General features: G+C 41.5%; 48 protein-coding genes (1 of these 48 running past the window's edge). 20 read left to right on the forward strand and 28 right to left on the reverse strand.

Annotation, left to right across the window (positions count from 1 at the left end; translation table 11 throughout):
• Window positions 1–1,182, forward strand: a 1,182-nt coding sequence (locus ABJV04_RS20945; RefSeq protein WP_348493687.1) for a GMC oxidoreductase, incomplete at its 5' end; no start/stop codon positions are given.
• Window positions 1,183–1,185: 3 nt separating this feature from the next.
• Here the strand turns inward: ABJV04_RS20945 and ABJV04_RS20950 are convergent.
• Window positions 1,186–1,812 carry a TetR/AcrR family transcriptional regulator gene (locus ABJV04_RS20950; RefSeq protein ID WP_348493689.1) on the reverse strand — a complete coding sequence of 209 codons (627 nt, stop codon included), beginning with the start codon at window positions 1,810–1,812 and terminating at the stop codon, window positions 1,186–1,188.
• Between the two features lie 191 nt (window positions 1,813–2,003).
• Between ABJV04_RS20950 and ABJV04_RS20955 the strand changes: the two genes are divergently transcribed.
• Window positions 2,004–2,876, forward strand: a complete 873-nt coding sequence (locus ABJV04_RS20955) for a crotonase/enoyl-CoA hydratase family protein (RefSeq protein WP_348493691.1) — start codon at window positions 2,004–2,006, stop codon at window positions 2,874–2,876.
• Between the two features lie 20 nt (window positions 2,877–2,896).
• Window positions 2,897–4,936: an NADPH-dependent 2,4-dienoyl-CoA reductase gene (locus ABJV04_RS20960; RefSeq protein ID WP_348493692.1), complete on the forward strand. Its 2,040-nt coding sequence runs from the start codon at window positions 2,897–2,899 to the stop codon at window positions 4,934–4,936.
• 657 nt (window positions 4,937–5,593) lie between these two features.
• On the opposite strand, the gene ABJV04_RS20965 is transcribed toward ABJV04_RS20960, so the two are convergent.
• Window positions 5,594–6,175 (reverse strand): Fe-Mn family superoxide dismutase, encoded by a 582-nt coding sequence (locus ABJV04_RS20965; RefSeq protein ID WP_348493694.1) that lies wholly within the window; start codon window positions 6,173–6,175, stop codon window positions 5,594–5,596.
• 338 nt (window positions 6,176–6,513) lie between these two features.
• Between ABJV04_RS20965 and ABJV04_RS20970 the strand changes: the two genes are divergently transcribed.
• On the forward strand, window positions 6,514–6,855 hold the full coding sequence (locus ABJV04_RS20970) for a Grx4 family monothiol glutaredoxin (protein ID WP_348493696.1): 342 nt from the start codon (window positions 6,514–6,516) through the stop codon (window positions 6,853–6,855).
• 66 nt (window positions 6,856–6,921) lie between these two features.
• On the opposite strand, the gene ABJV04_RS20975 is transcribed toward ABJV04_RS20970, so the two are convergent.
• A complete protein-coding gene (locus tag ABJV04_RS20975; RefSeq protein ID WP_348493698.1) occupies window positions 6,922–7,116 on the reverse strand; it encodes a bacterioferritin-associated ferredoxin in 195 nt (64 codons plus the stop codon).
• 278 nt (window positions 7,117–7,394) lie between these two features.
• Here ABJV04_RS20975 and ABJV04_RS20980 point away from each other — a divergent pair, with 278 nt between their 5' ends.
• Window positions 7,395–8,000 carry a peroxiredoxin C gene (locus ABJV04_RS20980; protein ID WP_348493700.1) on the forward strand — a complete coding sequence of 202 codons (606 nt, stop codon included), beginning with the start codon at window positions 7,395–7,397 and terminating at the stop codon, window positions 7,998–8,000.
• Window positions 8,001–8,088: 88 nt separating this feature from the next.
• Here the strand turns inward: ABJV04_RS20980 and ABJV04_RS20985 are convergent, their stop codons facing one another.
• Window positions 8,089–8,688, reverse strand: coding sequence for a Yip1 family protein (locus tag ABJV04_RS20985; protein ID WP_348493814.1), 600 nt, complete (start codon window positions 8,686–8,688; stop codon window positions 8,089–8,091).
• Window positions 8,689–9,034: 346 nt separating this feature from the next.
• Window positions 9,035–9,937 (reverse strand): LysR family transcriptional regulator, encoded by a 903-nt coding sequence (locus ABJV04_RS20990; protein WP_348493702.1) that lies wholly within the window; start codon window positions 9,935–9,937, stop codon window positions 9,035–9,037.
• Between the two features lie 329 nt (window positions 9,938–10,266).
• Between ABJV04_RS20990 and ABJV04_RS20995 the strand changes: the two genes are divergently transcribed.
• From ABJV04_RS20995 to ABJV04_RS21010, 4 genes are all read left to right on the forward strand, one after another.
• The gene (locus ABJV04_RS20995) at window positions 10,267–10,632 is read left to right on the forward strand and encodes a CidA/LrgA family protein (RefSeq protein WP_348493703.1); all 366 of its coding nucleotides are present in this window, start codon (window positions 10,267–10,269) and stop codon (window positions 10,630–10,632) included.
• On the forward strand, window positions 10,632–11,303 hold the full coding sequence (locus tag ABJV04_RS21000; RefSeq protein WP_348493705.1) for an LrgB family protein: 672 nt from the start codon (window positions 10,632–10,634) through the stop codon (window positions 11,301–11,303). Before ABJV04_RS20995 ends, ABJV04_RS21000 begins: the two co-directional genes overlap by 1 nt.
• Before the next feature lie 226 nt (window positions 11,304–11,529).
• Window positions 11,530–13,302, forward strand: a complete 1,773-nt coding sequence (locus ABJV04_RS21005) for a glycoside hydrolase family 9 protein (protein WP_348493707.1) — start codon at window positions 11,530–11,532, stop codon at window positions 13,300–13,302.
• A gap of 181 nt (window positions 13,303–13,483) precedes the next feature.
• Window positions 13,484–15,568, forward strand: a complete 2,085-nt coding sequence (locus tag ABJV04_RS21010; RefSeq protein WP_348493708.1) for an EAL domain-containing protein — start codon at window positions 13,484–13,486, stop codon at window positions 15,566–15,568.
• A gap of 46 nt (window positions 15,569–15,614) precedes the next feature.
• Here ABJV04_RS21010 and ABJV04_RS21015 read toward each other — a convergent pair whose 3' ends face one another.
• From ABJV04_RS21015 to ABJV04_RS21030, 4 genes are read right to left on the reverse strand one after another with little or no spacing between them, the layout of a single operon-like run.
• On the reverse strand, window positions 15,615–15,926 hold the full coding sequence (locus ABJV04_RS21015; RefSeq protein ID WP_348493710.1) for a DUF3240 family protein: 312 nt from the start codon (window positions 15,924–15,926) through the stop codon (window positions 15,615–15,617).
• Window positions 15,910–18,984 (reverse strand): efflux RND transporter permease subunit, encoded by a 3,075-nt coding sequence (locus tag ABJV04_RS21020; RefSeq protein ID WP_348493712.1) that lies wholly within the window; start codon window positions 18,982–18,984, stop codon window positions 15,910–15,912. The genes ABJV04_RS21015 and ABJV04_RS21020 overlap by 17 nt, the downstream gene beginning before the upstream one ends.
• A complete protein-coding gene (locus ABJV04_RS21025; protein ID WP_348493713.1) occupies window positions 18,985–20,022 on the reverse strand; it encodes a hypothetical protein in 1,038 nt (345 codons plus the stop codon).
• Window positions 20,019–21,215: a TolC family protein gene (locus ABJV04_RS21030; RefSeq protein ID WP_348493714.1), complete on the reverse strand. Its 1,197-nt coding sequence runs from the start codon at window positions 21,213–21,215 to the stop codon at window positions 20,019–20,021. Before ABJV04_RS21030 ends, ABJV04_RS21025 begins: the two co-directional genes overlap by 4 nt.
• Before the next feature lie 145 nt (window positions 21,216–21,360).
• Here ABJV04_RS21030 and ABJV04_RS21035 point away from each other — a divergent pair, with 145 nt between their 5' ends.
• Window positions 21,361–21,852 carry a LuxR C-terminal-related transcriptional regulator gene (locus ABJV04_RS21035; RefSeq protein ID WP_348493715.1) on the forward strand — a complete coding sequence of 164 codons (492 nt, stop codon included), beginning with the start codon at window positions 21,361–21,363 and terminating at the stop codon, window positions 21,850–21,852.
• 8 nt (window positions 21,853–21,860) lie between these two features.
• Here the strand turns inward: ABJV04_RS21035 and ABJV04_RS21040 are convergent, their stop codons facing one another.
• The gene (locus tag ABJV04_RS21040) at window positions 21,861–22,976 is read right to left on the reverse strand and encodes a polysaccharide lyase family 7 protein (RefSeq protein WP_348493717.1); all 1,116 of its coding nucleotides are present in this window, start codon (window positions 22,974–22,976) and stop codon (window positions 21,861–21,863) included.
• A 191-nt stretch (window positions 22,977–23,167) separates the two neighbouring features.
• On the opposite strand from ABJV04_RS21040, the gene ABJV04_RS21045 reads away from it, so the two are divergent.
• Complete coding sequence (locus tag ABJV04_RS21045; protein WP_348493719.1) at window positions 23,168–23,863, forward strand: MnmC family methyltransferase; 696 nt, start codon at window positions 23,168–23,170, stop codon at window positions 23,861–23,863.
• A gap of 2 nt (window positions 23,864–23,865) precedes the next feature.
• Here ABJV04_RS21045 and ABJV04_RS21050 read toward each other — a convergent pair whose 3' ends face one another.
• Together ABJV04_RS21050 and ABJV04_RS21055 are read right to left on the reverse strand one after the other, a co-directional pair.
• Window positions 23,866–27,033 carry an EAL domain-containing protein gene (locus ABJV04_RS21050; RefSeq protein ID WP_348493721.1) on the reverse strand — a complete coding sequence of 1,056 codons (3,168 nt, stop codon included), beginning with the start codon at window positions 27,031–27,033 and terminating at the stop codon, window positions 23,866–23,868.
• Window positions 27,034–27,224: 191 nt separating this feature from the next.
• Window positions 27,225–27,932 carry a DUF1499 domain-containing protein gene (locus tag ABJV04_RS21055; protein ID WP_348493723.1) on the reverse strand — a complete coding sequence of 236 codons (708 nt, stop codon included), beginning with the start codon at window positions 27,930–27,932 and terminating at the stop codon, window positions 27,225–27,227.
• 127 nt (window positions 27,933–28,059) lie between these two features.
• Here ABJV04_RS21055 and ABJV04_RS21060 point away from each other — a divergent pair, with 127 nt between their 5' ends.
• Entirely contained in the window at window positions 28,060–28,869 is an 810-nt protein-coding gene (locus tag ABJV04_RS21060) for a sterol desaturase family protein (RefSeq protein WP_348493725.1), read from the forward strand.
• Here the strand turns inward: ABJV04_RS21060 and ABJV04_RS21065 are convergent.
• The 7 genes from ABJV04_RS21065 to ABJV04_RS21095 all read right to left on the reverse strand — a co-directional run bounded on the left by ABJV04_RS21065 (window position 28,866) and on the right by ABJV04_RS21095 (window position 38,586).
• Window positions 28,866–29,483, reverse strand: coding sequence for a CDP-alcohol phosphatidyltransferase family protein (locus ABJV04_RS21065; protein WP_348493727.1), 618 nt, complete (start codon window positions 29,481–29,483; stop codon window positions 28,866–28,868). The genes ABJV04_RS21060 and ABJV04_RS21065 overlap by 4 nt on opposite strands.
• Window positions 29,484–29,547: 64 nt before the next feature.
• The gene (locus ABJV04_RS21070) at window positions 29,548–30,210 is read right to left on the reverse strand and encodes an ATP-binding cassette domain-containing protein (RefSeq protein WP_348493729.1); all 663 of its coding nucleotides are present in this window, start codon (window positions 30,208–30,210) and stop codon (window positions 29,548–29,550) included.
• Window positions 30,197–31,852 (reverse strand): ABC transporter permease subunit, encoded by a 1,656-nt coding sequence (locus ABJV04_RS21075; RefSeq protein ID WP_348493731.1) that lies wholly within the window; start codon window positions 31,850–31,852, stop codon window positions 30,197–30,199. The genes ABJV04_RS21070 and ABJV04_RS21075 overlap by 14 nt, the downstream gene beginning before the upstream one ends.
• Entirely contained in the window at window positions 31,828–32,916 is a 1,089-nt protein-coding gene (locus ABJV04_RS21080; protein WP_348493816.1) for an ABC transporter substrate-binding protein, read from the reverse strand. Before ABJV04_RS21080 ends, ABJV04_RS21075 begins: the two co-directional genes overlap by 25 nt.
• A gap of 124 nt (window positions 32,917–33,040) precedes the next feature.
• Window positions 33,041–33,955, reverse strand: a complete 915-nt coding sequence (locus tag ABJV04_RS21085) for a DUF547 domain-containing protein (protein WP_348493733.1) — start codon at window positions 33,953–33,955, stop codon at window positions 33,041–33,043.
• 136 nt (window positions 33,956–34,091) lie between these two features.
• Window positions 34,092–36,233 carry an FAD-dependent oxidoreductase gene (locus ABJV04_RS21090; RefSeq protein WP_348493734.1) on the reverse strand — a complete coding sequence of 714 codons (2,142 nt, stop codon included), beginning with the start codon at window positions 36,231–36,233 and terminating at the stop codon, window positions 34,092–34,094.
• Window positions 36,234–36,240: 7 nt separating this feature from the next.
• Window positions 36,241–38,586: a TonB-dependent receptor gene (locus ABJV04_RS21095; RefSeq protein ID WP_348493736.1), complete on the reverse strand. Its 2,346-nt coding sequence runs from the start codon at window positions 38,584–38,586 to the stop codon at window positions 36,241–36,243.
• Between the two features lie 407 nt (window positions 38,587–38,993).
• On the opposite strand from ABJV04_RS21095, the gene ABJV04_RS21100 reads away from it, so the two are divergent.
• On the forward strand, window positions 38,994–39,416 hold the full coding sequence (locus tag ABJV04_RS21100; protein ID WP_348493738.1) for a hypothetical protein: 423 nt from the start codon (window positions 38,994–38,996) through the stop codon (window positions 39,414–39,416).
• A 185-nt stretch (window positions 39,417–39,601) separates the two neighbouring features.
• Here ABJV04_RS21100 and ABJV04_RS21105 read toward each other — a convergent pair whose 3' ends face one another.
• Window positions 39,602–40,471 (reverse strand): DMT family transporter, encoded by an 870-nt coding sequence (locus ABJV04_RS21105; protein ID WP_348493739.1) that lies wholly within the window; start codon window positions 40,469–40,471, stop codon window positions 39,602–39,604.
• 213 nt (window positions 40,472–40,684) lie between these two features.
• Here ABJV04_RS21105 and ABJV04_RS21110 point away from each other — a divergent pair, with 213 nt between their 5' ends.
• Window positions 40,685–42,451, forward strand: coding sequence for a DEAD/DEAH box helicase (locus tag ABJV04_RS21110; protein ID WP_348493741.1), 1,767 nt, complete (start codon window positions 40,685–40,687; stop codon window positions 42,449–42,451).
• Between the two features lie 51 nt (window positions 42,452–42,502).
• Here the strand turns inward: ABJV04_RS21110 and ABJV04_RS21115 are convergent, their stop codons facing one another.
• The 4 genes from ABJV04_RS21115 to ABJV04_RS21130 form a co-directional block, all read right to left on the reverse strand.
• On the reverse strand, window positions 42,503–44,308 hold the full coding sequence (locus tag ABJV04_RS21115; RefSeq protein ID WP_348493743.1) for a sensor domain-containing diguanylate cyclase: 1,806 nt from the start codon (window positions 44,306–44,308) through the stop codon (window positions 42,503–42,505).
• Window positions 44,309–44,776: 468 nt separating this feature from the next.
• On the reverse strand, window positions 44,777–45,598 hold the full coding sequence (locus ABJV04_RS21120) for a M90 family metallopeptidase (RefSeq protein WP_348493818.1): 822 nt from the start codon (window positions 45,596–45,598) through the stop codon (window positions 44,777–44,779).
• Between the two features lie 261 nt (window positions 45,599–45,859).
• Window positions 45,860–46,717, reverse strand: a complete 858-nt coding sequence (gene yghU / locus ABJV04_RS21125) for a glutathione-dependent disulfide-bond oxidoreductase (protein WP_348493745.1) — start codon at window positions 46,715–46,717, stop codon at window positions 45,860–45,862.
• Between the two features lie 81 nt (window positions 46,718–46,798).
• The gene (locus tag ABJV04_RS21130) at window positions 46,799–47,353 is read right to left on the reverse strand and encodes a carboxymuconolactone decarboxylase family protein (RefSeq protein ID WP_348493746.1); all 555 of its coding nucleotides are present in this window, start codon (window positions 47,351–47,353) and stop codon (window positions 46,799–46,801) included.
• A 177-nt stretch (window positions 47,354–47,530) separates the two neighbouring features.
• Between ABJV04_RS21130 and ABJV04_RS21135 the strand changes: the two genes are divergently transcribed.
• On the forward strand, window positions 47,531–48,196 hold the full coding sequence (locus tag ABJV04_RS21135) for a haloacid dehalogenase type II (protein ID WP_348493748.1): 666 nt from the start codon (window positions 47,531–47,533) through the stop codon (window positions 48,194–48,196).
• Between the two features lie 4 nt (window positions 48,197–48,200).
• On the opposite strand, the gene ABJV04_RS21140 is transcribed toward ABJV04_RS21135, so the two are convergent.
• A complete protein-coding gene (locus ABJV04_RS21140) occupies window positions 48,201–48,803 on the reverse strand; it encodes a TetR/AcrR family transcriptional regulator (RefSeq protein ID WP_348493750.1) in 603 nt (200 codons plus the stop codon).
• Window positions 48,804–49,195: 392 nt separating this feature from the next.
• On the opposite strand from ABJV04_RS21140, the gene ABJV04_RS21145 reads away from it, so the two are divergent.
• Together ABJV04_RS21145 and ABJV04_RS21150 are read left to right on the forward strand one after the other, a co-directional pair.
• Window positions 49,196–49,750: a type 1 glutamine amidotransferase domain-containing protein gene (locus tag ABJV04_RS21145; protein WP_348493752.1), complete on the forward strand. Its 555-nt coding sequence runs from the start codon at window positions 49,196–49,198 to the stop codon at window positions 49,748–49,750.
• A 68-nt stretch (window positions 49,751–49,818) separates the two neighbouring features.
• Window positions 49,819–50,499, forward strand: coding sequence for an SDR family oxidoreductase (locus tag ABJV04_RS21150; protein WP_348493754.1), 681 nt, complete (start codon window positions 49,819–49,821; stop codon window positions 50,497–50,499).
• 50 nt (window positions 50,500–50,549) lie between these two features.
• On the opposite strand, the gene ABJV04_RS21155 is transcribed toward ABJV04_RS21150, so the two are convergent.
• Window positions 50,550–50,987 carry an OsmC family protein gene (locus ABJV04_RS21155; protein WP_348493755.1) on the reverse strand — a complete coding sequence of 146 codons (438 nt, stop codon included), beginning with the start codon at window positions 50,985–50,987 and terminating at the stop codon, window positions 50,550–50,552.
• Window positions 50,988–51,463: 476 nt separating this feature from the next.
• Here ABJV04_RS21155 and ABJV04_RS21160 point away from each other — a divergent pair, with 476 nt between their 5' ends.
• A complete protein-coding gene (locus ABJV04_RS21160) occupies window positions 51,464–52,888 on the forward strand; it encodes an aldehyde dehydrogenase family protein (RefSeq protein ID WP_348493757.1) in 1,425 nt (474 codons plus the stop codon).
• Between the two features lie 79 nt (window positions 52,889–52,967).
• Here the strand turns inward: ABJV04_RS21160 and ABJV04_RS21165 are convergent, their stop codons facing one another.
• Entirely contained in the window at window positions 52,968–53,951 is a 984-nt protein-coding gene (locus ABJV04_RS21165) for an AraC family transcriptional regulator (RefSeq protein WP_348493758.1), read from the reverse strand.
• 167 nt (window positions 53,952–54,118) lie between these two features.
• Between ABJV04_RS21165 and ABJV04_RS21170 the strand changes: the two genes are divergently transcribed.
• A complete protein-coding gene (locus ABJV04_RS21170) occupies window positions 54,119–56,299 on the forward strand; it encodes a PQQ-dependent dehydrogenase, methanol/ethanol family (protein WP_348493760.1) in 2,181 nt (726 codons plus the stop codon).
• 69 nt (window positions 56,300–56,368) lie between these two features.
• Here the strand turns inward: ABJV04_RS21170 and ABJV04_RS21175 are convergent, their stop codons facing one another.
• Window positions 56,369–56,845, reverse strand: coding sequence for a MarR family transcriptional regulator (locus ABJV04_RS21175; RefSeq protein ID WP_348493762.1), 477 nt, complete (start codon window positions 56,843–56,845; stop codon window positions 56,369–56,371).
• Window positions 56,846–57,051: 206 nt separating this feature from the next.
• Between ABJV04_RS21175 and ABJV04_RS21180 the strand changes: the two genes are divergently transcribed.
• On the forward strand, window positions 57,052–57,671 hold the beginning of the coding sequence (locus tag ABJV04_RS21180; protein WP_348493764.1) for a TonB-dependent receptor. The gene runs 1,684 nt beyond the window's last position; the window shows 620 of its 2,304 coding nt (coding positions 1–620); its start codon is at window positions 57,052–57,054; the stop codon falls past the right edge of the window.

Consider the following 57,671-nt stretch of genomic DNA (forward strand, 5'->3'; position numbering starts at 1 on the left):
TTGTTGCATGTCAATGATCTACGTCATACCAACAAGTTATCTCGTTCATTTGTTAAAAGCGCACAACAAGTGGGTATGCCCATATTAGAAGACTTCAACTTAGAAGAACGGGAAGGTTTAGGTTTTTATCAGGTCACCCAAGTCAATGGACAGCGATGTTCTAGTGCAAAAGGTTATTTAAAGCCTGCGTTAGAGCGTCCTAATTTAACCGTGCTCACCCACGCACAAGTTGAACAGATTGTCATTGAAGATAACCTTGCCACTGGCGTGAAGTTGCATCACAAAGGTCAACCTATTCATCTTAAAGCCACGCGAGAAGTACTCCTTAGTGGCGGTGCGATTAATAGTCCGCAAATATTAATGTTATCTGGCATTGGTCCTAAAGGCCATTTAGCCGAACATGGCATAGAAACTCTGGTTGACCTGCCGGGTGTAGGGCAAAATTTGCAAGATCATTTAGATGCTATTGTGCAGCAGCGATGTGAAGCCAAAGAAAGCTATGCCGTAGCATTGCCGTCATTGCCTAGGTATATTAAATCTGTTTTCCAATATGTATTTGGACGCCAAGGATTGATGACATCCAATATTGCCGAAGCGGGCGGTTTTGCAAAATCAAAATTAGCCACGGACCGCCCTGATCTGCAATATCACTTTTTACCGGCAATATTATTAAACCACGGTCGCAGTACCGCCTTTGGTTACGGTTATGGGGTTCACGTTTGTTGTTTATACCCCAAAAGTGTCGGTGAAATTAGGTTAGCATCATCAGATCCATTGGCACCAGCGGTTATCGATCCCAACTATTTAACCCATCCAGATGATATAGCCGTGATGATAGATGGCGTGCGCAAAGCCCGCGATATATTGTCCACTAGCGAATTTGCTCAGTATGGGGCGCGAGAAATAGGCCCAGGTATTGCAGCCCAATCCGATGAAGAAATTTTGGCTTATTTACGTAAACGAGCGGAAACTATTTATCATCCAATTGGCACCTGTAAAATGGGCAGTGTTGAAGATCCTATGGCTGTAGTAGATAGCCAGTTAAACGTGAAAGGGGTAAAAGGCTTAAGGGTGGTAGATGCATCAGTAATGCCTAGCTTGATAGGCGGCAATACCAATGCTCCAACTATCATGATTGCTGAAAAAGCCGCTGACATGATCAAACAACAGCATGGGCTTTAGTTGTTATTTATCGACTTCTTGACGATTTAACACGAACATTCTTAACGCTGTTTCACACATCTCATCAATATGACTGGCATCTGCATAAATACCATCTATTAATAAGCGCGCAATACCGTGGATTGTTCCCCAAGTAACTTGGGATAACCGCAGTGTATCTAAACTAGCTGGCAACAAACCTTTATGCTGCCAATCCCGAGTCATTTTGACTTGAAATTGAAAGGTAGGGTAGGCAATGTCTTTTAATGAATCCGTTGCGCTATTTTGTTTCCATATTGTTCGTCCGAACATAAGATCATACATTTCCGGGTTCTGAGCGGCGTAACTTATGTAACCGTGGATAAAAGCCCTTAACTTCTGTTCCTCATTCAAATCTGGGTTTTCAAATATTTCCTCCAATTGCAGTTTCCAATGGGAAAACCCTTGTTCTGCAATAGCGCACAAAAGCTCATTTTTATCTTTGAAATGATGGTATGGGGCAGTGCGTGATACACCAACCTGATCAGCGAGTTTACGCAAAGATAGGTTCTCAACGCCATTGTCTTTAAGCATGGCGGAAGCCGTTAGTATTAGGCTAGTTCGCAGGTCACCGTGATGGTAACGGGCTTTTGGGAGCTTTTTATCTGTCATTCCGGCACTTTATCATAGATCTTGACAGCGTCAACATCTTACCTTATCTTGACATTGTCTAGATAGGCAAGGTTTACGCGTTCCGCCCAAGAATTCATCCAATTTATAGGTGCGCATAAGCTAACTAAACAGCCACAATTTTGTAGGCGTGTTTTACTTATCATCTGTGTACTAACTTGGAGAAAATCGTTTTGGAAACCGCAAATACAAATTTAGATTTTTCGAAATTAACCACATTAACGGTATCAATAGAAAATCATATTGCCCATATTCAGTTGTCCCGCCCCGAAGAACTTAACAGCATGATCCCGGTGTTTTGGCATGAGTTGCCGCAAACTGTGCGACAAATCGACCATGAGTCGGCCGCGCGAGTGATTGTTATTTCAGCCCAAGGAAAACATTTTAGTGCAGGTATGGACTTGTCAGTGTTTGCGCAAATGGCAAAAGACTTTAAAGGCGAACCTGCACGCAGAGCAGAACGATTGAGACGTTCAGTGTTGGAATTGCAAGATTCTTTCAATGCTCTCGAACAAGTCAGAATGCCGGTATTAGTAGCAACCCATGGTGGCGTAATAGGCGGCGCAGTCGACATGATTTGTGCGGCAGATTGTCGTTATTGTACCCAAGATACGTTTTTTACCATCAAGGAAACGGAAATCGGTATGACCGCCGATGTGGGCACACTGCAACGTTTACCTAATTTAATTCCCCAAGGCTTAGTACGAGAGTTGGCCTATACCGGCAGAAATTGGAGCGCCCAAGAAGCCTTGGCTCAAGGTTTTGTGAATAGTGTGTTTGAAGATCAGGAAACGATGTTAGCGGCGGTAATGAAGATTGCTAAGAAGATTGCCTTAAATTCCCCTATGGCAGTGGCGGGATGTAAAGAAATGATCAATTACACGCGAGATCATAATGTGCAAGATAGCCTTACTTATATGGCGACCTGGCAATCTGGCATGTTTCAAATGCCTGATGTTCATGAGGCGATGGCAGCACAAACCGAAAAGCGGATGCCGCAATATGCTGAGTTATTGGATAAAAGCTCGATGATGACCAACAAATAATTGTAAACAGGACCAAAAGAATGACTGCAGATTTAAAAGTTAGTACACCCTATCCAAATTTGTTTCGCCCCCTTGATTTAGGTTTCACTTCTATTCGTAACCGAGTCATCATGGGGTCAATGCATACGGGCCTTGAAGAAGCTGAAAATGGCCATGTGCGTATGGCGGCTTTTTTCAAAGAGCGAGCCAAAGGTGGCGTTGGTCTAATTGTTACCGGTGGTTTTGGACCTAATGAAGTAGGGGCCACCCATGCAAAAACGAATTTACTCGATAGTGAGCAACGTATAGCTGAGCATAAATTTATAACCGATGCTGTGCATGCTGAAGGTGGTAAGATCTGCATGCAAATTCTGCACACTGGTCGCTATGCCTATAATCCTAAGTTGGTTGCACCTTCAGCCATTCAAGCGCCAATAAACCCGTTTAAACCTAACCCTCTGGATGAAGAGGGGATTCAACAACAAATCGACGATTTTGTGTTTACAGCCAAACAAGCGCAAAAAGCCGGTTATGACGGTGTTGAAATTATGGGCTCTGAAGGTTATTTCTTAAATCAGTTTATCGCCAGTCGCACCAATCAGCGTGATGATAAATGGGGTGGTGAGTATCAGAACCGAATTCGTCTTCCCATTGAAGTCGTTCGACGTGTGAGAGAAGCGGTGGGTGAGCACTTTATTATTATTTATCGTTTATCCATGCTTGATCTAGTGGAAGGTGGCTCAACTTACAATGAAGTGGTGGAATTGGGTCTTGAGGTCGAAAAAGCCGGTGCAACCATCATAAACACAGGGATTGGCTGGCATGAAGCGCGTATTCCTACGATTGCCACTAAAGTGCCTCGTGCAGCCTTTACTTGGGTGACAGCTAAATTCCGACAGGCGTTGAATATTCCGGTGATCACCTCTAATCGAATTAATACCCCTGAAGTTGCAGAAGAGGTGTTGGCTCGTGGCGATGCGGATATGGTGTCTATGGCTAGACCTTTCCTTGCTGATGCCGAATTCGTGGTCAAAGCCATGGAGGATCGCGCCGATGAAATCAATACTTGTATTGGCTGTAACCAAGCCTGCCTAGATCATGTGTTTGAGGGTAAAGATACCAGTTGTTTAGTTAACCCAAGAGCTTGTCACGAAACTGAACTCAATATTGAAGCTGCCGACATTATTAAGAAAATGGCTGTGGTTGGCGCTGGTCCAGCAGGTTTGGCAGCTGCCGTTTCCCTTGCCCAGCGAGGTCATAAAGTGACTTTGTTTGATAGTGCTAGTGAAATTGGTGGGCAATTTAATATTGCTAAAAAAATTCCAGGCAAAGAAGAGTTCTATGAAACCCTTCGTTATTTTGCAAAACAATTAGAACTGCATCATGTGGATGTGAAACTTAACACACGAGTAGATGCCCAATTGCTTAACAGCGGGGATTTTGACGAAGTACTTATTGCCACTGGTATTAAACCGAGAACTCCGGCAATTCCGGGCGTTGAGCATCCCAAAGTATTAAGTTACTTAGATGTAATCCGCGATAAAAAGCCTGTGGGACATTCAGTGGCGGTGATTGGTGCGGGTGGTATCGGTTTTGATGTCTCTGAGTATTTAGCTCATGAAGGTGAGTCTACTAGCTTAAATATCCCAGCCTTTATGAAAGAGTGGGGGATTGATATGACCCTAAGTGCGCGAGCCGGTGTTGAAGGTGTAAAACCTCAGCCTAGCGCCTCTGGCAGAGAAATCTACTTGTTGCAACGTAAGACGACCAAAGTTGGCGCTAATTTAGGCAAAACCACAGGGTGGGCGCATCGTGCTGGGCTATTAGCCAAAGGCGTGAAAATGGTTGCTGGTGTAGAATATCTGAAAATTGACGACCAGGGTTTACACATCAAAGTAAACGATGAAGTGCAAGTTTTAGATGTGGATAACGTGATTATTTGTGCCGGCCAAGATCCTTTACGTGAATTAGCTGATGGTTTGAATAAACCTTATCACCTAATTGGTGGCGCAGATGTCGCAGCAGAGTTAGACGCAAAACGCGCAATCGACCAAGGTACCCGATTAGCTGCAACTTTGTAGGCGGTGCTTTAGCCTCGCGAAAATCGTGGGATTTATCATGTGCGCCCATGGCCTAAAGGCCATGCTACAGGGTGTATCTTTATTTCTATTGTAGGCGGGTGCTTTAGCCCCGCAAAAATCGTGGGGATTTATCATGTGCGCCCATGGCCTAAAGGCCATGCTACAGGAGGATCTTTATTTTCATCTGTAGACGGGTGCTTTAGCCCCGCGAAAATAATGGTGATTTACCTTGTGAGCCCATGGCCTGAAGGCCATGCTACAGGAGGGATCTTGATTTCCACCTTGTAGGCGGGTGCTTTAGCCCCGCGAAAATCGTGGGGATTTATCATGTGTGCTCATGGCCATGCTACGGGGCTTATCTTAATTTCCATTTGTAGGCGGGTGCTTTAGCCTCGCGAAAATAATGGTGATTTACCTTGTGTGTCCATGGCCTAAAGGCCATGCTACAGGGAATTTTGATTTCAATTGTAGGCGGGGGCTTTAGCCCCGCGAAAATTATGGTGATTTACCTTGAGTGCCCATGGCCTAAAGGCCATGCTACAGGGGGGATCTTGAATTTCATCTGTAGGCGGGTGCTTTAGCCCCGCAAAAATTATGGACATATACAAAAAAACCAGTCAAATGACTGGTTTTTTATATTAACGTATTAACGTTGAATTAAGCGAAATTAGATGCCGCGAAATCCCAGTTAACTAATGCCCAAAAACCACCTAGGTAGTTAGGACGTACGTTACGGTAATCGATGTAGTAAGCGTGTTCCCACAAATCAACAGTGATTAGCGGTGTTACACCTTCTTCAGTGATTGGTGTACCAGCGTTGCTAGTATTAACAATATCTAGGCTGCCATCAGCAGTTTTCACTAACCATGTCCAGCTAGAACCGAAGTTATTAACTGCTTTATCATTGAACGCTGCTTTGAAATCGTCAAAAGAGCCCCATTTAGCAGTAATTGCATCAGCTAGTGCACCAGTTGGTTCGCCGCCGCCATTTGGGCTTAGGCTGTTCCAGTAAAAAGTGTGGTTCCAGATTTGCGCAGCATTGTTAAATACACCGCCGTCTGATTGCTTAACCACATCTTCCAAAGACATATCAGCCATTGCTGTACCTTCAACTAAACCGTTCAACTTAGTTACGTAAGTCGCGTGGTGTTTACCATAGTGGTAATCAAGGGTTTCAGAAGAAATATGCGGTTCTAGAGCGTTTCTTTCATAAGGTAACGGGGGTAGTTCAAAAGCCATGTAAATTCTCCAATATTGTGAGCTTAGCGTTTATTAAATTACTGCCAGGCTAAATGCTAGCGTGAATTTCTAGAATGTAAAGCTTCATTGAAAGCTCTGCACTCTAATATAATTATATGATTTATAAATAATGATCTGGGGATAAGATGCTAATTATCAACCCGAAATACAAATACTTTTTACCAAGTCGTTAGATTATTTATTAATTTGCACTTATACAAGTATTACTGATGATTGTGACAAATCTTTGTAAATTAGCAAACCTTTTGGAAAGGAGAGCTTGAAACAGGTAAACTAACACCCATATTCAAACTAACTTATATATAGAGAGTGGTAAAATGGACACTGTAGAGAAAATCAAACAACAAATTAATGAAAACCCAATTTTATTGTATATGAAAGGGTCACCTAAACTGCCAAGTTGCGGTTTTTCTTCACAAGCATCTCAAGCACTAATGTCTTGTGGTGAGCAATTTGCGTATGTTGATATTCTGCAAAATCCAGATATCCGTGCTGAATTACCTAAATATGCAGATTGGCCAACATTCCCACAGTTATGGGTTGACGGTGAGTTAGTGGGTGGATGTGACATCATCATGGAAATGTTTCAACAGGGTGAGTTACAGCCGTTGATTAAAGAAACTGCAGAAAAAAATGCTGAAGAAGGTAAAGAAGACTAAGGTTTTCGCTTCTTAGAAACAAAAAAGGAGCAATATGCTCCTTTTTTGTAAATAAAATTAGCTAACTTAACTAACTTCTTTAAATAAACTTTCGTCGATGATTGTGGTGTCGATAATATCCTGAGCCATTTGAATACAACGTCCACATTGGCTACCCACACCCAACTTAGTGCGCAATTCGCGAGTGCTACCAACACCATCTTCGCGGACAGCTTTTGCAATAGCTTTATCAGTGATGCCGTGGCACAAACAAACGTACATAAAATTACACCTCAATCTTTATGCAAATGATAATAGTTGTTATTTGTATCATTTACAAGTGCTTTTTTGATTATTTGTTGTACATTGTCTTTAATTTAAAGTCTTAAATTGTGATTCCATAGGGAATGTACTTTTTTGCAAATTTAAGTAAAAAAAGTTGTTCGTTTTCCTTGGGTTTTATTATTCTAGTCTTATATTGTGCTTATCAGCTTTTTTAAATCGTTAAACGAAGATGCATTTGCGTTTATAAATGCTTTCACTAATAAATGGAGAAAAAAATGAGTGTACTAGTTGGTCGTCCAGCACCAGATTTCACTGCAGCAGCAGTTCTTGGAAGCGGAGAGATTGTTGATAGTTTTACCCTTAGCGAAAATATTAAAGGTAAAAAAGCAGTTATCTTTTTCTATCCTTTAGATTTCACTTTTGTATGCCCGTCTGAGTTGATTGCGTTTGATAAACGTTATGAAGAATTTACTAAGCGTGGTGTTGAAGTCATTGGTGTTTCAATTGATTCACAATTCAGCCACAACGCATGGCGTAATACCCCAGTAAATGAAGGTGGTATTGGTCCAGTTAAATATACTTTGGTTGCTGATACTAAACACGAAATTTGCCAAGCATATGATGTTGAACATCCTGATGCAGGCGTAGCTTTCCGTGGTTCTTTCTTAATTGATGCTGAAGGTAACGTACGTCACCAAGTAGTTAATGATTTACCACTAGGCCGTAACGTTGATGAAATGTTGCGTATGGTTGATGCATTGAACTTCCACGAAGAGCACGGTGAAGTTTGCCCAGCTGGTTGGCAAGAAGGTGAGAAAGGTATGGACGCGTCACCAGAAGGTGTTGCTAAGTACTTGTCAGAGAACTCTGACGGTCTTTAATTAACGCTAACTGTTATGTAAAAGTAATAGAAAATAAAAAACCGCGTCACTTCGAAAGTGACGCGGTTTTTTTTGAGCTTTTTAAACCCTAATGAGTGAAGACTGGATCACCGATGACGCTCCAAAGCAGAACCGAACCAACCATAAGCACCACTAGTAAAATAAGACCGCCTGTCACAACGGCACTTGAATATATAAAGCCTTTATCTTCAGGAATGTGCAACATAATGGGCACACCAGAATACAATAGGTAAATAGAGTAAGAAATGCCAACAAAGGCAACTACCATCACAAACCAAAGTGCGGGGTAAAATGCTGCAAAACCACACATAAATAAAGGTGTAGCTGTATACGCCGCAAGTTCTAGCGATTGCGTATAACTCGGGTTTGAATCGAAAACTTTAGCAAGTTCATAAATAATAATCGCAAGTGCAATAACTCCCGCAATTAAACCGAAATACATGCCTATACCTAAAGATGCTGCTGACATTTGATCTAGTTTAATAACTTCTCCAACACCAATACTCCAACCTAGATGATAGGAAGAGTAATAACTTAAAATTGCGGGAATAAGTGAAATGATGCAGATGTGACTAAAACTGTAGAAATAGCTTTCATGTTTTTCGTCAATAGCATGCCATTCTTCTTTTGGGTGAGTATAAATACCCCATAAGTGATTTAGTACCAAGATATGACTCCTTTGATGGCTTTTTGAACTGTTGTTAATTTTAAAGTAACTAATAAATAACAACTTGTTAACAGTAGTTTCTTTTACAAACGATTTTTCGTCAACTGATTTGTTTACTTTTACAGCAAATAATCGATATCCATCGTTTTTAGACATGAATATTTAAGAGCTACGGGTCTAAAAATGGACTGGATTTCCAAAAGCGGGAAGGGAGCTAAACAGGTTTGTATAGGTTAGGTTGAGCAGATAACAGCGGATTAGTGAAAAGTCTAAGATCCGCCCAAAGAAACGTTAATTTGACCAACGACTATTTTTTAGCCCTTAGCATGACGTCAATTTAGCTAGTCTAGGCTACTTTAACTTTTTTAGATAACGCCATAAATGTGTTGAGGTAGTCTGGTGCGGTTTCATTTTCTCGTATGCCTAAGTGAATGGATTTTTGAATACCATTTGGGGCGGTTGGGCTAACTAATGATATCGGTTTTATATCCATTTGCTGTTGGTATTCTTCAATCAACCAGCGTGGTAGTGCTGCCACTCCGCGGTTTGCAGCAACCATCTGCAGCATAATCTCAGTATTCTCAATAATTTTATGTTGTTTAACGCTTGCACCCGAAGGGGTTAAAAAGTGGGTGAAAATATCTAAACGACTAGCTTCCACCGGATAGGTAATTAAAGTTTGTTCGCTTAAATCATTAGGGCTAAGGTGTTTTAATTTAGCTAGGGGAGACTGTCCGGAAACTACTAGCGCATGTTCGTAATCAAATACCGGTGTATAGAGCACATTTTTGTGAAATAAAGGGTCAGGTGTGATCAATAAATCTATCTCATAACCTAATAATGCGCTTAAACCTCCAAACTGAAATTTTTGCCTTACATCTACATCCACTCCCTCACATTGGGCCAGAAATGGTTTGACGGTTTTCAATAGCCATTGATAACAAGGGTGGCATTCCATACCAATCCGCAATATGCCTTTTTTGCCCTGGGCTATTTGTTGCAGTTGCTGTTCGGCATAGTCGAATTGGGGTATCAGTCGATTGGCTAAATTAAGCATCTGGTGTCCCGCTTGAGTGAGACGAAGTTTACGCCCTTCTTTTTGCCAAATTTGCACTTGATAATGATGTTCAATTTTTTTGATAGCATGGCTGAGGGCCGACTGAGTTAAACAAAGTTGCTCGGCTGCTCGGGTAACAGTTCCGGTTTCTGATACCGCTTTGATAATCGTGAGGTGGCTACGGTCTAACATATTTGGGTTTTACTCTTAAAAGTGAGTTTTATAAAAACTAGATGAATATAATTCATGCGTTTATAAGAATTTAGCACTTTTCTTCATGTCTTGAAAAGCTATAAAACGTTTTGGAAAGGTCATAGGCTGCTCGTGTTGACGGTCTTTAGGCAATGTAAACGTTTGCCAATTACCCTATATCGTGAACTTACTTAAATAAATTTTGCCAACTTGACTAGGAGTATCTCTTTTAGGGGATTTCAATCCTATTAAATTTAGCTATTGACGCTGAATTGAGCTGAGTATCTGGTATTATTGATAAATCGACTAGTAAATGGCTTAAAATCAGCGTGTTAAGTACGACTATCAAGATTTTCTTTTCCATCGCAATCATCTTTTTGTTTTTGTGGACAGGCATAACTATCCAGGCTTTGTCGGGCATTCCACTACCTGGCAGTATCATTGGCATGTTGTTGTTATTTTTCTGTTTATCAGTGGGCATTATTCCGGTTCGATTGATGGAAGATGGAGCAAAATTAATGCTTAAACATATGTTGTTATTTTTTATTCCCATCGCTGTCGGTTTTATGAACTACTTTGACCTGATGTACCAACAAATGGCATTGTTTTTGGCTGGCACAATACTTTCAAATATCGTTGTCGCGGCAATATTGAGTTTAGTGTTTAAACAACTCAAGGCAAAGGAACAGCAATAATGTGGATAGCGCTGACCTTAGTGGTTTATTTACTTGCGGTGTATTTACTCAGTCGAATTAAGATCCCTTTTCTAAATTCCTTATTAGTCGGTATGTTTACCATCATCGGCATTCTTTTGTTATTGGATGTTCCCTTTGAAACCTATTACGCTCAAACCAACTGGATAAATTACTTTATGCAGGCCGCAGTGGTAGCTTTTGCTTATCCCTTGTACGAGCAACTGCCGCAAATTCGCAGCAACATGAAACTGATTTTGTTGTCATGTTTGGCAAGTTGTTCTCTGGCCATTTTATTTACAGGTTTGGTAGCTTGGTTGTTAGATGCTCCCGCACCACTTTTGGCATCTCTTTTAGTTAAGTCCATCACCACTCCCATTGCCCTTGAGATCAGTGGCAGTTTAAACGGTGAAACCTCCATCGTGATTGTTCTAGGCTTGTTTGCTGGATTGACTGGTGCAATTTTGTTTTACCCAATCTTTAAGCTTCTAGGAGTCCATGATCCTGTCCATCGCGGCATTATCGTCGGCAGTCTCTCTCACGCCATTGGCACTTCGGCGACTGTAAAGCACTCTTCTGAAGATACTGCATTCAGTTCGGTGGCGTTGATCATTGCGGCGATATTTTCATCACTTCTTGCACCCTTGGCGTATCAGTTTTTTGTCTGGTTGTAATTTTTATTAATAAAAACGGATTTTCGAAATCCCAAAAGATGAAAAAATAAAAAAGTAGGCTGGTGAAAGTGATGTTAATACTGCATGCTTTTAGTCATTGTTGCGGGAAGCTAGAATAATATTGGTTTAAGTTTAGGCTTTCCTGTTGGTTTATATATTGAGCCGATTTAGGTGATGTTTATCTTCATTGTGAATGTGTTCAATAGCCCATTTATAAGGTGTCTAAATGTTTAATCAGTATCGAAAAGTCTACTTGTCCAGTTTATTCTATGGGGTTGCAACTTGCGTTTTGATAGGGTGTAAAAGCGCCGATATCAATACTCAGTCGAGTAACCTTAAGGTTTCACAACCAGCCAAGCAGACCATTCACATCAATCAATTGGGCTATTTTGCCACTGGCGAGAAAGGCGCAATTGTTCCTGCCACAACAGAATCTGCTTTCAGTTTACAAAATAGCTTGGGTGAGACCGTGTTTGAAGGTACGTTAAGTGAAACTCGAGGTTGGCCAGCCCAAGGTCCTAATGAATTTAAATTTGCTGACTTTTCAGATTTTTCTATACCTGGCAACTATGTGTTAACTGTTGAGGGAGTAGGGAAGTCTGGGCCGATATATATTAATAGTGAGGTAAATCAGCGCGCTCACAAAGCTGCGCTAAAATATTATTATTTCAATCGTGCAGGTATGGCCTTAACAGAAGCCTATGCTGGTAAATTTAAGCGCCCAGCTGGGCATCCTGATACTCAAGTTATTGTGCATCCTTCAGCGGCCAGTGCTAGTCAACCTGCTTTAAGTACCATCAGTTCCCCAAAGGGGTGGTATGACGCTGGGGATTACGGTAAATACACCGTAAATGCCAGCATATCCACATACACCTTGTTAGCGGCCTATGCGGATAATCCAGAGTTTTATAGCAACCTATCTGTCAGCATTCCCGAATCCAATAATGGGCTTCCTGATATTGTGGATGAGCTTATGTGGAATCTAGAGTGGTTACATACCATGCAGAATAATGACGGAGCGGTTTATCACAAACTCACAACCTTACAGTGGCCAGGTAAAGATATGCCTGCTGCTGATACTGCCGATCGTTATGTGATTGGCTTCTCTACATCTGCGGCATTAGATTATGCGGCCACCCTTGCTGCGGCTAGTCGAATATTGCGCCCGTTATTTTCTGATAATCCTCAGCAATTGGATACGTGGTTAGCGAGTGCTAAAAAGGCTTGGGATTGGGCTATTGCAAATCCAAATTATGTTTACCAGCAACCAGCAGATGTGAGCAGTGGGGAATACGGAGACAGTGATTTTGCTGATGAATTTGCATGGGCCGGAGCTGAGTTATTTTTAGCCACTAAAGATCGTAGATACTTGCAGGCATTTAAACAATACAGGCAGTCTCTAAAAGAACCTGATTGGGGCAACGTGGCAGCGCTAGGCTATTTGAGCCTTGCTAGAGAAGGCCAGCGAATGTTAGCCGACAATGAATATCGTAAAATTCAAACTCAACTCATTGATTATGCGGATGCTAGCATTCAAATATACCAAACCAATGGTTATGGTGTTGCCATGAATTCAGAGGATTTCGTTTGGGGGAGTAATGGCGTTGTTTTGAATAAAGCGATAATGTTGCTGAACGCATTTAGGTTAACAGGGCAAGAGAAGTATCGTCAGGTTGCATTAGGAAACTTGAATTTTGTGTTAGGACGCAACCCTACAGGATATTCATTTTTGACCGGGTTCGGTGAACTCACACCGCAACATCCTCATCATCGCATTTCAGCGGGTGACCAGATAGATGAACCTTTACCCGGGATGCTTGTTGGTGGGCCGCAACCGGGCCAACAAGATAACTGTGTGTATCCCCAGAACTATGCAGCGAGTAGTTATTTAGATGATTGGTGTAGCTACTCAACCAATGAAGTGACAATTAATTGGAATGCACCTTTGGTTTACGTGTTAGGTAGTGTTCTTGCACAGGAGCAAGCTGGTAAACCCTAGTTTAGAGAAATAGAGAGTTTTCAATTTTGAATAATTGAATATCAAAAGTTTTGGCGTAAAGACAATAATATCTTACTGTTAATTTGACTATTTAGTTCTACTATTAAATATCTACTAGTCACTTTTAAAAATTACACGGTCAATATTGAATCTGAGCTAATCAACTTGGAATATTCGAACAATGAGTTCAAGGAAAACAGAAAAACCATTGTCTCATCAATATGAGCTCAATGATCCCCTTCACCAATTATTTGATGCGGTTAAAGTGATATCCGTGCAAGGGTATGATGATCACCGTAGAGTCATTTATTGGAATGAGGGCAGTGAGAAGCTATATGGATATTCTAAACAAGAAGCAACAGGGCAAAAGCTAGAAGACTTGATTATTCCAGTTTCTATGCGAGAAGGTGTGATTCAGGCCCACGGTAACTGGCTCAATCAAGGTGTTGAGATCCCCGCTGCCGAAATTATTATGCGGCATAAAAGCGGAGCTGATGTATCGGTTTTTTCAAGTCATGTCATGTTCGTTAATCAATACGGTAATAAACAAATGTATTGTATTGATATTGATCTCACGGATGTCAGAAAAGCAGAAGCCCAAGCGTTATTCAAAGAACATATGTTGGAAACTATCTTTGAAGCTATTCCTGATTTGTTTTTCTTGATGCAAACAGATGGCACCATTATTGATTACCACGCAAGTAAACAAGAAAACCTCTATGTTTCTCCCCAGCAATTTATTGGTAAAAATATGCGAGATATTTTACCAGAAGAAGTTACCAGCAAATTCCAAACACACATTGAAAAAGTGATTGAACAACCTGAATTAATTAGCTTTGAGTACGATCTCACTATGCCCCAAGGTATTCTATATTTTGAAGCAAGGATGGCGTACCTATCTGAATATAAACAGGTAATGGTAATTGTTCGGAATATTACAGAGCAATATAAATCAGCTGAGTTAATTCGTCACCAAGCCTACTATGACAGCCTAACCTTGCTACCAAATCGTTTTTTAGCCCTTGATCGTCTTTCGCAAATATTAATCGAGGCTAAAAGAAATAATCAAAAAGCTGTGGTGATTTTTATTGATTTAGATGACTTTAAAAAGGTTAACGATTCTTTAGGCCATGAAATAGGCGACAAATTATTAGTAAAGGCAGCACAACGATTAACTCAGGTTGTACGTAAAGAGGATACCGTTGGGCGTTTAGGGGGTGACGAATTTATCGTGTTGCTGAAAGGTTTCGCCGATCATAATGATGTTTTAGCCATTGCTGAGAACTTACTAAAAGTATTTAGAAATCCGTTTAAATTAGCTGGTAGAGAGCTAATGCTTACCTTAAGTTTAGGCATAGCCATATATCCCGAAAACGGTTGCAGTGCCTCTGATTTATTGCGAAATGCCGATACGGCTATGTACCAAGCTAAAGCACAGGGACGAAATACTTTCTCATTTTTTACCAGCGACATGAATCAAGTTATGCAACGTCGCTTTGAAATTGAAGAGCAGATGCACTCAGCCCTAGAACGTGGCGAATTTGAAGTGTATTACCAACCTAAATTCTCTCTGCAAACTAATTCAGTTGTAGGCGCCGAGGCATTACTGAGGTGGAACAATCCATCATTAGGTAAAGTCAGTCCAAATGAGTTTATTCCCATTGCAGAACATACTGGGTTAATCATCACCTTAGGTGAATTTGTAATTAATCAAGCTTTGAGCTTTTTAAAGCATTGGCAAAGTAGGGACAAAGAGCCATATACAATGGCGATTAATTTGTCTCCTCGTCAATTCAGAGATCAGAGTTTAGTGGCGAATTTGCAAAAAAGCTTAGAGCAAACAAAAGTCAGTGCCGAATTTTTAGAACTTGAAATTACCGAAGGGGTATTGATGAATGGTCAATCATATATTCATGAGTCTTTGGCAGAGATCAGTGCTTTAGGGATCACTTTATCTCAAGACGATTTTGGTACCGGCTACTCTTCTTTGAGTTACTTACGCCAATACCCCTTTAATGTACTCAAAATAGATCGCAGTTTTATACAAGGGATAACAATAAACAAATCAGATTGTGATTTAGTTAAAGCGACCATAGCAATGGCAAATAGCCTAAAATTAATAGTGGTTGCTGAAGGGGTTGAAACTGAACAGCAATTCACTATTTTGAAACGCTTAGGATGTGATTTGGTTCAGGGGTTTTATTTTAGTAAACCCTTACCCTCTAGCCAACTCTTAGCATTTTCGCCCGGACAGCACTTATTTTAAGTTGCCTGGGTATTTTTTGTAAATGCCAGTGTATTGCAGCTAAAGTTTAAAGCAGTCCTTGCTCTATAACAGGCACGCACCAAAATCGAATGTTGTTGTGGGGACTGATGGTTCTGATATGTGCCAATAAATCTTGGTAATGAGTTGAATCATGTAAAAGTTCAAATCGATAAAAATCTCGATAACCTTCTACTTGTTCTTGAATGTTATATTGATGGTGTTGAGCACTATAACCCTGAATTTTACTCAAACTAAAGCCTGATAATGTCTCTTGACCGATTAATCTATCGACTAATTTATCCTTTAGTTGTTCTGGCACTATGGCTATAAGTAATTGAAAGTTATTGTTTTCTTGCATTTTTATTCTCCATCCAATTATACAGCACAGGCAATAAGTATAAAGTGGTTAATGTAGAGGTAAATAAACCACCAATCACTACAATAGCCAGAGGTTTTTGAATTTCTGCTCCGGGGCCAGAAGCAAATACTAAAGGTGCAAGGCCGAACATGGCGGTCATTGCGGTCATTAACACTGGCCTTAAACGACGTGTTGCACCATCAATTGTGCGGATAAGTACATCACGGATTTCCATTTTGGTTTGTTCAAAATAGCTGACCATTACCACACCATTTAATACTGAGATCCCCAGTAGGGCGATAAACCCCACAGATGCCGGTACAGACAAATATTGACCACTAATAAATAAGGCGAAAATACCACCCATGACCGCAAACGGGACATTCACTAATATAAGAGCCGATTTTTGCAATGAACCAAAGGTAGTAAACAAAATGATTAATATCAGCAACAGTGAGATGGGGACAACCATCATCAGGTTATTGGTCGCCCGTTGTTGATTTTCGAATTCACCACCAAAGCTAAGCACATAGCCGGATGGCAATGCTAAGTTGTTGGCAAGGGTTTGTTTTAATTCTTCAACAAATCCCACGATATCACGGCCAGTGACATTGGTGGTGACCACTGAAAAGCGGTTGCTGTTTTCTCGCTCAACTAAAACCGGTCCTTGTTTAAAGTTAATATCTGCAATTTCATATAAAGGCACTAAAGTGGCATCCGGTAATAAAATCAAATTGTTTCTAATTTCATCCAAGGTCCCAGGACGCAGTGCGGTATTGGCCGATGTAGCAAATACCACCGGGGTCTTGCGTTTGCCTTGAATTATTTCGGAGATCGCCACGGTTTCAAATTGTGAACGTAAATAGTCAGACAGTTCAGTTATGTTCATCCCATAACGTTGGGCAACTTCTGGTTTGAGGCGAATATTTAAAAACTCTCCACCTTCGGTCACTGCCGTATTGACATCAACACTGCCTGTGGTGGCTCTGGTTATTTCAGTGATACGAGAGGCTAAATGCGCCAACTCGGTTAGATCCTGGCCAAATACCTTAATGGTCACATCGCCAGTGCTACCAGTGAGCATTTCTGAAACTCGCATTTGAATCGGTTGAGTGAAACCAAAGTTAATGCCTGGAAACTGTTTTAGTACATCCCGAATAGCATCCACTAACTCTGATTTAGTACTAAATCGCCATTGGGATGGCGGTGTTAACTCCATAAATATATCGGTCTCGTTGAGGCTCATGGGATCTAAGCCAATTTCGTCGGCACCAACGCGAGCAACAATTTGATTAATTTCAGGTATCTGTTCAAGCAATGCATTTTGAATTTGAATATCCAGTGCAGTAGACGCTTTCAAGGTTATATTCGGCGTTTTTTCAAGCTGTACAATAATATCGCCTTCGTCCAATACTGGCATAAAGGTTTTACCTAAATAAACAAACTGAACCCCACTAATACCCAGTGCAACCAGTATGCCGATGATCAGCCAAGTAGGGCGGGCTAATACCTTAGACAAGGTGCGACTATAAGCACTTTTTAAAGCGCTAAGAAAACGAGGGTCTTTGGCGTCATGTTGTTTAATTAAGACTGAAGCCAATGCAGGAATAACGGTTAATGACAGCAGCAGTGCACAAAACATGGCAAATACAATTGTCATCGCCACGGGTTTAAAGAGTTTTCCTTCCAGACCGGTCAATGTGAGCAGCGGTGAAAATACGATGATGACTATAATGGTGCCAGAAGCCACTGGCACAGCCACATCTTTACAGGCTCGAAATATTAGGTGTAATTTCGGTAATGGCGTTTTCTTACTGAGTTGATTAACCACGTTCTCTACCACCACCACCGATGCATCAACTAGCATGCCGATAGCAATAACAAGACCGCCTAAACTCATTAAGTTGGCGGACATATTCACGCTGTCCATTAACCAAAATGTACTCAATGCTGAAAGGGGCAGTATCATTGACACAACCAATGCTGCTCGAATATTCCCTAAAAATAGAGTTAATACAATAATGACCAGAATTACCGCAATCAACAGCGCTTCTTGAATGGTGCCTATGGCGGTGTCGATTAAATTTTTACGGTTGTAAAAAACATTAATTTGCGAACCTTCAGGTAAAGTCTTTTCAATCTGTTTTAGTTTCTCTGTTACCCCTTCAATGACCTGGGCGGTATTGGCATTCTTCAGTGAAATAACAATGGCCTCAGTGGTTTCTTGACCATTGCGTGTAACAGAACCATAACGGGTTAAGTGACCGACACTGACCTCTGCCACATCCGACAAACGTATGCTATGTTGCCCACTGGATTTGATTTGCATATCTCGAATTTGCTCTATGCTCTCAACCCGTCCCTCACCACGAATAATGAGCGCATCGTTACCTATATCCAAACGACCAATATTACCATTTAGGTTAGTTGCCTGAATGTGCTCGGCCAATTGGGTGAAAGATAAACCTATGGCTGACAGTTTTACGGGATCCGGCGTAATCTGATAGGTTTTTGCGAAGCCACCTAAAATATTAACATCGGCAACCCCATCTATGGTTCTAAGTAGCGGTCGGATTTCCCACTCCAGTATTTGTCTACGTTCAAGCAGGCTTAGCTTGGGGTTTTCTAATGAAAACATGAACATTTCACTCAAGGGAGTGCTCATTGGCGCAATACCACCTTCAAGACCTGCGGGCAGTGTGCTCAAAATATTGTTTAAGCGCTCCGCGACTTGTTGTCTGGCCCAGTAAATGTCGGTGCCCTCGATAAAATCAAGAGTAATGTCGGTAATCGCATATTTGGTAGTAGAGCGCAGAATTTGTTGGTTTGGGATCCCCAATAACTCCGTTTCAAGGGGCAGGGTAACTTGAGCTTCAATTTCTTCGGCTGTCATCCCTGGCGCTTTTAAGATGACTTTCACCTGTGTGGGGGAAATATCAGGAAAGGCGTCGATGGGAATATTCATCCACGAGACCACGCCTGTCATCATTACCCCAACGGCCAATAATAAAATGAACACCCGTTGGGTAAGGGATAAGCGTATCAACTTAGCTAACATTTATTCACTCCCCAAACCTAACAACATACCCTGAGCGGCGCTAACGGAGCTGATGAGTATCGAGCTATTTGTTAAGGGTGTTTCACTGGTGACCGTATAGTTTTGACCACGGCTACTGGTGAGGTTGATCTTAACGGGCTGTAATTGATCTGCGGATTTCACAAATACAAACTGGGCGCCGTTCAAGGAAAAAACCGACTGTTTAGGCACCAAGTAAGCCTGTTGTTTAAAAAATGGTGTGACTGATACGCTCTGTCCTAAATTGTAAGGGCACTGAGCTGTTAAAGGTTCGCTCCATACCTTAGTAGACAGCTGTGTTGTAACACTTTCGACGGCGCTTATATTTAGCCTACATTGAGGAGATGGAGTGGTTAAATAAGCAAGATTAGCTACTTGTTCATGAGGTATATTAAAGCTCAACCTGATACTTTCCAAGGGAATGGCTCGGGCAATAACGTCACCTTCAGTTAATGATGCAAAGTGAGTGTAATGCACTACGCCGTGAATGGGGGTTTTTAAGGTTAAGGTTTCTGTTTCTTCATCAAAGCCCGCCACCAATTCAAAAAAGTGCTGCATTTCGTCATATTCGAGTTTGGTTGCAAAATAGGCTTTGCTGATGTCTAACCAGGCTTGTTGCGAGATAGATGCCTGGGCAAACAATGCTTTATTCTTTTGATATTGTTGTTTGCTGAGGTCAAATAATGACTTTTTGAGCTGATACTGACTAAAATAGTGATGTACTTCTGGTCCGCTTAACTCCACAAAATTCTCACCAACATTGAGTGTTGTGCCTACCGGGTGCAGAAAATGAACCTGCTGAGCCGTTAACGGCGAGCGAATTGTGTAACCTTCACCGGGTAATTCCGACACTTCACCTAAAGTCGCTCGCCCAGCATATTCATTAACTGCTTCTACTTGTTTTGTAAGCAGTGCTAAATCCTTAAGATCCGTTATATCAAGCCTCAGCTGTTGTGCCGAAACGGAAGTGATGGCCATTAAACTGGTGGCAATAAAAATAGATTTTGCGAAACCTTTCATAAGGATTTTCCTGCTGCTTGATTAAGTGTGGCTATATTTTTGGCTAAATTAATTTGGTTAATGGCATATTGACCTTGGATTTCTACAACTTCTAAGGTTCGTCTTAATATCCACTCTTGTTCTGTTGTATTGGCTTTAAGTAACTTATCTAAGGTGGGTTGCAGCTTCTGAGTTAAGAGTAACGATTTCTTAAGTAAGCTTTCTCGTGCCTCGCTCAGCTCCAATTGAGCTTTAGCATTACTGATAGCTTGTTGAATTTGTTGTTGTAAGCGATTTCGTTCTAGCGCATATTGAGATTGCATCAGCATAAATTGGTTATACTGAGTAGGTGTAAAGTTGTTTCCAATTGATAGAGATATATCTAGTCCTACCCCTAATTGATTGTCGCTAATACCTGCTGTTTCATTGTGTTTAGCAAATAGCGAAAGATTCCAAGGTTTTGCATGGTTGGACGCTGCATTAATTTGTGCAATGTTTGCTTGCCAGGTCGCATCTAGGGCCTGAATATCAGGGTGCAAGTTAATTGCACCTGCATGTTCATTGTAGAGAGCCTCGATAGTATTCTCTGGCAGGATTTTCAATCCAGTTAGCGCCGAATATTGAGCCAATAACCTTTGGGTTTGATTCTGGTGCGTTAATAAGGAGAGTTGAACCTGTATGCTTTCTTGTTGGATCAATAAGGTTAGATAGGCGGGGGTGTTCCCAGCTTCCTCTAGTAGCGTATAATGGGAAAGTAATTTATTTAAAACAGTCAGTTTTTGCTGCTCTTGTTTAGCGTAAACGTGCTGCAGTTTATATTCCCAAATAATAAATCTGATCAGTCCTGATAAGTATAAAGCTTGTTGTTGTAACGCTTGTTGTTGAATTATCGGCACTGAGCTTTGTAGTTGCTGGTCGATTTCAGTTTGTAAACGAGACTTTATGGCTAGATTCAAGCTGAGTTCGGCTTCTTTGCTACCGAGGTTTTGCTGGTTGTGCATATATAAAAGTCCCACACTCGGGGGGCTAGCCAACCAAGAATCTGTGGGTTGTTGAATGGTGATTTTTGATGAGTTTTGTTTGTTGTCTCGCTGGTGAACTTCTAACGCGGCATCTAGAACATCATTGAGGGTTAATTGCGTAGCAAACACCCATGAAGGCCATAAAAGCACCAAGGCTAAAATGAATTTTTGGATTGTTGATAGGTAATACATTGAATTGTGCAGCTCACTCCTGAAGTCAGTATCTATATTATTGATATCAGTAGGCTATTTAACAATAAACACATGTAGGACAGGGCATCGAACATATGTTCGATAGAGTCGAGTTAGGGGTAAAATTTAAATAGTTGGAGTGTAAATGAAAGATAGAATTATCATTTTGGTGCTAATTACAATCATGGTACTTAATGCCATGGATGTGTTTGTCGATATTACGCTAAATGTGCCTCTTTGGCATGTGTTAGGGGAAACTATAATTGTTATTGTGTCAGCTATTGGAGCTTTACTGCTTATTCACGATTTGCGCTTGCGTTCTCGCTCATTAAATCGTTTAGCCACCAAACTTAAAGATGCAAATTTGCAAATTCAGACCCTCAGTGGCGAAATGGAAAGCGAACGCAAACATTATGGCCAAGTAATACAAGCTCAATTTAACGACTGGAATTTGACCTTGGGTGAACAACAGGTTGCGATATTGATTTTAAAGGGGTTAAGTTTAAAAGAAATCGCCTCTGTCAGAGAAACAAAAGAGGCCACTGTTAGACAGCAAGCCTCAAGCTTATATCAGAAAAGTAACTTACATGGCCGACATGAGTTGTCGGCGTGGTTTTTAGAAGATTTTCTCAATTGATTGTAACGTTATTCCACCGCTGGTGGACTTAAGGTTAATTGACTAAAGGTAACTTGGGTATAGTCGCCATTATTCTTGTCAGTTTCCCAATCTCCCGTACCTAAACATCCTGCATACCATAGGCTGTCAGCTTGGTCTTTAGTACTGCACTGATTGTAGGCACCCGCTTTAAAGTAATGGGCGTCGCCTGCATACCCTAATGGATTATCTTTTTTATCAACCTTGCCATAAGCATCAACATTATTGGCAAGGTTTATTTGGTATTTCACATCATCTTTACCTTTTGCGCTAAACGTCAGATACATAGTGTTTTCGTACACATTTATGCGATAACTAAACTCTTCACCTAAAGCGATACCTGCATCTCCAGGTTCATTAGGATTCTCCCATGTGTTTCCCCACACTGGGTAGGCAATATCTGTGCGATTAGGATCTGTTTTAGGGAGGTTGCGTTCATAGTTCCAAAAAACCGAGCCTGTTTGATGGTTTGGCCACTTTTTAAAATAAATTTTTATGGGTTCGTTGCCCCAACCAAAACCTTGGTTTTTGGCAATGACTTTGTCGTCTTTGGTTGCATGAATTTGTCCTACCACCACTGAATAAGCTGCGGGAGTGTTGGGATTTTTTGCTCGCAAGGCCACATGGTCTACTTTCAGGGTTGCATCTATTTTGCTGCCAATTGAGGCAAACTTGGTAGCTAAAGGGTGCGCAGCTAATGCAAAGTTATTACCAGGAGCTTTGGTTTTTATTTTTTTATTGATACCACGGAAAGTTTGGCGTAATTCACTGCGTGTATTGCTTGATGAAGCTGTTGTAATTGCTTTGTTGGGAGTGGCGAAAACCATACCGCCGTTTTCATCTAAATAGAAAAAGTCAGGGTGCATATAGCTCTGGATTTCAGCAACATCGATCTCATCAATTTTGCCATTATTGTCCATATCCACAGGCACTGTAATTTTCCAGTTAGATAGATCAAATTTAGTCGCAGGAACTTTCTTATTGGATGCTGCGTTATAGCTAGGAGCATCCTTCATGTCAGTATTGGAACAGGCGATAACAAAAGACATTGATAAGGATACTATGGCGCTTGCTTGCGCAATTTTCTTAATTCGCAGTTTATTCATTCTGATCTCTTTAAAAATTCTCAATTAACTAATCTAATATTGTAACCAATTTTAAATTAAATACTTCACCATTTAACAAGGAAGTCGGTGGATATGACGGATTCTTTGTTAGCTCTATTTTTGTACTTAGTAAATCTGAAAATTATGTTAATCTGTGGGGTCGTTTCCTTACTTTTTTAGGCTCAATCAATATGCTCCCATGGGTTCAATTAGATTCCGCTGCCATTCCCAATGGTGGCGAAATGACACTTTCTCAACGAGGGAAAGAGTTTTCCATCCGATTAACGGGTAAACGCGGCGAATTAATGAATAGTCGCGTTTTTAATTCAGAAAAAGAACTTGCTAAGTTGGGTTGCGCTTACTTAAAAGACGCTGATAATGCTCATGTTCTAGTAGGTGGTTTAGGCATGGGGTACACTTTAGCTGAAACCTTAAAGGTCGTTAACCAAAGTGCTCAAGTTTCTGTGGCAGAGTTAGTTCCAGAAGTGGTTACTTGGAATCAAGGAGCATTGGGTGAATGTGCAAAGCGGCCACTTGATGATCCCCGTGCACGGGTTATTGTCGGCGATGTAAAGTTACTATTGTCTACCAAAAAACCAACATTTGATGCGATTTTACTGGATGTTGATAACGGTCCAGAAGGCCTTACCCATGGTGATAACAATTGGATTTATTCTACGCAGGGGCTCAAGGATATTTATCAGGTATTAAGACCAAAAGGTATGTTGGCTGTTTGGTCCGCAGGACCTGATTATTTATTTAGCGTGCGTCTAAAAGATGCAGGCTTTGACGTGGATACACGTGAAGTTAGCTCGCAGAAAAGAAAAGGGACTCAGCACAGTATATTTTTGGCTAGAAAAACACTCCATCATCATATTAATAAGTGATGTTAATCTTGATTATCATCCGACCATGTTTTCCAGACCTGTTCTGTCCTCCAGTTAGCTGACCACTCGATTATGTCCTGTGCGGGCATAGGACGCGCTATACCGTAACCTTGAGCCAGTTCACAACCCAGTTGCAGTAGAGTAATACCATGCTCAATGGTCTCTACTCCTTCAGCTATGACTTTTCGATTAAAGGATTTTGCAAGAGCAACTATGCCAGCTACTATGGCTCTGTCCTCGGGATTAATTAACATGTCTCGAATAAATATTTGGTCTATTTTGATTAAACTAGCAGGTAGTCTTCTCAAATAGGTTAATGACGAGTATCCCGTCCCAAAATCGTCTATGGCAAAACTAATACCTAACTTTATACACTTGTTCATTGTTTCGGACGCATCAAGCAAGTCACCCAAAGCACTGGTCTCGAGTACTTCAAGTTGCAAATAACTTGGGGAAATCTCAGGGTAAGCCATAAGCAGAGCTTTAAGTCGGTCGGCAAAATTACGTTGTTGAATTTGTAATGCACCCACATTCACGCTTATGGGAATCATGAGGTTGTTTTTTTGCCATTTGCCTAATTGTTGCAATGCTTCTTCAATTACCCATTCTCCCACCTCAATACTAAGTTGATGGTTCTCTATGTAGGGCAAAAATTCCGCTGGAGATAACAAACCACGCTGTGGATGTTGCCAACGAATCAGAGCCTCTGCACCAACAACTTCCCCTGTTTGCATATTGACTTTAGGTTGGTAAAACAGGACAAATTCGCGCTTGTTTAAAGCACTTTTGATGTTGAACAAGGTTTGGTTACGAACTTTAATCGCATCTTCAGATTTAATATCAAAAAGGTGGTAGCAGTTTTTACCCTTTTGTTTAGCTAAGTACATTGCTTGGTCAGCATGACGAATAAGTTGATCCGCATCTGTCTGGTCTGCTGGGTACAAGGTAACCCCAATACTTGCAGAAACTTTGAGAGTAAGGTTATCAATGGTTATAGGCACAGAAGCCGCTTTCAACATGCGATTAACTATGGGGATAAAATCTTGTTGTGTCTGCAGATCGGCTAACACAGCCACAAATTCATCGCCACCGAAACGGGATAAGGTATCGCATTCGCGCATCGTTTCTTTCAATCGAGAAGCGATAATAACCAGTAGTTCATCCCCTAAGCTATGCCCGTGGGAATCATTAATCTCTTTAAATCCATCCAAATCTAAAAATACTACCGCTAATAGCTTTTCGTTGCGTTTACTATGGGATATGGCGATTCTTAAACGGTCTGCTAACAATGTACGGTTTGGAAGGTCTGTCAAAACATCGTAGTGAGCCATATGTTCAAGCTTAAGTTGCTGCTCTTTAAACTCCGAAATGTCAGTAAAAATAGCCACATAGTTCTTAACATTACCATTTTCATCGTTAACTGCACTTATGGTTAGCAGCTGTGCGTAAATTTCATTGTTCTTGCGTTTATTCCATATTTCTCCGCACCAAAAGCCATGTTTAGAAATAGATAGCCATAGCTTTTGATAAAAATCATCAGACTGGCGATCAGACTTCAAAATACTAGGGTTCTTTCCTAAAACTTCTTCTTTTGCATAACCGGTAATATTGACGAAAGTTTGGTTTACATCAATTATATCGCCTTTAGTATCTGTAATGATGATGCCTTCACGGGCATGGGAGAATACACTTGCTGCTAATTTGAGTTGTTCCTCATTTTGCTTGTCTTTGGTCACATTTTGAACCAGAGAAGTCACGCCTACAACACTACCATGCTGATCCAGAATGGGTGTACTGTGCCATTCACACGTAATGATATCCCCGGCTTTGGTGAGATTCTCATTAGTATTATTTTCACCCCCTTTTTGGTTTAACAGTAACTGATAAATATTCCACAGTTCTTCTTGTAATTCAGGGAGTAAAATAAGGTCAGAAGCATGTTTACCGATAGCTTCATCAGCCTTGTAACCAAAAATTCTTTCGGCAGATTTATTCCACTTAGTGCAAATGAGGTTTTTATCCCATGAAATGCAACCGAGTGGTGTTTTTTTGATGTGTTCAGAAAATTCATTTTCACTTTTTATCAGTGATTTTTGACTGTTAAATAGTTGTCTTTCGGCATCTAGGCGTGTTTTCGCCATCACACTAAAGCGTCGTTGTAATGCTACTAATTCAGATGCACCCTGAAGGGGCAACGTTTTAATATCTTTTCCTTGTTCTAGATCTTTAGTGGATTGAATAAGGTTTCTTAAGGGGGTAACTAAGGTTTTTTGAATCCCTAAACTGGCGATAATAATCATTACAAATATGATAAAAAGTAAAGTTACGCCGGTTAAAATTAAACGCGAATTGATAGCGTCAATCTCTTCTTGAAAAGGAATTCCCACTATAATATTCACAAGTTCACTATCTGTGAACAATGGTTTTTTTATGTATATGCGTGATTGGTTATCGAGTTCTGATGCTGAATGATAGTGGTATAAACCTGGCTGAATCATCGATAGTTTTGTTCCTAATAAATCGGGATTACTAGGAAAAGCGGCAATGATTTTGTCTTCTCGGTCTGTAATGAAAGCAACTGAATTTGTAGGAAGTTGAGAATCAGAAAGTTGTTTACTCCACCAATCAAGAGACAGCACTGCGACGGCGATACTGACTAGTTCATTATTTACTGGATCAAAAACTGGATAGGCAAAGTTTATGCTGGCTACATTTGCCGCCCGATCTATTTGATATTCCCCGATGGAAAATTGCCTTGTTGAAATAGCTTGTTGAATATATGGACGGTCTGCGACGTTTATCGTTTCGTCGAGGAAGTTGGGGTTGGCGTTACAAATTAAGTCGCCATTGGCTTTAGGCACACCAATATTTATGTAGATATCGTTAATTTTTAAAATATCTGCCAAAAGGGCGCTACAATCTGGAGATTCAGGGGTTAACACCGCATCAAAAGTCGCTAGGTTCTTTAAAAAGTGTTCAGTTCGTTTAATTAGCAGAGATTGAAATGTCGTTGTTATCTCGGTGGTTTTAAGCGCTTCTTCTTGTGCTTCTTTAATCGCATGGTCACGCTCTATAACCGACATGTAAACCACTGCTAGTGCACCTGGTAACGCAACTAAACAAATGAGCAAGACTAATCTCGAGTGAATAGATTTTAAAAAACGTCTCATTTCTGAATCATTAAATCCTAATTAAAGTAACCAAAACGTTAGAATTCAAAGGCTGAAAGCATTGAATTAAAAAGCATAACAGGGAAGATACAATTTCTCAGAACTTGGCTAAATGTTAGCCCTAGTCCAATTTAGCTAAATAGAAAAAGCCCCATAGTTTTTCCCAGATAAAACTATGGGGCCGCGTACCGTTATAGATTATTGTTGATTGTAGTAAAGAGTTGCTGGATCCGCTCAGCATTTTTACCAAGGTCACTTCTTCCCACACGGGATTTACTGCGTATATCAACAATAGTGTCTGCACCAGAGGTGACAATTCGCACTACCACATCATCTTTGAAGCCAAACCAAGCGGTAGTATCCGTAGCTTCAATTATACCTAATGATTTGTCTGCATTGACGAGTTCCCAACCCAATTCTTTTATGGCTGCCTCTGTTGCAGAAAAGACCTGCGAGGAAGGCTCAGAGTATATTTGAGAGGTTAGTTGTGGGTAAGCTTCTTTTTGCTGTTTAGCCGTTTCTTCACCTGCATACTCAACTGGATTAGGTGCATCAGCGCGCAGGGGAGCAATGGCGATAAATTTAGGTGGATTAGTAAGATCAGTTGAAATGTCATGAATAGGAGGGACTGACTTTGCTTTGCTCATAATACTGAGGGGTAAGCCTACAGCCACTAATGCAAAAATTGCGGATACAGCCACATTCGCCCAGCTAATATTTTTCCGTAAAAAGATCACTTGAATTAAAATTAGCACAATAGCGCCAATACCTGCAAAAACACCGTAACGTAAGGCCGTGAATGCGGGACCTAACTCTAAAATTCCAAATTTGTATAGAGGGCCAGGTAGGGCAACAAGTAAAATAGCAAGAAAGCTAATGAGGCTAACCAAGGTCTTCATAATGTGAACTCCGAACTTAATGTATTATTGTTGGTTTATCGGCTTATGATATATGAACATGTAAGTATGGTCAGTAATTGTTTTAATCTTTGTTTTTTAATCAGTTTTTAAGTGGTATTAAAATTTTATGCAAAATGAAGCTTGGTTACGAATAGGTAGCTTTTTAACGGTATTGGTAGTGATGATGGTATGGGAGGCATTATTGCCCAATAGAGTTTCTCCTGTGCCTCGCTCGAAAAGGTGGCTTAGCAACTTCTTTCTGGTTTTTTGTGGTGCGCTGGTTGGTCGCTTGATGGTTCCAGCAGGGTTGGCTGTGGTCGCTATTTACGCAAATAATATTCACTTTGGGGTGTTTAATATCCTAGGGCTGCCAGATTGGTTGGCTATTTTCTTATCTGTGGTCATGCTTGACTGCTTAATTTATTGGCAGCACCGTGTTTTTCATCGTGTGCCCATTTTGTGGCGGTTGCATAAAGTTCATCATGCCGATCCTCATCTCGACGCTTCCACTGGTCTACGTTTCCACCCCATCGAAATCGCTTTAAGTTTATTGGTTAAAGCGTTGGGGATATTGATACTTGGTATACCGGTGGAGGCTATTCTTATATTCGAAATACTGCTCAATGCCAGCGCTATTTTTAATCACAGTAATATTAAACTACCCAATTGGTTAGAGTGGCCGTTACGCAAACTTATCGTTACTCAAGCCATGCATCGTATTCATCACAGTCAAGTAGTAAAAGAGACCGATAGTAACTATGGTTTTTGTTTGTCCATTTGGGATCGCCTTTTTAACAGTTATACTAAACAAGCTAAGGCAGGGGATGATGGACTGGTGTTGGGATTAAAGGAATATACAGATGAGGCTAGCAATACCGGGATTAGCACTGTGTTATTAATGCCATTTGGTGATAAACCCAGTAACAATAACCATTAGTCTTTGGTGGCCAAAAGCGTGCGGTAACCAACCCAAATGCGGATGATTGCAGTTAACCAACATATAACTGCAAACACACTGGCGATGAGTACAAAGTGATTCGGCAACAAACAAAATAGACATAAGACTAAAATGGTTTCAAAGCCTTCCGCCAAACCACCCATATAATGCAAGCTTTTTTGTGGGTAGTTGGGGCTGTCGATACCATGTTTGCTTGCCATAATCGCAAAGGCTAAAAAGCTACCACCGGTGGCCATAAACGACAGCATAAGAAAGCTGCCAGCAACAGCATTTTCTACAGGGTTGGCACAGATAAACGCAAATACAATGGCAGAGTAAAAGATAAAGTCTAAAGTGATATCCAGAAAACCGCCGGCATCTGATGGCGTTGTTTCGCGGGCAATGGCACCGTCTAACCCGTCTCCTAATCGATTTAACAAAATTAGACACAGTGCCAAAAGATAGTGTCCAAATATGATTGCAGGTATGGCTAGCATACCAATAACAAAACCCACAAAGGTCACAGTATCAGCGTTAACACCTCTTTTTATTAACTGTTTAGCTAGGCTGCAAAGGGGTTTCTTCAAAAGCCGATTTAATAGCGGGTCAATCATAGTTTACCTTATTGAATATTGTTTGTGCCTGTGGACGAGTCACTATTTTATGTTCTTTTCATTATTATAGACTGCGATAAAAATCAGCTAAATCCATATGCTGAGCCTGGGGCGGTATGTTATTTAAATCGTGGCTGACCATAATACTGGGCACACCTTTGGTTCGGAGTTGAGAAAATGCCCATTGGCTTACTTGCTCGCTGGTATTCGGGTCCAGTGCAGCAAAAGGTTCGTCCATAAGCAGAGCCTTAGGTTCATTTGCCAAAGCTCTTACCAAACCTACCCGTGAGCGCTCGCCACCACTTAATTGTTCAACAAAGTGGTTGGCAACATAACCCATATCAATTTCGTTTAGCATATTAAGGGCAAGTTCACGACGCTGGTGCTGAGTTAGGCTTTTATCTTTTTCATTTTTCAAGTGAGAAGGCAGGGCGAAACAAATGTTGTCTATCACCCTTAGGTGGGGAAATAGATGCACATCTTGCATCAACAAGCCTAAACGGCGCTGCTCAATATTCAGGGGATTGAGCTGAATATCGTTTAATATTATTTCACCACTGACTTTTGCATGCTCTACTGTGTCCCCTAAAAGCCAATGTAAAAACGTCGATTTACCCATACCACTGGGGCCGGTTAGCACTAACAACTCCCCATTCTGTAGGCATATGTCTGGCAGCTCGATGCATCCATTTTCTATGAAAATCTGACAGTTATTAATGCGAAACATCGAAACTTCCTCTAAGGCGTTGTGATACTACACTGGCTAACAAAAAGGCCACAAAAGGCAATACAGCTTGAACCAACATGTAGATGGCAGTGATACTTTGTTCATTTCCTGTGGCAATCGCCACGGCTTCTGTGGTGATGGTGGTTACTCTTCCTGCACCAATCATTAAAGTGGGAATATATTGAGCAACACTCACAGAAAAGGCGATTGCGAGGGCACTTAACAGCGCAGGGCGCAATAACATGAAGCGAATTTTCCAAAACTGCTGCCAATAGTTGTAGCCAAAACTTGCTGCAACTAATTCATAACGGCGATCTAAACTTTGAAAAGGGCCACGCAACACTAAATAGCTATAAGCAAAGGTGAAAGGCAAGTGAGACATAATCACCCAGCCACTATGATATCCACCATGTATTGCTGTGTGGGATATTTGCCAACCATAAACCATGCTCAACTGGGGCAATAGAATAGCCATTAACCAAATATAATCCGGTAAGTAGTGTTTATTTTGACGTTGTAACTCCAAGGCCAATAAGGTGGTTAACACCCCAATAATTGCGCTACACAATGCAATGTAGAGGCTGTTGATGAGCGGTGCTTGGATAAAAAACCATTCGTCTTGCCATAAGGAAAAAGACCAATTGATCGCACTTGAGCTTTGCACAATCTCTTGATTATTCCAACCTAAAGACCAGACTAAAAAGGTGACTAAAATGGCAAGGGTTAATAGACTAAAAAAGCCAAGCCAATGGGTAAATAGGCGGCTTATGGGCACAATTTTTAGAGATGTCCGTTTTACAGCGTGACGACGTAATGTTGTGACCGACCACCACTCATGTAAATAAATCCCAGCAATTAACATACTCAGCAGGGCAATAAGCACTAGGTTACCAATAAAGGCAACGTTTTGCTCTTCAACAGTAAAACCTGTCTGCCAGTTGTAGAGTACAACCGCATAGAGTTCTGGGATATTAGGGCCAACCAACAAACTTATGTCTAGCACTGATAATGAATACGCCATGGCTGCGAGTAAGGCTAAACGTGATTGTTTCAATAAAACCGGAAAGACTAACAACCACCAACTCGCCATTTCACTATAGCCCAGAGCTCTGCCTTGTAATAACCAATTTTTAATGGGTAACTGACGACCAAGGGCGCTGAAGATTAAAAGGAAAAAGGGCACTTCTTTGATACTGATAGCAAGTAACATAGTGGCGATACTTTTATGGGGTAAGCCTAACCATTCTGGCGCAGTTGCGCCAAATATTCCCCACAAGGATGACCACAATAATCCGCCTGAACTAAATAGATAGACTAAACCCAGTGCGACGGCCAAATGAGGCAAGGATAATAGAGGCGCGAGACGTTTTTCCAGCGCTTGCCAACGAGGGTTAAAGCGATATTGACTGTACACCATAAACCCAATGTAAAGGGCTAATAAAGGCGCAAATAACGATAGAAAAAGCGTACTTAAAATAGATGATGCCAAGCCGTTATACGCAAAAAAATGGCTCACATCATCCCAGGAAATCGTCACCGACGGCCATAATCCGACGATGATACCAAACAAGGGGAGTCCTGCCACTAAGGTAACAATAAACCAGCCTGCGGTGAGGATTAAGCGCCGTATTTTTGTTGCCATTGATCTTCTATAACTTGCTGCCAAGAGCTATGCAATTCTTGTTGCGAGGGTAAGGTTGATGCTGGATCCAATAACGGGGTGATTACCGTTGGATCCCCCCAACTGCCTTGCAATTTTTGTTGCTGAGCTTGCTCACTTAGCAAGAAGTTAATCACAACTTTGGCAGCCGCAGGACTTTGGGCACCCTTTGGGATCGCCAAGTTGTGGCTATTCGTGATCGCCCCTTGGCTAAAATACAATCGCTGTGCCGATAAGGGCAGGCGCTGCTCTTTCTGTTCTTTAATCAATTGATTGGGATTGAAGCTCACCGTCAAATCTAGTGTTTTTTGCTGCAACAGTGCAAGTTGTTCTGTATTCGAGCTAGGGAAGGCCCGGCCTTGTTGCCAAATTAGAGGATGTAATTGGTCCAAATAATCCCACAGCAATGGTAACAATGTTGCTTGTGCTTCTGGGCTGGCATATGCAAATAAACGTGCATCGCTATCACTAAGGGCAACTAAAAGCTGCTTTAAAAATGTGGTGCCATGGAATTCCGGTGGTCGTGGGTAACTGAGTCGTCCTGGGAGCTGTTTAGCTGCTTGCAGAATACTTTCAGGGGTAATCTTGCGGTTTTGTGTTTCAAGGCTGTTAGTTGCCAAAAGACCGTTAGTGGCAATGATATTAAATTGACCCACGCCCCAAGGCACTTCAAAGCCATCAATGGGCACACCAAAATCATTTTCTAATGAAAGTGCTTGGGTTGCCAGTAATGCGGCATTGGGAATGCCTGTCCACAAATTTCCGAGTAATAATTCTTGTTGTTTTAAAAAGCTAAAATTCTCACCGTTTATCCAAAGTAAGTCGATGGCACTTTTGTTACCCGACTCGGCTTTTAAGCGACTGACGGCTTCACTGATATCCGCCACTTTGACATGGCGTAACCGCACCTTGTAACGACTCGCAACTTCCCGTGCTGCCCAGCGTAAATAATCATTTACCGGCTTTGAGCCACCCCAAGCGTAAAAATAGACAGTTTCTCCTTTGGCTTCATTTAAGGTTTTTTGCCATTGTGGGCTGTTTGCCATTTTAGTGGCGTTGGCAAGCTGCGCTTCTTGGCCATGGGCTAATGGCCATCCGCCTGTGGAGACAAGCAACAGCATAACAATGGCCAGAAGCATAGGATGTTTAACTGACATTATCTTGGGTACCTTAAAAGTTTGCCACATCATTTAAACGCCAATCATACTCTTTAAAGGAGATGGGGTAGTTGCCTTTTTTGATAATCTGTCTCTGCATCTGGGCATTACTGCTGTCTGCTTGGTTGGTCGTGCTAAGGCTAGGGATTAATGCATCACTGTAAACACTCAATACGTCATACAACGAGTTAAATCCTTTATCACCTTTCTCAAAGTCTTCGCGGTACCACATAAAAATAGATGAAAGGGACGCTTCAATTTGTTGACCATCAATGATGATTTCATTGCGACTCCCATCGGCTAAAAATAGCTGCATTTGACTATCCAGTTGGGAGTTTAGTTGGTCTGCCCTAAAGGCTTCATTCCGCAGAGGAGGGCAGGATACCGCAGCACAGACTAATGCACCATGAATACGAGGTTCTTTAAACCATTTTCGAATCATTTCGTGCTCAATGTCATCCAAGTTATGTGTTTTATCGAAAAGTGTGAAAAATTCTTTTTCCCATGGAGAGCTAAAAAAAGATCCTAGATCACGAATGGATTTGGCATCGCCTTGTTTGAACTCATGCCAATTATCAACAATGAGTTTTAAGGTGAAACCGTTGTATGCATTGATCAAAAAGCTCAATTGTTGCGACTCGCTCCAGTCATCAAACTGACTTTTACTGACAGCAGAAAATGTACTTAAAACGGCCTCTAAGGCGACGTTATTATTGGCAAGTTGTTGGTATTTTACACGGGTTTGTTTTTTGTCATCGGATACTTTCACCACTTGCGTCAGTAACTGATTGAAGTTGTCATAGCGGTGATTAAAAACATCCTCAACCCCTGCCGCCTGCGACTTCACACATACTAAAAGGGTCAATAGCACACTTGTCACAAGGGCTTTATTGCCGATTTTTATGATTTTACTTAAAAAACTAAACATATTAATTTCCGTTAAATATCCTTTATGGGAATAACTAAAAAAAAGCAGTTAAAAGCGGCTATGAAGAACTTGGTTAACAGCTTAAGCTGATATTTATCCTGGTTCATCAAAACCGCTTATTTATACACGCCCTAGATTAGCTACGACGCCAGGTGTGAAAACGCTCAACCCACGCCAATAATTTTTCAGGTGCGTTGTTTTTCTTCCAGTTTCCTGCAACATTTTTATTGGCTTCAGCCATGGTTGGATATATATGAATAGTACCCAAAAGTTTATTTAATCCTAAACCATGCTTCATGGCTAACACGAACTCGGCTAATAACTCGCCAGCGTTAGCACCAACGATAGTTGCCCCTAAAATCTTATCTTTGCCTGGTTTGGTTAACACTTTTACAAAACCGCGGGCGTGATCATCAGCCAGTGCTCGGTCTAGTCCGCCAATATCATAACGAGTGACTTCCACTTCAATTCCTTTTTCCTTAGCCGCCACTTCATTTAGGCCCACAGTGGCAATTTCTGGCTCAGCAAAGGTTGCCCAAGGAATTACGCTGTAATCCACCTTAAAGACTTTAAAGGGTCTGAATAACGCATTAACCGCTGCATACCAAGCTTGATGGCTGGCAGTGTGGGTGAATTGAAAGGGACCTGCAACATCACCGGCAGCCAATATATTCGGGTACTTAGTTTGTAAAAAGTCATTGGTAACAACAGTGCGGTCGGTTTCAATACCTAGTTTGTCTAAACCGAAACCTGTCAGGTTGGCTTGACGGCCAACGGCAACCAGTATTTTATCAAAGGGGATACGTTCTTGTTTTCCTTCAAATTCAACCACTAACACATTGCCTTCGCTGGTGGTTTCAACTGCCATTGCACTAGTGTTAAGACGTAAATCAATGCCATCTTTTTCAAGCTGAATTTGTAAATGTTTAGCCGCATCAGGGTCTTCTTTACTTAAAACCTGCTCGCCACGTTCAATTTGGGTTACATGGGTTCCCAATCGTCCAAATGCTTGAGATAGCTCACAACCAATTGGGCCACCACCAAGCACGATCAAGCGCTTCGGTTGTTCCTGGATCTCCCAGAGGTTGTCGGCGGTTAAATAATCAATGTCTTTTAACCCTGGAATATCAGGCACAAAGGCACGGGCACCAGTAGCGATAACAATATTGCGAGTGGTTAGGGATTGCACCCCGTCTTCGGTTTGAATATCTACCTGCCATGGAGACACTATAGTTGCTTCGCCTATGGCTACATTTACGCCTAGTGACTCATACCTTTCCACTGAATCATGGGGTTCAATCGATTTAATCACGCTATGTACTTTGTTCATCACCGCTTTAAAATCGACTTTTGGTGCGTCATAAGTAACACCGGCGTTTTGAGAGGTGTGGTGGATATGCGCTAACTTACTGGCGTGCAGCAAACTCTTAGAAGGTACACATCCGGTATTCAAACAATCGCCACCCATTTTATGACGCTCAACTAAGGTAACCTTAGCCTTAACTGCAGCAGCAATATAAGCGGTAACTAGCCCTGCAGATCCTGCGCCTATCACTATCAAATTACGATCGAATTTTTTCGGTTTTTTCCAGCCTTTATACACACGACGTTGTTGTAATGCGCTGAGCATAAATTTAGCTAGGATAGGGAAGATACCTAACAGCACAAAAGATAAAATTAAATCGCCAGAAATGATGTCGGACAGTTGGTTAATTTCAACCAGCTGGGTACCGGCATTTACGTATACGGCTGTACCAATTAACATTCCCACTTGGCTAACCCAATAGTAAGTCCAGGTTTTAATACTGGTGACACCCATTACTAAGTTAATGATAAAGAAAGGGAATATAGGAACTAAGCGTAGACTCAATAGATAGAATGCGCCGTCTTTTTCAATACCTTTATCAATAGACTCTAGCTTTTTTGAGAAAGTACTTTTCACCCAATCACGTAACAAGAAACGTGAAGCTAGGAAGGCTAAAGTTGCGCCAATACTTGAGGCAAATGATGCAAGTAACAAACCCCAACCAAAGCCAAATAAAGCGCCTGCGCCTAGGGTCAGAATAGCTGCGCCTGGCACGCTTAAAGCCGTTGCAACAGCATAAATAATTAAGTAGCCAAAAAATGCCACTAACCAGTTAGCTTCAATGTATCCAGCCAATGATTGTTGATTGCTTTTTAAGCTTTCTAGGGTGAGGTATTGGTTAAGATCAAAGATAAAAAAGCTGGCGATTAACGCAGCAATTACAATGACCAATATTAAACGTTTACTGTTCATCTTGGGTTTAAGCCTTAAAATTATAGGTATAGGTTAACTGAACATTTCGGGGAAGTTCAGGGAAAACGAGAGTTGATCCAAAATAGCCGCCTTCAAACACCGGGCGCCAATTTGTTTCGTTGGTTAAATTATGCACTTCTAAGCGCAAACTTGATTGCTCAGACAGCGCTAAAGTAGTGTTAATGTTTATGGTGATTTGATCACGTATTAGCACTGTGGCTAAGTAGTCCAGCGGGTAGCTTTTACTGTAAATAGCAGAGCCTGAGACATCCCAGTTATCAAAAATTTGATAACCTAGATTGGCTGAAACTGTTTGTTGAGGAATACCTTGTACCCGCTGATTTGAGGCCTCAAAACCTGCAAAGTTAGGTGCACCTATGCCAGTGCCTTGGATAATATCAGGGCGAGAGTTGTCAAAGGCATCAGCCACTTGCTGAGAGTCTTGTGCACTGGCAGAGTTATCGTAGCGAGCATCTAAATAGCTGTAGCCAAGATTCGCCCAAAAGGCCTCACCTTGATAAAAAACCTGTGCTTCAAAACCTTTGGCAACAATTCCTGTATTACTGCCATCTCGGTTGCGTAAACTGCGAGTTTGTTCAAATATAGATGCATCGGCATACCAAGGTGTGCCGGCAGGAGAGTATTTCAAACCCAACTCGTAAAGGGTGTTTTCGGTTGCAAAGTTCAGTGGATTAATTTTATTGTCTGCACCCAAAACTGTGCCGCCGCCCATACTATTGGAAGTTGCTTCGTTATAACTATAAGTCGCGTATGAGACCATAGCGTCTGTGAGTTTAAAACGGGCAGAGGCAGAGCCAGAATATAACCAAGTTGAATAGCTGTCTTGAGCTGCAATTTGACCTTGAGGTGCAAGGGCGTCTCTGGCCTCTACATCGTAGTGATCTGCTCTGAGTCCAATAGTGGTGCTAAAGCGCTCGCTCCACTCACTTTCCTGTTCAACAAACAAACCTGTCTGCCAAGTTGTCGAATCTGTGGTGTCAGATAAAGAAAAGTCATTGATACCATCATCATCTATATCGTAATTTGCACCAGGGGAAACATATACACCAGGTCGCAACTCAACTAAACGAGCCTTTTGAGCGTCCGTTAATGGGATTCGACGCTGTTCAATGCTACCCAATAAATCGATGGGTAGGTCAGCTTCGGTGGTAAATTGACTGTAACCCAAAACATCGTTGTAGCGTAAGTCGATACCCCAGGTGGTCTGTTGTTCGGCTCGCCAAATTGAATGTATTTCTAGCCGGTTTTGCGCACTTTTAGCGCCGTCGATAATCTCAACAAAACTGTTTTGCGCGATCTCTTCTCGGTCTAAATATTGAAAATAACTGCGATTAGTTAAACTATGAATGGTGTTCAACTCTCGTTGGTATGTGCTATGAAAAACCAAGGTTTGTGCATTGTTGATGTTATCTGGATCGGTTAACACTGTGCTGCGAGGGATCTCCACCTCAGCGGTGGGAGAAACAACGGCAAATGCACCTGGTACTTGCGAACCATTGGGTTGAACACCTTGACCGGTAATATAGAGGCCATGATCGATTAAATTTTGTGTTGGTCGGTTAATACCAGCATTGTCGGTAAAATCCACATCATAATATTCAAAACTAATATCCCAACTTGATTTGCTATCTGGCAGCAGATGAAATGTAACGAATACATCCTCACTTTGAAATCCGCTAAAGTCATAATAACTATCATTATCGATATATTCAGCGCTCACACGCAGGGCACTTTTGCCTTCTTCAATGACAGTATTTACATCTAGCTGACCACGGTAATGCTGCCAGCTACCGGCATTGGCTTGGAATTTAATTTCAGTGCCAGATAACGAAGCAACTTTGTTGTTTAAATTAACAAAGCCGCCGTTTCTTTGGCTACTTCCTAAAATGACCGAAGGAGCGCCTTTTACTACGTCAATTTGGCCCACACTGTTAAATGATAGCGGGATCCCAAAACCATTATTACCGGCTTGACGACGCATGCCTTGTTGAAATAATTCACCTAATTGCCCGCGAATTGTGGGAAGGCTAGGAGCACCAAATCCACTTGCAGAATAAGTATTCGGGACTAGGGTTAGCACGTCTTGCAAATCATCAATAGACAGTTGCTCTAACATATCAGCAGAAATGGACGACACAGAACGGGCAATTTCCGTTAAGTTTTTGTCTTTTCCAAAGGGGCCATCAATGACTGCGTTCTTTGGAGACAAAACTATCGCCGGTTGCGCCTCGCCAGTAACCACTACATGCTCAATATTATTGTCTTGGGCTGCTACGGGGTAGCTTAATGCTAAACTCACACCCACTAACAACTGTTGTGATTTAATCACCATTGCTGTTCCTATATTTAATCTCTCTGAGCCTAGAGACCCATCGGTTTCGATTTTTATTGCACACTTATTACAAATAATTGGAAATGTGCTCATTTATATAAAAAATAATTATCTTTTTACTTTAGTTAAACATGATGATTTTTGCGTTGCTCATAGGCTAGGTGGCTTCGAGATATCTATTTTGTACAAATAACTTTTCATGTTGTTGGTCTCTATATATGTGTGACTTACCGATAAAGTTCTATTGAATTAAAAAAAGCTGAAAGAAAAATTAGAAAACTCGGTCTGATGGTATTCCTGATCTCAGGTAAACGGCGCTAGAAAGGCTGAAATCTCATCTACGTCAAACATTACGTCGATTAACGACGTTGAATAAAAATAATTAATTGTGTAACTAAGGAATTAATATGAGTGAAGCTCTTCCTAACGAAATTCGCAGCCGCTTACAGTGGTCTCTTTTATCTCTACGACTAGGCGTTTTCCTAGTTATGTTTGTTTGGACATTAGATAAGTTCGTCAACCCTGGGCACAGTATTAGGATTTTTGAACATTTTTATTCTATACCGGGAATGGGTGAAACCATGGCTTATGTGCTGGGCGCATTACAACTTATTCTGGTATTCGCATTTTTAGCCGGTGTCAAAAAGCGTATTACTTACGGTTTGATTTTCTTGCTTCACGGCGGTTCTACTTTATCAGCAGTGAGTCAGTATATGGACGCTTTCAATAACCTATTGTTTTTTGCTGCATGGCCAATGTGGGCAGCATGTTTCGCGTTATATATGTTGCGTACAGAAGACACCAAGTTCACCTTAGCTAAGCTAGCGTAAACTCGGATTTAAATTATCAATTGTTATTTAAACTAAAATAACAGTGTTAGCTAATTCGACGGAAGTGAAGTCGCAAATACGACGACTTCACTTTCATTCGCACTTTAGGCCGTTGATAATTGATTTTAACGGCTGTGCTTCCGAACGATTACTCACCAGTAGCTTACAAAATTCTATCTAACTCTTTACGCTCCCATCTCAACGGCTTTCTTAGGGGTTAAACTACTGCCTATCGAGGCAATGATAACCAAACCAATGGCTGTCCACTGCAAGAAGCTTAGTTGTTCACTTAAAATAACAAAACCCGCCAAAGCAGCAATCGCCGGCTCTAAACTCATCAGCACGCTAAAAGTTTGTGTTTGCATATTTCGCAAAGCGACCATTTCTAAGGAGTAAGGCAAGGCACTGGATAATATCCCCACCAATAAGCCAAGGGGTAAAACTTGCCAAGCAAATAAGCCTAAACCTTGGTTTACCGCACCAATTGGCACAATCACAATAGCGGCTACTGTCATGCCTAGCGCGACAGTGATCCCTCCTGACGCTTTTTTACCTGTACGAGTGCCAAACAAGATATAACCTGCCCAGCAGGCTCCGGCACCTAACGCCATTAATGAGCCTGTAAGATCAAGTCCTTGTGCGCTGCCTAAATCAGGCACTAGCAGAACAATTCCTGCTATGGCAAATGCAACCCAAAGTAGATCGCTTTTTCGCTTAAATCCAAATAAAGCCACGGCTAAAGGACCGGTAAACTCAAGGGCCACAGCTATCCCCAACGGAATACGCTCAATAGCGAGGTAAAACAGGATATTCATGCCACCTAAACACAAACCGTAAATAATAATACTTTGCCAATCTCGCCCCTGAGGTAATGCTCGCCAAGGACGAAACACTAACCAAAGTACCGCAGCGGCAAAACCTAAACGCAGAGCAGTGGTGCCATCTGGCCCAACTAAAGGAAAAAGTTGTTTTGCTAAAGACGCGCCGCTTTGAATTGTTACCATAGCGAGTAAAACACAGCCTACGGCAGTCAGCACTACACGATTAATTTGCATCTACAATATGTCCAAATAACCAATTATCGAAGTGTGGGCATTCTACCTGAGGTAACTCAAAACCGGCAGAAATTATTACGGTAAAATACAAGCTTGAATCGAATTAAATGATGAATTACCCACGGCTTCTATAATTTGTAAAACACCCTGGGCTCTATGTTATTCTATGGGCAATATTTACCGTCCCTTCACCTAATCACTATTCTAAACATCATGAGCCAAACATTCATATTACGAGACTACCAAACTCAAGCAGTTGAGGCGTGCATAAAGCATTTTCGTCACAGTGATGATCCTGCGGTGATTGTATTGCCTACAGGTGCAGGTAAAAGCTTAGTGATTGCAGAGTTGGGTCGGTTGGCAAAAGGTCGGGTGATTTGCCTTGCTCATGTAAAAGAGTTGGTTGAACAAAATCATCAAAAACTTCTTGCTACGGGTTCGCCAGCGGGTGTTTTTTCGGCGGGTTTGGGCCAAAAAAATACAACAGCGAAAACAGTCTTTGCCAGTATTCAGTCACTTTCTGCTAACTTAGACGGATTTCCAGAGCCCGCCAGCCTGATTATTATTGATGAATGCCACCGAGTGGGTATGGACGAAAGCGGTCAATACCATAAAACCTTGGCGCACTTTCGTGCACTGAATCCTAGGGTAAAGGTGCTTGGCTTAACCGCTACACCTTATCGGTTAGGTAGCGGGTGGATTTATCAGCAGCATTATCATGGTTACACACGGCCATGTATCAGCTCTTTTTTTAAAAAGTGTATTTTCGAATTACCACTACAACAGATGGTAAAAAAAGGATATTTAACCCCGCCTATTCATTATGATGCAGCCATTGCCCATTATGACTTTAGTTTGTTAACTGAAAGTTTAGACGGCGAACAAAATACCGATGATATTGCCTTAAATGAACTCATTCACAAACACCCACGGGTGACCCAAGCGGTTACTGAACAAATACTGCAGCTTAGCCAAGACCGTCAAGGTGTGATGATTTTTGCCGCAACCATTGATCATGCAAAAGAAATCAGCGGTTATTTACCTACAGAGCAAACGGCCTTGATTACCGGCAGCACCCAAATAAAACAACGTGATGAGCTAATAGCTGCGTTTAAAGCCAAAAAAATTAAGTATCTGGTGAATGTATCTGTATTGACCACAGGTTTTGATGCGCCCCATGTGGATGTGATTGCTATTTTGCGTCCAACTCAATCCATTAGTTTATTTCAACAAATTGTTGGTCGCGGTTTGCGTCTGAGTCCTGGGAAAAAGGACTGCTTAGTATTGGATTACACTAACAATGGTTACAATATTTTTCAGCCTGAGATTGGCGAAAAGAAACCCACACAAGATTCAGTTGCTGTTCAAATCCATTGTCCGCAATGCGGGTTTGCCAACGCATTTTGGGGTAGAAAAGACACTGAAGGTAACATTCTTGAGCACTTTGGGCGTCGCTGCCAAGGCTTGCTGGAAAGTCCTGAAGAGCTAAGTGCAGAGTCACAATGTAGTTACCGATTTCGTTTCAAAAACTGTCCTTATTGCAACCAAGAAAACGATATTGCCGCCAGACAATGCCAGCACTGCTCGGAGAAATTAATTGATCCCGATGATGCGTTAAGAAAAGCGTTAAATTTAAAAAACAATAAAGTACTGCGTTGTGCAGCCATAACCCCAGAAGTTATCTGGGCAGATAAGTGCTTAAAAATTACCTATCACGACGAAGACGGCCTCACGTTATCGGAAACTTTCCGTTTTAATTACAAAAATTCAAGGCAAACTTTTAACGAGCAGTTTGCACGAAGAATCGCTAACGCAAGTCAATCAGTTCAGTTCCAGTCACTTGAAGAACTGCAGGAGTTTTTACCTTACCTGCCTGTGCCTGACTTTGTGATAGCCAAAAAGCAAAAGCATCACTGGCAGGTGACCGAACGTTTATTTGATTACGAGGGGCCTTACCGAAAAGCCAATGAACTTGGTTAACTTGCACTGCATATGGATATTTAGGCTCTAACCCTGCAGTTTTTGTTTATTTTACACCTTAGGACTTGGCTGACTTTGATTGCGGCCATTTTCTTTCGCTATATATAGTTGTTTATCTGCCTGACTTATTAATTTTTCTAAATTGTCATTTGCAGTGGGGACTATAGATGCAAAACCCACGCTTAGGGTAATATACTTGTAACCGCTTAGGTCATCGCGTTGGATATTTTCTTCAATCACTGCTTGGCGAATTTTTTCTGCAATTTCTCGTGCGCCTTTTTCATCTGTTTGCGGCAATACTAATATAAATTCCTCGCCGCCATAGCGAGCGAGCAAATCTGTTGGACGTTGAACCTGCTTCAAAATACAGGAAGCCACCCTAATTAAGGCGACATCGCCTTGTTGGTGGCCATAGCTATCATTGTATGCTTTGAAATGATCAACATCACACAAAATTAGTGATAGTGGCGACTGCTGACGCACAGCTAACGCCCACTGTCGAGCATAGGTTTCATCAAAAACTCGTCGATTGGCAATGCCGGTTAAGGGATCTTTTTGAGAAAGCGCTAATAAACGAGTATTGGCTTTTTCAAGTTCTGTCGTCCGTTCAACAACTCGTTGTTCTAATTGTGAAATAGAAATAATCTGAGCACAGGCTAAACGCGCTAAGCTGGAAGACAAGTGTCTTACTTCGGGTATAAAGCTTTGTTGAAAGGGGGCTTTTTCTAATTCGTTCAACGCGCCATCTAAGGCCATATTGCTGATATTCTCAATGGGTTTGGCGATAAGTTTTGTGACTGTAGCTCCTAAGACAATCATAGCTAACAGAGTTACTAGGGTGAGAATAATCGTATCTGAAGTTTTACCTTTTATGGTTGATATAGTCACATCAAGTGGTTGTAAAACAGCCAGTTCCCAGACTTTTCCATAGCCTAACTGAATGTCTTTGTATGTAACAACGTAATCGCGACCATGCAATTCAATCAGTTGCTCTTGGGAATTAAGTTGTAAAAATACGGCCAACTCTTTTAGTAATTTACTTGGGTGATTGTCTAACGTAAAACGCGTGTTTGTTGCAGGATCCGCAACCAAATAGTTTTCGTTTGTTGAAGCTAGCAAAGTTCCATCTTGCTCAAATAAAAAGGCAATACTCTCGTTGTTCAATTTGAGTTTATGTATGTAATCACTAAGGCTATTTAAACTCATATCTACAGCGGCAACAGCTACGGGCACATTTTGATCATTGATTATGGCTTGAGAGAAACTTATCGCATATTTTTTGCCTTCAAGATACTGGTATACGTTACCCCAGCATGGTGTTTGTGGTTGGGATATAGCACATCGCATAAAAGGTCGAGTACGGGGATCATAAGGACCTATGTCCTTCGCCAATATACTGGGCATGTCTTTATCATTTACCTGATAACCCTGTAGGTGTCCTTTATCATTTTTGATATTAGTGGCAATTTCTAAGGAGTTACTGCGTAAAGGTGGCCTGGAAGCTGCGATATAGCGGCCATCATTGAATGCTAAGGTAACAAAGTTAAGCTGATCAGATTGGCGTAACTGGCTAAGCAGCCATGGTGAGTTACTGATTGGATTTTCGCTAGAAAGCACTTTTTTATCTAACGCTGTAGCGTTATTTAACACCAGGGTAGGCATGATTTCCATCATGTTCGTAACATAACTTTCAACATGTTGACTAATTAATTCATTGAAAGTGTGAGCCATCTCCACAGCAACAGCGCGGTTATTGTTGTATGACACTGCAGCGAAAACGCCAGTTGCAATGATAAGCAAACACGTAAATGGCACTATGATTAATATGCGTAGCGGCAAAGAGCCTGGTATTTTCATTATAAATTAATATCTTTGTATAGTTGGAACTTGTCTACTTGGTTGGTTATCACACAAGTTCCATATGCTTATGACGTTATAAAGAGATTCTTGACAGTATTGATTGGTGGTGAAGAATAAACATCTTATTTGAGCGTATTATAAACGACGCTATTTAAAAGTATAAGGATTAACCGCAAAAAAACATGGCTAACTGCATTATTTTCACTACCCAGTTACGAATAAACAACACAACCTTTATCTAACCAAAACCATGTCAATCACTAAAGCAGGAGATTAACGGAATTTGCCTGAGAAAAATATTACACGTTAGTCGAATGTTTTTACTTAATGATGCATAAAATGTCTCTTAGACGATAGGAAATGGCGAGCACCTTTGTAATTTAAATAGGTATTTACACTGTAACCAGTATCAACAGCGAAATGTATTTGAGCACAAACTCATTATCAAAGGTAAAACGCAGTGAATTACCAAAGGCTAGGGTCTACCCGGTAATATAAACTCAGTTGTTGATAAAGTTTGGGATGCTCATGTTTGAGTTGCTTGGACTTTTCAAAAAATACTTCGCTCGCCACCGCAAAAAACTCTGCGGGATTGGTCGCTCCGTAATAATCAAAAATTGAGTGTGTTCGGCTATGAGCATGATGTTTAAGTTGTTCAAATTGGTCTGAGAAAACGTCGGCCCAACAGGCGTAACTTTGATCTTTTCCCAAGATTGGCGCGCCATCAGCTAAGCCGTCTTCTTGGTCTAGTTGATGGGCAAATTCATGGATCACCACATTATGACCATCGTCAGGTACATACGCACCATCTAAGGTATCTTGCCAGGACAACACTATCTTGCCGTATCCCCAAGATTCCCCAGACATGGCGACCTTCTGACTGAAATGCACACCATCCGAACTGCGGCTTTGTTGCTGTTTAGCAAAGGCGCGAGGATAAACCAAGATAGTGCGCAATTTCGGGTAATAGTCGGTTTTACGATTGAGTAATAGCAAACAAGCTTGGGCAGCAATGGTCACTTTAATCTCGTCGTTAATAACAACACCATTGCAGCCGACAAAGTTTTTTTCGGATAAAAAAATCTGGATGTGTTGTTTTAATTGTAACTGCAAATCCGCAGGCATTTTTCTAAAGTAGGGCATTCTTTGTTGCAGGATTTTTCGCCAATGCTTGGCAAAGGGCACCGCGCTGACTTTTTTTCGTTTGTAGTCACGCCAATAGGGCTTACCTAGTATGACGGCAATAATGATAGTACCAATTAACACCGGTATTAAAATAGGCAGCATGGGGATCTTTGGAAAATTGACTTCACTGATAAATAGGGCTTGGCTCAATGCTTTTCAAGGATTAGCTAAACGTTATCCATCGTAACTATCCAGATGTCTGACTATTAACCTTGGGAAATTGGCGTTTTAGTGACTGATAATTTAGCCTGCGAGCTAGAGGATTCTTTCCTAAGAAGGGGATTTCAGCGTGTATTTTGTTAAAAAGCCAAACAACAAAAATGCTGTTTGGCTTTTCAATTATTGATTTTATCAACCTAAAACTTATGCCGGTTTGAGGGCTAGAACCTTGTCAATATCTTCCGCACTATGACGGTTGTCAAGGTGTTCCCAGGCTTCTCCCCAGTCACGATTGACGATGCGACCACGTTGCACCGAAGGACGGGCTAATATTGCTTTTGCCCAGCGCTGCACATGGCTGTAATCGTCAACTTGCAGAAAATCCTTAGCATCGTATAGATTACCCAAAACAAGGTTACCGTACCAAGGCCATGTGGCTATATCTGCAATGCTTAATTCATCACCAGCGAGAAATTCATTTTTAGCTAACTGTTTGTCCAACACGTCGAGTTGGCGTTTGATTTCCATGGTGAAGCGATTGATTGGATATTCAAACTTCTCCGGAGCATAGCTATAGAAGTGACCAAAACCGCCGCCCAAATAAGGTGCTGATCCGTGTAACCACATTAGCCAATTTGTTACTTGAGTGCGCTTAATCACATCTTTAGGCAACAACACATCAAACTTTTCTGCCAAATACACAAGAATTGAGGCAGACTCAAATACCGCCAGTGGCTCTTCAAAGGAGTGGTCTAGCAAGGCTGGAATTTTCGAATTGGGATTAACGGCCACAAAACCAGATGAAAACTGATCACCTTCACCGATCTTAATCATATGCGCGTCATATTCTGCATCTTTACCCAATGCCAATAACTCTTCGAGCATAATGGTCACCTTTTGCCCATTTGGGGTGCCCATTGAGTATAACTGCAGTGGATGCTTGCCCACTGGTAACGCTTTTTCGTGAGTAGCACCTGAAACTGGGCGGTTAATACTCGCCCATTTGCCACCATTTTCAGCGTCATGAGTCCAAACATCGGGTGGGGTATATTGTTTATCCATTATTATCACTCCTAGAGTACTTTAAACTTTGCACGGGGTTGGTAATTAAACCTTAACCTATTTATTTAAGGTTTATGATCTTTACGCTTTTTTAGACCATGCAAATTTTTCGAAAGGCTGGTCAACAGGGGTACTAGCGATATGGTTAGTGTAGTTACTAATTACTTTTTGCGACAAAGCTAAAATAATTTCTAACACTTGCTGCTCACCGTAACCTGCTGCGTAGAACTTGTCTAAATCTGCTTGAGATACAATGCCACGGTTACGCACAATAGTGATGGTTGTATCAAACAAAGTCTGCAATTTAGCGTTTGGCATTGCTTCTTGGTTACGCAAAGCTTCCGTCAATTCCGCAGCAACTCCCATTGAGTTTGCGATAAAGGTATGCGCGGGAACACAATAACCACAACCATGCTCTACATTGATGGCCTGCCAAACAACGGTAAGCTCATCTGCATTAAAGGAGGTATCCATAAATAATTGATGCAATCTTTGGTACGCCTCTAGGGTTTGAGGAGAACTTGCTAAAACGCCATGAAGATTAGGCAGCATACCAAAACCTTTTACTGAATTTTCTAATAAAGGTTTACTGTCAGCTGGAGCAGATTCAATTGTGTGAATAGTTAATGTAGTCATGATAAGTTCCTTAAACTTTTATCTATACCGATTGGTACGGATTGCTTGGTTTGCATTGTACCGACCGGTACGTTAAAGTCAATGGTGATTGCTAGAATATTTGTTTAGTAAGCTTATTTCGTCTTGCAAAGATAACTTAAGTGGCTAAATCTATTGGTAAAAACAGGGCGGGGTAGTATGAAAGTGAATTTGGCATTTGATGTTTACGGCACATTGATAGACACCCAAGGGGTGTTAGAACAGTTAAAAACCCTGGTTGGGAATAAGGCACAGTTGTTTTCTGATACGTGGAGAACAAAACAGTTAGAATACTCGTTCAGACGGGGCTTAATGAGCCGTTACGTGCCGTTTTCCATTTGCACTCAAGATGCCTTGAACTTCACCTGTGATTTACTCAATATCAGTTTCACTAAGTTGCAAAAACAACAACTTTTAAAACAATACGGTTGTTTACCTGCCTTTAATGATGTCGCAATTGCCTTGCCTAAATTGGCACAAAAGTATCGATTAATTGCCTTTTCCAATGGTGAGTCTGATTCGGTTCAAGGCCTACTTGAACAGGCTGAAATTGCAGATTATTTTCATGCTGTAGTGAGTGCCGATGAAATTAAAACATTTAAGCCGGATCCGCAGATATATCAACATTTGTTAAATAGAATTGATGCAACTGCCCAAAACACTTGGTTGATATCTAGTAACCCATTTGATGTAATCGGCGCTAAGTCACTTGGTTTGCATGCCGCATGGTTAAAACGCAGTGCTAATGCGGTTTTCGATCCTTGGGGAGTAGAGCCTGATATTGAAATTAGCCAATTAGATGAGTTGCTAAATGGCCTTAAGTAGGTAATTAATGCAGTCCTATACCGTTAATAATAGTATCTATTGAGCGTGCAAGTTCTTCTTTGCTGATACCGGAACGGGCCATCGAGGCTGTTCCTTTTAACATGGTGTATAGACTAAGGCCGTTGGTATGGGCATTGTGATTTAAGCCTAACTCAATAGCTTCAGGATCGTGCTCAAATAAATCTGTATACAATTGCATGGGCATGGCTTCGGCTTCCACAAGGATCTGTTCCGCCTCTTTAGGAATAACGCCACTAATGATTTCAGATTGGCAGAGCACTAAATAACATCCCTTCACTTGCTCGGAGCTACATTGCATATCAACAATCGACATCATATGGTTTTTAAGGCGCTGTTTTAAAGGCACCCCTGCCTCAAACAATAGCTCAACATGGGCTTTCATTTTGGTTTCAATGTAGCGTTGGGTGGTCTTCACAAATAGTGACTCTTTGTTACCAAACGCACGATACATACTTGGCTTACTAATGCCCATGCCATCAGTTAAATCCATGAGTGATGCACCGATGTAACCTTTCTGCCAAAAAACATGCATGGCGGCGTCCAGTGCAGCGTCGGAATCAAATTCTCGTTTACGACCGCTTGCCATTACTTTTACCTATAAAATGAATTGTCGCTTATTATACCACTCGGTACGGAAAATTGAAGAGGTAAACATTTATTACGATATTTTCGCTGCTCTAATTACGGAATCAGTCTGAAAAAACACGCTAGAAGAATAACAACGAAATACCTTTTAGGGTAAGTAGGCGGCAGGGTAACAATGTGAAAATCTTACAAAGTTAATTGGCGAAACCACAGGAAAAACTGATTTAGCTAACGCTACCTTTTTAGGGAAACCCTCACACTGCCTAATTTTAATGGGTTGGAGGTATCTCTGTGTGTTGGTATAGGTGTTGCAACTCATACTCTGTTTCTGCAGAAGTTTGCTCTCAATAAATGAACTTTTGCATATTAATTAACCGAGTAATTGGAGAAGTTATGTCAAACAGTACTATGTTAAATACTAAAACCCTTGCCATTATTGCCACCCATGGTTTTGAACAAAGTGAATTGTTGGATCCAAAAACTGAGCTCGAAGCAAGAGGCGCAATCACCCATATCATTTCTATTAACGGTAATGAGACAATACGGGGCTGGGACGAAAAAGACTGGGGTGAAGAAGTTAAAGTCGATAAACAAATCGAACAAGCCAATATCAGTGATTATGATGCAGTTATTCTGCCCGGCGGACAGATGAATCCAGACATTCTTCGTACCGATCCAAAAGTGGTGAATTTCATTAAATCAGCGGATCAAGAAAGTCAGATCAAAGCCATAGCGGCTATTTGTCACGGTCCTTGGTTATTGGCCGAAGCTAACATTATTAAAGGCAAAAAAGTGACTTCATACCCCAGCATTAAAACAGATTTAAAAAATGCCGAGGCGAACTGGCAAGATTATGAAACCGTAGTGGATGGTAAGCTGATCACCAGTCGTAATCCGGATGATATCCCTGCTTTCATAGAAGCGATTAGCGAAAAATTACTGAATTAATAGTTGATTGGCTTACAAAGCATGTGAGTGATCAGGTTACTTTCGTTTGAAGTATAGGAGATATTTTAATGGCTGAAGAAAAAGTGGTATTGATAACGGGGGCGTCTAGTGGAATAGGCGCCGCAACAGTAGAAAAAGTGGTTAAAGCCGGACATAAAGTAGTAATAACCGCGCGCAGCATTGATAAATTAAAGGATATTGCAAAAAAGTGGGGCGAAGAACAGGTTTTACCTGTTAAAGCTGATGTCACTAATTTGTCCGAAATAGAAGGTGTTGTGAACCAAGCTATCGATAAGTTTGGTCGCTTAGATGTCGTGTTTGCAAATGCTGGAACGGGTTCTAAAGCTGCCGGTATTGAACAAGGTGATGTCGAAGATTGGAAAACCATGCTAGACGTGAATATTAATGCATTGTTATTTACCGCCAAAGCTAGTTTGCCCTATTTACGCAAAACCCAAGGACACTTTATTATTACCAGTTCGATTGCCGGAAAGATTACCCTCAAGGGCTCGGTATACGGTGCTTCTAAGTGGTTCGCTTACGGCTTTGGTAAAAACCTTGCAGAAGAAATGGCTCAGTGGAATGGGCGTTGTACTACTATCTGCCCGGGTATGGTTAATACGCCATTTTTTGATGAAGCTAAGCCGGATAAACTCGACCCCAGTGATGTTGCTGATGCAGTGCTTTATGCCATCTCAGCTAACCCACGATGTGACATTCGAGAAGTGTGTTTAATGCCAACTCATTAACACAACATAAGGTAGCCCAAGGGCTACCTTTTTTGATGATTGCTGCAAATTTAATTGTCTTTAAAAGATGTGATATCCAAGGTGATGTCACAGTTCAATAATTTCGAAATTGGACAATTTAACTTTGCTTCCACTGCTACTTTTTCGAAATCAGCTCCATCCATCCCTGGTACTTGCGCATCTAAGGTTATTTCAGATTTGCTGATTGAAAAGCCATCATCGTCTTTCACCAATGTTATTGCCGCTTTGGTTTCTAAAGTGCCTTTTTTAAAGCCCTGTTCTGACAAACTCATTGATAATGCCATGGTAAAACACGAAGCCTGAGCGACGGCGATTTGCTCTTCTGGATTTGTACCAGACTTATCCTCAAATCGAGTATTAAATCCGTAGGGATGATCTTGCAATGCTCCCGACTCCATTGATACATGTCCTTTACCGTCTTTTCCTAGCCCTTCATATTTTGCGGTTGCCCATTTAACAATTGCCATTTTATGCTCCTTAATCGAAACGCTGTTAGCGTATATTTAAGATGTCCGCAGAGTTGAGAATACTCTCAATATCTTTAGACCTGTGTTGCTAACATTGAACTAAGCAAGGCTTATTCCATTTAACCAAACGCGTCTTTGCACAGGGCGACAGGCGTTTGGTGTTCATTGGATGGAAAATTTAATCCGAGTTTCGAGTAAAAATTGCAGGCGATGTGTGTAGTCTTTACGCTCACTTTATTCACTATCTCTATCCCAATATCCTGCTCCTGAGTTCGGTTTTTACTTCCTTCTTTTAGCCGCTTTTTTCTGGCCCCTGATGAACAGGCGCTGGCTTGTCTGTTATTTATTGAAAAGTATCGTAACTATTAAGATGAAATATAACGTGAAATTTAATGTTTATTTATCATTCAATATCAGGTAGCTTGATGTATTGAAAAGTTTAGATTTTGTTTTATAAAAAAAATAAGGATAAAAATATGCAACAATTTAACATGACCATAAATGGCAAAAACTATACGTCTGGAAAAACCTTTGATGTGATTAATCCCGCGTTAGGTGTGCCATTTGCGACTTGTGCTTTAGGCGATGTCAGCACTGTTAATGAGGCTGTTGTTGCAGCAAAAAATGCCTTCCCAGAATGGAGTCAACTACCGGAAGAAGCCCGCATTGAAAAAATGAATGCCTTGGTTGGCCTATTAGAAAGCAACATGCCTGATATCATGGCACTTATTACTCAAGAAAATGGCAAACCCTTTAATGGTTTTGGCGGAATCGGTTCCGGCATGGAAGTGGGGGGCTCAATGGCTTGGATTCAGGCAACTTGCAGCTTTTCTTCTCCTATTCAAGTTATCCAAGACAATGACGAAGCTAGGGTCGAAGTACATAGAAAACCTTTAGGGGTTGTGGCTTCCATTACACCTTGGAATTGGCCATTACTGATTGCTATTTGGCATGTTATCCCAGCCTTAAAGACCGGTAATACTGTGATCATTAAACCCTCACCCCTGACTCCAGTGGCAACCATGCGCTTTGTAGAATTAGCCAACACAGTGTTACCACCAGGTGTGCTCAATGTTATTACCGGTGATGCAGATGTAGGTAATGCGATTTCAGCCCACCCAGATATCAATAAAATTGTATTTACCGGATCTACTCCTACGGGTAAAAAAATAATGAGCTTAGCCTCAAGTAACTTAAAGCGATTAACTTTGGAGTTAGGCGGCAATGATGCAGGCATCGTTTTACCCGATGCCGATGTGAAGGCCATTGCGCAGAACTTGTTTTTGTCCTGTTTCCACAACAACGGTCAAACCTGTGCTTGTTTAAAACGTCTGTATGTTCACGAGTCTATTTATGACGAAGTGTGCAACGCGTTAGTGGAGTTTGCTAATACGGTGAAAGTGGGCAATGGCATGGATGAGGAAACTGAATTTGGTCCGGTACAAAACAAAGCCCAACTCGATAAAGTCATTGAGCTGACAGAAGATGCTTTAGCCAATGGCGCGACACTTTTAGCTGGTGGCAAAGTCGCTGAGGGCGAAGGCTACTTTTTCCCGCCAACGATTATTGGTGATATATCTAACGGTGCACGTTTAGTAGACGAAGAACAGTTTGGGCCTGTGTTACCAGTTATTAAATACACCGATATAGACGAGGCCATTAAAATGGCTAATGACAACCAATTTGGCCTTGGTGGTTCAATTTGGTCATCAGACACTAAACAAGCTTATGCATTAGCATCGCGATTGGAAACCGGTTCTGTTTGGATTAATGAACACGGTAATGTGCAACCTGACGCGCCTTTTGGTGGGGTGAAACAATCCGGCCTTGGTGTTGAATTTGGACAACTAGGATTAGAAGAATACACCTCTGTGCAGACCATAAAAGTCAGTAAAGTGTAACCAAAGACAAGTTCTTCGCAGGTACAACATTGATAACAAGGGTAGCTTAATATCGTTAAGCTACCTTCGATTTCTCTGTTTACAGTTTAGATTTATTTAGGGTATCTGAGGGGCGTTCACCGAACTTCAGTTTATAGTAATGAGCAAACCTTCCTAAGTGATTAAAACCGTATTTAATTGCTACATCTGTCACATTAATGTCTTCTTCTGAACAGCGTAACACCTCATGTACTGCCGCTAACTTTTGTCCTCGAACATATCTCATCGGTGATTGACCAATAAAATGACTAAAGTGTTTATTTAAAGTAGAGGGCACTACACCTGTTACCGTTGCCAGTTGCTCTAAGGAAATATCTAGGTGGATATTATCGTGAATATAATCTCGCGCGCGTTTCACCGATCTTGGGGTGACATTATCGCGCCCAGCATTCAATTTATGCCGATAGTTATGGTGGGGTAATTGCAGTAGCATTAAACACAAGGTGTCTTCAATTTGTTGCAGCAGGGGAGCGGCGACTATGGGAGCAAGGGGAAGCTCTAATTGACGTTTAGCAAAATTCACCGCATTCATCCAACTTTTACCCTCGGCAGTGGTCAGATTAAACTCAGAATCAAATATTAACGGCTCTTGCAGTTCGTGGCCTAGCAGTTTGCTAAGGGTTCTTTCGACTTTTTCCCTATCTAAGCGAACCGTGAAAAAACTACAGTCATTTGACCAGCGCATATTCATGGCTTGATCGGGAGAAACCACGCTGGCAATGCCAGGCTTAATTTGAGTTATGACGTTTTCTATGGCTACTTCGGCCTGACCTTTCCATGGCACTTGGATCAGAAAGCAACTGCCTAATTGTTCCGTCTGGATACGCACAGCTGCGCCATAAGAAATATACACAAGCGCCGATTGGGCAAACTTTGCTTCATTCACCAGCACTGAAAGCGAGCGTGCATGCTCAAGCAGTTCAAACTGATGAGGGCAAAATATATTGCTTACATTTTTTAAGGTTTCATCCACATTTTTCGACGAAAACCGAGAAAACTGATGCAATGGCAAGTTGGAGTTCATATTGTTTTCTTATTTTTGTTCGTCTTGTTTTTTTTACGCCATTGTTCCTTTGCTGTCAATTGTTATCAAAATTGGATAGTTGAGCGCGAATTCGGATAGTGAGCCCTGTTGTTATCATTTACTGTGGGACGACAAATAATAAGAATCTCATTTTAAAAGGGGCCCACATGAATAGCGTATTGCTACAGAAAACCTCATCAACAATCAAAATATCTCTCATTCTACTGTCTACTATTAGTGTTTATGGTTGCGATAGCGCAAAGCAACAAGCCCAACCTGAAACACAAATTGGTTCACAACAGGCAACAAACAGTCAGAGTCAGTTAATGGCTGGGATTACAGATCAACGATTAGTTAATGCTGATTCTGAACCTGAAAACTGGTTATCCCACGGAGGAACCTACAAAGAACAGCGGTACAGTGCTTTGGATCAGGTAAATCTAAACAATATTGAACACTTAGGTCTGCAATGGGATTTTGACTTAGATGGCACTCGGGGGTTAGAAGCTACTCCCATTGTTGTAGATGGAGTGATGTATATTACCGGAAATTGGAGTCGCATTTATGCACTAGACGCTAAAACCGGCAGTTTGTTGTGGAAATATGATCCTAAGGTGCCACCTGAGTGGGCCGTCAATTTATGTTGTGATGTGGTCAATCGTGGTGTTGCTGTTTATGGTGACAAAGTTTATGCCGGCACCCTTGATGGTAGATTAGTTGCGGTAGATGCCAAAGATGGTTCGCTGGTTTGGGAAGTGCAAACCACTCCCACCGATATTCCTTATTCTATTACTGGCGCGCCCAGAGTGGTAAAAGGCAATGTCATCATTGGTAATGGTGGTGGTGAATTTGGTGTTCGTGGGTTTGTCTCGGCCTATGATGCGCAAACCGGTGCACAGAATTGGCGTTTTTATACCGTGCCAGGGGATCCTAACAAGCCCTTTGAAAACCCTATTTTAGAAATGGCCGCTAAAACCTGGACAGGGGAATGGTGGAAGTTAGGCGGTGGCGGAACTGTATGGGATTCTATGTCCTATGATCCTGAGCTTAATTTACTGTATATCGGGGTGGGTAATGGCTCTCCTTGGAATCAAAATATTCGCAGCCCCCAAGGCGGCGATAATCTTTTCCTATCATCCATAGTCGCAGTTCGTCCTGATACGGGTGAGTATGTTTGGCATTATCAAACGACACCTGGAGATAGTTGGGATTACACCGCTGCACAGCAAATGGTGTTAGCGGATATGGAAATCGATGGCAAATTACGTAAAGTGATTATGCAAGCGCCCAAAAATGGCTTTTTCTATGTACTCGATCGAGAAACGGGCGAGTTTTTATCCGGCGAACCCTTTGTTAACGTGAGTTGGGCCACGCACATTGACAAAACAACCGGCAGACCAGCCGTGGTTGAAGGCGCACGGTATAAACAAGAGAATTTCATGGGACTGCCAAGCCCGTTTGGTGGCCACAGTTGGCACTCCATGAGTTACAGTCCTGATACTGGATTAGTTTACATTCCAGCGATGGATCTGCCTTTTAATTTTCAAAGCGATGCAAATTTTGAATACAACTCCATTGGTGTAAACCTTGGGATCGATCCTGTGGTAGGCGCAATGCCTGAAGATGTGAACATTCGTAAAGCGATTAAGGCGATGTTCAAAGGGTATTTGCTAGCTTGGGATCCGGTTAAACAAGAGGCGGCTTGGTCGGTTGAGCATAAAGTTTCGTGGAATGGCGGCGCTTTATCTACCGCTGGTGGATTACTCTTTCAAGGCAATGGAATTGGTAATTTCAATGCTTACAATGCAGCAAATGGTGACAAACTGTGGTCATTCAACGCACAAACTGGCATCGTTGCTGCACCCGTCACCTACGCAATAGACGGTGAACAATATGTGGCAATATTGGCAGGTTGGGGGGGTATTATGCCGTTACTTCTAGGTGAAGCGGTTGCCGATTCTGCCGCCAATAAAGTTAATCGTGTGTTGGTCTTCAAATTGGGCGGCAATAAACAACTTCCTCCCCTGAATAATGTGGTGAAACGAACTCTCAATCCTCCTCCTCAAACCGCATCTGAAGAGGTGATCAATCACGGAAGAGCTACTTATCAGCAATTTTGTTTTAACTGCCACGGTGACACTGTAGTGTCTGGCGGAGTGTTGCCTGATTTACGTTACAGCCCATTTAATCTGAATAAAGAAGCGTGGAAAAGTGTGGTTTTAGGTGGAGCTTTATCGTCTAACGGAATGGTCTCATTTAAACAAGTTCTTGAAGAAAGCGACGTGGAAGCCATTCGTGCCTATGTCATCAAAAGGGCCCATGACAAGTTGGCTGAAGAAGATATGTGAGGAATTATTAAAGTAAAATCCTAGGCCCTTTGAGGGGGCCTAGGATTTTCCAAAGCATGCTACTTTAGGTTATGCTTCGTCTAGATTGAGGAAGAGCTTCTGCAGGGTCTGATTAAAGGTTTCGATTTGTTCAGCAGTGAAGTCCTCGTAAATATTGTCGAAAAGTTTTTGTGAGTTTTCGATAATATTGGCAATCACGTTTTTGCCTTTTTCAGTTAACTCTACAATTGACACTCTGCCGTCATTTTTACTGGTGCGAATTAGAACAAGTTGTTTTTCTTGAAGGTTATAAGTAGCTCTTGTGATGGTCGGAGTTTTTGCCACAGCATGGGTGGCTACCTCACTAACACTCAAGGTTCCCATTTCCCTAAGAATCATCAGTATACGCCAAGCGGTAAGGTTAATACCCTGTTTTTTAAGTGATTTTTCCATTCTCATGGAATAAGCACTTCCCACTCTCATTAGCCAGTAAAATGGGTATTGTTGGAATTCGAAACACTCTGACGCAGGTTTGAATTTATTTAGTTTATCAGTATTTTTTTTCATACATTCAACATGTTAGTTACATTTTTAACACAATAATGCTGGCAATATTACTTGATAAAAAACGTAAAAGACAATCATATTTTTTTAAAAAGCGCTTCTTCGATTAAAAATAAATCAAATATTGTTGAGTTATTACTTGACATGTAACGTAATAACTCATACAAATTAGCATAGAATAATTAGAACATAACCACTGGAGCACAAATATGTCACTCAACTGCAAGCTAAATAAAATAACTCGAACGATATTTAATGCGCGCATTCCAGCGTCTTTGGCCGTCGTTTCAGCTATCGCTATCACACCTGTACATGCACAAGAAGATGAAGCCCCGGCCGAGAGTAAATCTGGTATTGGCGCTATGATTGAAAAGATTCAGGTTACTGCGCGTAAGCGTGAAGAGAGTTTGCAAGAGGCTCCATTGTCGTTGACCGCATTTTCTGGGGACGGTCTTGAAGCTAGGGGGATAGAAAATGTTTCTGAAATAGGTGGTGTGACACCTAACCTGACGTATCAGAATAGTCCTGGAGCAGGTGGTTCGTCCTCTGTTGCCACTGTGTACATTCGCGGCGTAGGTCAACGAGACTTCTTGGGAACAATCGATAACGGCGTTGGTTTCTACGTAGATGGCGTTTATATCGCTCGAACCGTAGGTGCCACTGTTGATTTACTTGACGTTGATCGCGTGGAGGTTCTTCGTGGTCCTCAAGGGACTCTATTTGGCCGAAACAGTGTGGGTGGAGCTGTCGCACTTTACAGCAAAAAGCCCACAGAAGATTTTGAAGGTTACGTGGATGCAACCATAGGTACCGATTCATTAGCCAAACT

The sequence above is a fragment of the Aliiglaciecola sp. genome (assembly GCF_039982535.1).
GTDB lineage: Bacteria > Pseudomonadota > Gammaproteobacteria > Enterobacterales > Alteromonadaceae > Aliiglaciecola.

Bases quoted from the DNA above. Each gene is read 5' to 3' on its own strand.
- ABJV04_RS20950 (WP_348493689.1), bottom strand. From the start codon at position 1,812: ATGACAGATAAAAAGCTCCCAAAAGCCCGTTACCATCACGGTGACCTG.
- ABJV04_RS20960 (WP_348493692.1), top strand. From the start codon at position 2,897: ATGACTGCAGATTTAAAAGTTAGTACACCCTATCCAAATTTGTTTCGC.
- ABJV04_RS20965 (WP_348493694.1), bottom strand. From the start codon at position 6,175: ATGGCTTTTGAACTACCCCCGTTACCTTATGAAAGAAACGCTCTAGAA.
- ABJV04_RS20970 (WP_348493696.1), top strand. From the start codon at position 6,514: ATGGACACTGTAGAGAAAATCAAACAACAAATTAATGAAAACCCAATT.
- ABJV04_RS20975 (WP_348493698.1), bottom strand. From the start codon at position 7,116: ATGTACGTTTGTTTGTGCCACGGCATCACTGATAAAGCTATTGCAAAA.
- ABJV04_RS20980 (WP_348493700.1), top strand. From the start codon at position 7,395: ATGAGTGTACTAGTTGGTCGTCCAGCACCAGATTTCACTGCAGCAGCA.
- ABJV04_RS20990 (WP_348493702.1), bottom strand. From the start codon at position 9,937: ATGTTAGACCGTAGCCACCTCACGATTATCAAAGCGGTATCAGAAACC.
- ABJV04_RS21000 (WP_348493705.1), top strand. From the start codon at position 10,632: ATGTGGATAGCGCTGACCTTAGTGGTTTATTTACTTGCGGTGTATTTA.
- ABJV04_RS21005 (WP_348493707.1), top strand. From the start codon at position 11,530: ATGTTTAATCAGTATCGAAAAGTCTACTTGTCCAGTTTATTCTATGGG.
- ABJV04_RS21010 (WP_348493708.1), top strand. From the start codon at position 13,484: ATGAGTTCAAGGAAAACAGAAAAACCATTGTCTCATCAATATGAGCTC.
- ABJV04_RS21015 (WP_348493710.1), bottom strand. From the start codon at position 15,926: ATGCAAGAAAACAATAACTTTCAATTACTTATAGCCATAGTGCCAGAA.
- ABJV04_RS21020 (WP_348493712.1), bottom strand. From the start codon at position 18,984: ATGTTAGCTAAGTTGATACGCTTATCCCTTACCCAACGGGTGTTCATT.
- ABJV04_RS21025 (WP_348493713.1), bottom strand. From the start codon at position 20,022: ATGAAAGGTTTCGCAAAATCTATTTTTATTGCCACCAGTTTAATGGCC.
- ABJV04_RS21030 (WP_348493714.1), bottom strand. From the start codon at position 21,215: ATGTATTACCTATCAACAATCCAAAAATTCATTTTAGCCTTGGTGCTT.
- ABJV04_RS21035 (WP_348493715.1), top strand. From the start codon at position 21,361: ATGAAAGATAGAATTATCATTTTGGTGCTAATTACAATCATGGTACTT.
- ABJV04_RS21040 (WP_348493717.1), bottom strand. From the start codon at position 22,976: ATGAATAAACTGCGAATTAAGAAAATTGCGCAAGCAAGCGCCATAGTA.
- ABJV04_RS21045 (WP_348493719.1), top strand. From the start codon at position 23,168: ATGCTCCCATGGGTTCAATTAGATTCCGCTGCCATTCCCAATGGTGGC.
- ABJV04_RS21050 (WP_348493721.1), bottom strand. From the start codon at position 27,033: ATGAGACGTTTTTTAAAATCTATTCACTCGAGATTAGTCTTGCTCATT.
- ABJV04_RS21055 (WP_348493723.1), bottom strand. From the start codon at position 27,932: ATGAAGACCTTGGTTAGCCTCATTAGCTTTCTTGCTATTTTACTTGTT.
- ABJV04_RS21060 (WP_348493725.1), top strand. From the start codon at position 28,060: ATGCAAAATGAAGCTTGGTTACGAATAGGTAGCTTTTTAACGGTATTG.
- ABJV04_RS21065 (WP_348493727.1), bottom strand. From the start codon at position 29,483: ATGATTGACCCGCTATTAAATCGGCTTTTGAAGAAACCCCTTTGCAGC.
- ABJV04_RS21070 (WP_348493729.1), bottom strand. From the start codon at position 30,210: ATGTTTCGCATTAATAACTGTCAGATTTTCATAGAAAATGGATGCATC.
- ABJV04_RS21075 (WP_348493731.1), bottom strand. From the start codon at position 31,852: ATGGCAACAAAAATACGGCGCTTAATCCTCACCGCAGGCTGGTTTATT.
- ABJV04_RS21080 (WP_348493816.1), bottom strand. From the start codon at position 32,916: ATGGCAAACAGCCCACAATGGCAAAAAACCTTAAATGAAGCCAAAGGA.
- ABJV04_RS21085 (WP_348493733.1), bottom strand. From the start codon at position 33,955: ATGTTTAGTTTTTTAAGTAAAATCATAAAAATCGGCAATAAAGCCCTT.
- ABJV04_RS21090 (WP_348493734.1), bottom strand. From the start codon at position 36,233: ATGAACAGTAAACGTTTAATATTGGTCATTGTAATTGCTGCGTTAATC.
- ABJV04_RS21095 (WP_348493736.1), bottom strand. From the start codon at position 38,586: ATGGTGATTAAATCACAACAGTTGTTAGTGGGTGTGAGTTTAGCATTA.
- ABJV04_RS21100 (WP_348493738.1), top strand. From the start codon at position 38,994: ATGAGTGAAGCTCTTCCTAACGAAATTCGCAGCCGCTTACAGTGGTCT.
- ABJV04_RS21105 (WP_348493739.1), bottom strand. From the start codon at position 40,471: ATGCAAATTAATCGTGTAGTGCTGACTGCCGTAGGCTGTGTTTTACTC.
- ABJV04_RS21110 (WP_348493741.1), top strand. From the start codon at position 40,685: ATGAGCCAAACATTCATATTACGAGACTACCAAACTCAAGCAGTTGAG.
- ABJV04_RS21115 (WP_348493743.1), bottom strand. From the start codon at position 44,308: ATGAAAATACCAGGCTCTTTGCCGCTACGCATATTAATCATAGTGCCA.
- ABJV04_RS21120 (WP_348493818.1), bottom strand. From the start codon at position 45,598: ATGCTGCCTATTTTAATACCGGTGTTAATTGGTACTATCATTATTGCC.
- yghU (WP_348493745.1), bottom strand. From the start codon at position 46,717: ATGGATAAACAATATACCCCACCCGATGTTTGGACTCATGACGCTGAA.
- ABJV04_RS21130 (WP_348493746.1), bottom strand. From the start codon at position 47,353: ATGACTACATTAACTATTCACACAATTGAATCTGCTCCAGCTGACAGT.
- ABJV04_RS21135 (WP_348493748.1), top strand. From the start codon at position 47,531: ATGAAAGTGAATTTGGCATTTGATGTTTACGGCACATTGATAGACACC.
- ABJV04_RS21140 (WP_348493750.1), bottom strand. From the start codon at position 48,803: ATGGCAAGCGGTCGTAAACGAGAATTTGATTCCGACGCTGCACTGGAC.
- ABJV04_RS21145 (WP_348493752.1), top strand. From the start codon at position 49,196: ATGTCAAACAGTACTATGTTAAATACTAAAACCCTTGCCATTATTGCC.
- ABJV04_RS21150 (WP_348493754.1), top strand. From the start codon at position 49,819: ATGGCTGAAGAAAAAGTGGTATTGATAACGGGGGCGTCTAGTGGAATA.
- ABJV04_RS21155 (WP_348493755.1), bottom strand. From the start codon at position 50,987: ATGGCAATTGTTAAATGGGCAACCGCAAAATATGAAGGGCTAGGAAAA.
- ABJV04_RS21160 (WP_348493757.1), top strand. From the start codon at position 51,464: ATGCAACAATTTAACATGACCATAAATGGCAAAAACTATACGTCTGGA.
- ABJV04_RS21165 (WP_348493758.1), bottom strand. From the start codon at position 53,951: ATGAACTCCAACTTGCCATTGCATCAGTTTTCTCGGTTTTCGTCGAAA.
- ABJV04_RS21170 (WP_348493760.1), top strand. From the start codon at position 54,119: ATGAATAGCGTATTGCTACAGAAAACCTCATCAACAATCAAAATATCT.
- ABJV04_RS21175 (WP_348493762.1), bottom strand. From the start codon at position 56,845: ATGAAAAAAAATACTGATAAACTAAATAAATTCAAACCTGCGTCAGAG.